This window comes from Comamonas odontotermitis (genome assembly GCF_014207855.1).
Lineage (GTDB): Bacteria > Pseudomonadota > Gammaproteobacteria > Burkholderiales > Burkholderiaceae_C > Comamonas > Comamonas odontotermitis_A.
The window spans coordinates 1-57,285 of record NZ_JACHKZ010000021.1 but is presented as its reverse complement, the minus strand read 5'-3'; the positions used below and the strand labels follow the sequence as shown (position 1 = coordinate 57,285).

The 57,285-nt window shown below is 57.6% G+C and carries 56 protein-coding genes, 3 tRNA genes and 2 pseudogenes (1 of these 61 only partly in view); 48 read left to right on the top strand and 13 right to left on the bottom strand.

What is annotated here, in order from left to right; all coding sequences use genetic code 11:
* Positions 1-283, top strand: the end of a protein-coding gene (locus HNP33_RS15245; protein ID WP_184709881.1) for a bifunctional DNA primase/polymerase. Its footprint begins 2,120 nt before the window's first position; 283 of the gene's 2,403 nt are visible here — the last part of the coding sequence; its start codon lies beyond the left edge, outside the window; the stop codon is at positions 281-283.
* 130 nt (positions 284-413) lie between these two features.
* On the opposite strand, the gene HNP33_RS15240 is transcribed toward HNP33_RS15245, so the two are convergent.
* The 11 genes from HNP33_RS15240 to HNP33_RS15190 form a co-directional block, all read right to left on the bottom strand.
* On the bottom strand, positions 414-602 hold the full coding sequence (locus tag HNP33_RS15240; protein ID WP_184709883.1) for a hypothetical protein: 189 nt from the start codon (positions 600-602) through the stop codon (positions 414-416).
* A complete protein-coding gene (locus HNP33_RS15235; protein WP_184709885.1) occupies positions 599-955 on the bottom strand; it encodes a hypothetical protein in 357 nt (118 codons plus the stop codon). The genes HNP33_RS15240 and HNP33_RS15235 overlap by 4 nt, the downstream gene beginning before the upstream one ends.
* Positions 956-1,371: 416 nt before the next feature.
* Positions 1,372-1,686 carry a hypothetical protein gene (locus HNP33_RS15230; RefSeq protein ID WP_184709887.1) on the bottom strand — a complete coding sequence of 105 codons (315 nt, stop codon included), beginning with the start codon at positions 1,684-1,686 and terminating at the stop codon, positions 1,372-1,374.
* A gap of 5 nt (positions 1,687-1,691) precedes the next feature.
* Positions 1,692-2,015, bottom strand: coding sequence for a DUF5406 family protein (locus tag HNP33_RS15225; protein WP_184709889.1), 324 nt, complete (start codon positions 2,013-2,015; stop codon positions 1,692-1,694).
* Positions 2,008-2,916: a hypothetical protein gene (locus tag HNP33_RS15220; protein WP_184709891.1), complete on the bottom strand. Its 909-nt coding sequence runs from the start codon at positions 2,914-2,916 to the stop codon at positions 2,008-2,010. The genes HNP33_RS15225 and HNP33_RS15220 overlap by 8 nt, the downstream gene beginning before the upstream one ends.
* 177 nt (positions 2,917-3,093) lie before the next feature.
* On the bottom strand, positions 3,094-3,453 hold the full coding sequence (locus HNP33_RS15215; protein WP_184709893.1) for a hypothetical protein: 360 nt from the start codon (positions 3,451-3,453) through the stop codon (positions 3,094-3,096).
* On the bottom strand, positions 3,450-4,037 hold the full coding sequence (locus HNP33_RS15210) for a prepilin-type N-terminal cleavage/methylation domain-containing protein (protein WP_184709896.1): 588 nt from the start codon (positions 4,035-4,037) through the stop codon (positions 3,450-3,452). Before HNP33_RS15210 ends, HNP33_RS15215 begins: the two co-directional genes overlap by 4 nt.
* Positions 4,034-4,786, bottom strand: coding sequence for a hypothetical protein (locus tag HNP33_RS15205; protein ID WP_184709898.1), 753 nt, complete (start codon positions 4,784-4,786; stop codon positions 4,034-4,036). The genes HNP33_RS15210 and HNP33_RS15205 overlap by 4 nt, the downstream gene beginning before the upstream one ends.
* Positions 4,779-5,009: a hypothetical protein gene (locus HNP33_RS15200; protein WP_184709900.1), complete on the bottom strand. Its 231-nt coding sequence runs from the start codon at positions 5,007-5,009 to the stop codon at positions 4,779-4,781. Before HNP33_RS15200 ends, HNP33_RS15205 begins: the two co-directional genes overlap by 8 nt.
* 58 nt (positions 5,010-5,067) lie before the next feature.
* Positions 5,068-5,454 carry a hypothetical protein gene (locus HNP33_RS15195; RefSeq protein WP_184709902.1) on the bottom strand — a complete coding sequence of 129 codons (387 nt, stop codon included), beginning with the start codon at positions 5,452-5,454 and terminating at the stop codon, positions 5,068-5,070.
* On the bottom strand, positions 5,451-6,494 hold the full coding sequence (locus tag HNP33_RS15190; RefSeq protein WP_184709904.1) for a hypothetical protein: 1,044 nt from the start codon (positions 6,492-6,494) through the stop codon (positions 5,451-5,453). The genes HNP33_RS15195 and HNP33_RS15190 overlap by 4 nt, the downstream gene beginning before the upstream one ends.
* Here HNP33_RS15190 and HNP33_RS15185 point away from each other — a divergent pair.
* A complete protein-coding gene (locus HNP33_RS15185) occupies positions 6,487-6,657 on the top strand; it encodes a hypothetical protein (RefSeq protein ID WP_184709906.1) in 171 nt (56 codons plus the stop codon). The two genes, HNP33_RS15190 and HNP33_RS15185, sit on opposite strands and share 8 nt — an antisense overlap.
* Positions 6,658-6,683: 26 nt before the next feature.
* Here HNP33_RS15185 and HNP33_RS15180 read toward each other — a convergent pair whose 3' ends face one another.
* On the bottom strand, positions 6,684-7,034 hold the full coding sequence (locus tag HNP33_RS15180; RefSeq protein ID WP_184709907.1) for a hypothetical protein: 351 nt from the start codon (positions 7,032-7,034) through the stop codon (positions 6,684-6,686).
* Between the two features lie 529 nt (positions 7,035-7,563).
* Here HNP33_RS15180 and HNP33_RS15175 point away from each other — a divergent pair.
* The 46 genes and pseudogenes from HNP33_RS15175 to HNP33_RS14955 all read left to right on the top strand — a co-directional run bounded on the left by HNP33_RS15175 (position 7,564) and on the right by HNP33_RS14955 (position 56,046).
* Positions 7,564-7,980: a VRR-NUC domain-containing protein gene (locus HNP33_RS15175; protein WP_184709910.1), complete on the top strand. Its 417-nt coding sequence runs from the start codon at positions 7,564-7,566 to the stop codon at positions 7,978-7,980.
* 138 nt (positions 7,981-8,118) lie between these two features.
* Positions 8,119-8,982, top strand: coding sequence for a hypothetical protein (locus tag HNP33_RS15170; RefSeq protein ID WP_184709912.1), 864 nt, complete (start codon positions 8,119-8,121; stop codon positions 8,980-8,982).
* Between the two features lie 206 nt (positions 8,983-9,188).
* On the top strand, positions 9,189-9,626 hold the full coding sequence (locus HNP33_RS15165) for a hypothetical protein (protein WP_184709914.1): 438 nt from the start codon (positions 9,189-9,191) through the stop codon (positions 9,624-9,626).
* Positions 9,623-10,219, top strand: coding sequence for a transglycosylase SLT domain-containing protein (locus tag HNP33_RS15160; protein WP_221452093.1), 597 nt, complete (start codon positions 9,623-9,625; stop codon positions 10,217-10,219). Before HNP33_RS15165 ends, HNP33_RS15160 begins: the two co-directional genes overlap by 4 nt.
* Positions 10,210-10,605, top strand: coding sequence for a hypothetical protein (locus tag HNP33_RS15155; RefSeq protein WP_184709916.1), 396 nt, complete (start codon positions 10,210-10,212; stop codon positions 10,603-10,605). The genes HNP33_RS15160 and HNP33_RS15155 overlap by 10 nt, the downstream gene beginning before the upstream one ends.
* On the top strand, positions 10,520-10,786 hold the full coding sequence (locus HNP33_RS21360; RefSeq protein ID WP_418903850.1) for a hypothetical protein: 267 nt from the start codon (positions 10,520-10,522) through the stop codon (positions 10,784-10,786). Before HNP33_RS15155 ends, HNP33_RS21360 begins: the two co-directional genes overlap by 86 nt.
* Positions 10,787-10,943: 157 nt before the next feature.
* Entirely contained in the window at positions 10,944-11,483 is a 540-nt protein-coding gene (locus HNP33_RS15150; protein WP_184709918.1) for a terminase small subunit, read from the top strand.
* Positions 11,461-12,978 (top strand): terminase large subunit domain-containing protein, encoded by a 1,518-nt coding sequence (locus HNP33_RS15145; protein ID WP_221452091.1) that lies wholly within the window; start codon positions 11,461-11,463, stop codon positions 12,976-12,978. The genes HNP33_RS15150 and HNP33_RS15145 overlap by 23 nt, the downstream gene beginning before the upstream one ends.
* Before the next feature lie 66 nt (positions 12,979-13,044).
* Positions 13,045-15,174, top strand: a complete 2,130-nt coding sequence (locus HNP33_RS15140; protein WP_184709922.1) for a hypothetical protein — start codon at positions 13,045-13,047, stop codon at positions 15,172-15,174.
* Positions 15,175-15,285: 111 nt separating this feature from the next.
* Positions 15,286-15,361: transfer RNA gene (locus HNP33_RS15135), tRNA-Met, on the top strand.
* 156 nt (positions 15,362-15,517) lie between these two features.
* A complete protein-coding gene (locus HNP33_RS15130) occupies positions 15,518-15,757 on the top strand; it encodes a hypothetical protein (protein WP_184709924.1) in 240 nt (79 codons plus the stop codon).
* Positions 15,758-16,126: 369 nt separating this feature from the next.
* Positions 16,127-16,217, top strand: a tRNA-Ser gene (locus HNP33_RS15125).
* 6 nt (positions 16,218-16,223) lie between these two features.
* Positions 16,224-16,298: transfer RNA gene (locus tag HNP33_RS15120), tRNA-Arg, on the top strand.
* A gap of 368 nt (positions 16,299-16,666) precedes the next feature.
* Entirely contained in the window at positions 16,667-17,686 is a 1,020-nt protein-coding gene (locus HNP33_RS15115) for a hypothetical protein (RefSeq protein ID WP_184709926.1), read from the top strand.
* Positions 17,687-17,702: 16 nt separating this feature from the next.
* Positions 17,703-18,974, top strand: a complete 1,272-nt coding sequence (locus HNP33_RS15110; RefSeq protein WP_184709928.1) for a N4-gp56 family major capsid protein — start codon at positions 17,703-17,705, stop codon at positions 18,972-18,974.
* A gap of 66 nt (positions 18,975-19,040) precedes the next feature.
* A complete protein-coding gene (locus HNP33_RS15105) occupies positions 19,041-19,448 on the top strand; it encodes a hypothetical protein (protein WP_184709930.1) in 408 nt (135 codons plus the stop codon).
* Positions 19,449-19,513: 65 nt separating this feature from the next.
* The gene (locus HNP33_RS15100) at positions 19,514-19,879 is read left to right on the top strand and encodes a hypothetical protein (protein ID WP_184709932.1); all 366 of its coding nucleotides are present in this window, start codon (positions 19,514-19,516) and stop codon (positions 19,877-19,879) included.
* Position 19,880: 1 nt separating this feature from the next.
* Positions 19,881-20,516, top strand: coding sequence for a hypothetical protein (locus HNP33_RS15095; RefSeq protein WP_184709934.1), 636 nt, complete (start codon positions 19,881-19,883; stop codon positions 20,514-20,516).
* 9 nt (positions 20,517-20,525) lie between these two features.
* Positions 20,526-21,149, top strand: a complete 624-nt coding sequence (locus HNP33_RS15090; RefSeq protein ID WP_184709936.1) for a DUF6682 family protein — start codon at positions 20,526-20,528, stop codon at positions 21,147-21,149.
* Positions 21,150-21,151: 2 nt separating this feature from the next.
* Complete coding sequence (locus HNP33_RS15085; protein ID WP_184709938.1) at positions 21,152-21,556, top strand: phage tail fiber protein; 405 nt, start codon at positions 21,152-21,154, stop codon at positions 21,554-21,556.
* A gap of 15 nt (positions 21,557-21,571) precedes the next feature.
* Positions 21,572-22,162, top strand: coding sequence for a hypothetical protein (locus tag HNP33_RS15080; protein ID WP_184709940.1), 591 nt, complete (start codon positions 21,572-21,574; stop codon positions 22,160-22,162).
* On the top strand, positions 22,162-22,464 hold the full coding sequence (locus HNP33_RS15075; RefSeq protein WP_184709941.1) for a hypothetical protein: 303 nt from the start codon (positions 22,162-22,164) through the stop codon (positions 22,462-22,464). Before HNP33_RS15080 ends, HNP33_RS15075 begins: the two co-directional genes overlap by 1 nt.
* Position 22,465: 1 nt before the next feature.
* Positions 22,466-23,806 (top strand): tail fiber domain-containing protein, encoded by a 1,341-nt coding sequence (locus HNP33_RS15070; protein ID WP_184709943.1) that lies wholly within the window; start codon positions 22,466-22,468, stop codon positions 23,804-23,806.
* Positions 23,803-24,150, top strand: coding sequence for a hypothetical protein (locus tag HNP33_RS15065; protein ID WP_184709945.1), 348 nt, complete (start codon positions 23,803-23,805; stop codon positions 24,148-24,150). The genes HNP33_RS15070 and HNP33_RS15065 overlap by 4 nt, the downstream gene beginning before the upstream one ends.
* A gap of 3 nt (positions 24,151-24,153) precedes the next feature.
* Positions 24,154-24,732, top strand: a complete 579-nt coding sequence (locus tag HNP33_RS15060; RefSeq protein WP_184709947.1) for a hypothetical protein — start codon at positions 24,154-24,156, stop codon at positions 24,730-24,732.
* 11 nt (positions 24,733-24,743) lie between these two features.
* The gene (locus tag HNP33_RS15055; protein ID WP_184709949.1) at positions 24,744-25,127 is read left to right on the top strand and encodes a hypothetical protein; all 384 of its coding nucleotides are present in this window, start codon (positions 24,744-24,746) and stop codon (positions 25,125-25,127) included.
* Positions 25,124-25,807, top strand: a complete 684-nt coding sequence (locus HNP33_RS15050; RefSeq protein ID WP_184709951.1) for a hypothetical protein — start codon at positions 25,124-25,126, stop codon at positions 25,805-25,807. The genes HNP33_RS15055 and HNP33_RS15050 overlap by 4 nt, the downstream gene beginning before the upstream one ends.
* 4 nt (positions 25,808-25,811) lie before the next feature.
* Positions 25,812-26,210 (top strand): hypothetical protein, encoded by a 399-nt coding sequence (locus HNP33_RS15045; RefSeq protein WP_184709953.1) that lies wholly within the window; start codon positions 25,812-25,814, stop codon positions 26,208-26,210.
* A 3-nt stretch (positions 26,211-26,213) separates the two neighbouring features.
* Positions 26,214-28,439 carry a hypothetical protein gene (locus HNP33_RS15040; RefSeq protein WP_184709955.1) on the top strand — a complete coding sequence of 742 codons (2,226 nt, stop codon included), beginning with the start codon at positions 26,214-26,216 and terminating at the stop codon, positions 28,437-28,439.
* Entirely contained in the window at positions 28,436-29,707 is a 1,272-nt protein-coding gene (locus tag HNP33_RS15035; RefSeq protein WP_184709957.1) for a phage tail tip fiber protein, read from the top strand. The genes HNP33_RS15040 and HNP33_RS15035 overlap by 4 nt, the downstream gene beginning before the upstream one ends.
* Positions 29,704-30,090, top strand: coding sequence for a phage tail assembly chaperone (locus HNP33_RS21355; protein ID WP_184709959.1), 387 nt, complete (start codon positions 29,704-29,706; stop codon positions 30,088-30,090). Before HNP33_RS15035 ends, HNP33_RS21355 begins: the two co-directional genes overlap by 4 nt.
* A 24-nt stretch (positions 30,091-30,114) precedes the next feature.
* Positions 30,115-30,582, top strand: coding sequence for a hypothetical protein (locus tag HNP33_RS15025; protein ID WP_184709961.1), 468 nt, complete (start codon positions 30,115-30,117; stop codon positions 30,580-30,582).
* On the top strand, positions 30,567-31,136 hold the full coding sequence (locus tag HNP33_RS15020; protein ID WP_184709963.1) for a hypothetical protein: 570 nt from the start codon (positions 30,567-30,569) through the stop codon (positions 31,134-31,136). The genes HNP33_RS15025 and HNP33_RS15020 overlap by 16 nt, the downstream gene beginning before the upstream one ends.
* Positions 31,137-31,149: 13 nt before the next feature.
* Positions 31,150-32,358 (top strand): hypothetical protein, encoded by a 1,209-nt coding sequence (locus tag HNP33_RS15015; protein WP_184709965.1) that lies wholly within the window; start codon positions 31,150-31,152, stop codon positions 32,356-32,358.
* Positions 32,359-32,366: 8 nt separating this feature from the next.
* Positions 32,367-43,556 carry a PLxRFG domain-containing protein gene (locus HNP33_RS15010; RefSeq protein WP_184709967.1) on the top strand — a complete coding sequence of 3,730 codons (11,190 nt, stop codon included), beginning with the start codon at positions 32,367-32,369 and terminating at the stop codon, positions 43,554-43,556.
* 484 nt (positions 43,557-44,040) lie between these two features.
* Complete coding sequence (locus HNP33_RS15005) at positions 44,041-44,340, top strand: hypothetical protein (RefSeq protein WP_184709969.1); 300 nt, start codon at positions 44,041-44,043, stop codon at positions 44,338-44,340.
* Between the two features lie 452 nt (positions 44,341-44,792).
* Positions 44,793-45,270 (top strand): annotated as a pseudogene (locus HNP33_RS15000) (tyrosine-type recombinase/integrase); the annotation flags it as partial.
* A pseudogene (locus HNP33_RS14995) lies at positions 45,267-45,696 on the top strand (TrbI/VirB10 family protein); the annotation flags it as partial. The pseudogenes HNP33_RS15000 and HNP33_RS14995, both read left to right, overlap by 4 nt.
* Entirely contained in the window at positions 45,693-45,914 is a 222-nt protein-coding gene (locus HNP33_RS14990) for a DUF2274 domain-containing protein (RefSeq protein ID WP_184709971.1), read from the top strand. The pseudogene HNP33_RS14995 and the gene HNP33_RS14990, both read left to right, overlap by 4 nt.
* A gap of 99 nt (positions 45,915-46,013) precedes the next feature.
* On the top strand, positions 46,014-46,337 hold the full coding sequence (locus HNP33_RS14985) for a helix-turn-helix domain-containing protein (RefSeq protein ID WP_184709973.1): 324 nt from the start codon (positions 46,014-46,016) through the stop codon (positions 46,335-46,337).
* A gap of 26 nt (positions 46,338-46,363) precedes the next feature.
* On the top strand, positions 46,364-47,356 hold the full coding sequence (locus HNP33_RS14980) for a restriction endonuclease (RefSeq protein ID WP_184709990.1): 993 nt from the start codon (positions 46,364-46,366) through the stop codon (positions 47,354-47,356).
* A gap of 26 nt (positions 47,357-47,382) precedes the next feature.
* Positions 47,383-49,635, top strand: coding sequence for a type I restriction-modification system subunit M (locus HNP33_RS21095; protein WP_184709975.1), 2,253 nt, complete (start codon positions 47,383-47,385; stop codon positions 49,633-49,635).
* 71 nt (positions 49,636-49,706) lie between these two features.
* Positions 49,707-50,966, top strand: a complete 1,260-nt coding sequence (locus HNP33_RS14970; RefSeq protein ID WP_221452090.1) for a restriction endonuclease subunit S — start codon at positions 49,707-49,709, stop codon at positions 50,964-50,966.
* 12 nt (positions 50,967-50,978) lie between these two features.
* Positions 50,979-52,355 (top strand): AAA family ATPase, encoded by a 1,377-nt coding sequence (locus HNP33_RS14965; protein ID WP_184709979.1) that lies wholly within the window; start codon positions 50,979-50,981, stop codon positions 52,353-52,355.
* Positions 52,352-53,026: a retron system putative HNH endonuclease gene (locus HNP33_RS14960; RefSeq protein WP_184709981.1), complete on the top strand. Its 675-nt coding sequence runs from the start codon at positions 52,352-52,354 to the stop codon at positions 53,024-53,026. The genes HNP33_RS14965 and HNP33_RS14960 overlap by 4 nt, the downstream gene beginning before the upstream one ends.
* Complete coding sequence (locus HNP33_RS14955; RefSeq protein ID WP_184709984.1) at positions 53,023-56,046, top strand: type I restriction endonuclease subunit R; 3,024 nt, start codon at positions 53,023-53,025, stop codon at positions 56,044-56,046. Before HNP33_RS14960 ends, HNP33_RS14955 begins: the two co-directional genes overlap by 4 nt.
* 692 nt (positions 56,047-56,738) lie before the next feature.
* Here HNP33_RS14955 and HNP33_RS14950 read toward each other — a convergent pair.
* Positions 56,739-57,191, bottom strand: a complete 453-nt coding sequence (locus HNP33_RS14950; protein ID WP_325064945.1) for a type IV pilin protein — start codon at positions 57,189-57,191, stop codon at positions 56,739-56,741.
* Positions 57,192-57,285: the final 94 nt, after the last annotated feature.

Here is a 57,285-nt window from a genome sequence, read left to right as displayed (position 1 = left end):
CACACGCCTCCTCGATGCGGTGACACATTCCAGGACCGTTAACGACTTCGATGAGCAGATGCAGCGCATGATTGGCTACATCAAGAGCGTGCGGAAGTTGACAGATAGCGAACCGGGGCGCGCGAGTCTCATGGCGCAGGGCTTCATGCCACGATCCAAGCTGCTCAAGCTGATGAAGTGCAAGGCAAAGGCGCTGACAGAGCTTGTGGATACTGCTATCGAATCCAAGCTTATTACAAAGACAATTGAAAATGGTCTTGTAGAATGCTACGTGGCAGCCTAGTGTTGCCTCTGTTGAATTGCAAACCCGCCTTCGAGGCGGGTCTTTTTTTTGCCTTGACCCCGGCAAAGGGGTGGGGTGTCTGCAGGGCTAGGGCGGCAGAAAACCCGAACGGTGCCGGGTTTTTGTGGCGCTAGCGGGGCTTGACCGTCTTCGGTCGCCCGCGCGGGCGGTAGGAAAAGTGGTATCCGGCCTCGATCAGCCAGCGACCGCCGACCATTTTTGCCGGAGCGATTGTCCCGCGTCGGCACATATGCAGCACAGCAAAGCGGTCCAGGCCTTCGCGGACGGCAACTTCAGTGGTGGTGAAATACTGGGTCATGAGGAGGGTTGCACCACATCAACAAGCTCACCCGATTGGGGGAGCTTTACCGCAGCTTGCCGCTCAGCCTGATACAACTCCTCGGCCATCTCCAGCAGGCGCACCGGGTCGGGCAGGCGGCCTGGTTTACCCTTGGGGCCAGCGATCTCCATGCAAAACTTCATCGCCAACTCCTCCTGGCCTGGAGTCATGGCAAGGAATTCCGGCTCCCACGCGGGCATGGCACGCAGCGCGAGCAGGTTTCGCGCAAACTGACGGTAGCCCCAGGACTTCAAGAACCCGGCGGGACCGTCAGGCATGGCGTTGAACACCTCATCAATTTGGGCGTCGGTGATGGGTTGTTGGTCAATCATTGGGGGCTCCTCCCGCCAACACCCAGCAAACGGGCTTTTGGTCATCCATTGGCTTGACCCTGCCCATGATCTGCAGCCGGAGCAAAACTTTGCGAATGAATGCCGAATGCTGGTTTCGGTTGTTGCCGCGCATGGGCTTGCACTGTCTGGCAATGTCGCCGGTGGTCCAACCACCTGGGCCATCCAGCACGGCGAGGATTTGGGATTCGTAGCTGGGTTTCAAGATTGGCCTCCAACAGGAAATGGGCTAAGGAACACCCGAAAGTCGAGCGTGTCCTCCGATTGGCTGGGAAGGCGATACCTGACCTTGACGGGTTCGCCCTCCCTTGCGGCGTCTGGCATACGAAAGCAGGAGTGGTCTTCGTCCCAGTAGCCTCCGAACATCGCCTGAATGGAGAGGGAGAGAACACGCTTCTTCATGTGCTTCCTTCTTTGGTATTCCGTTCCGTCTGGTATTCGTCAATCTGCTCAAGCAGCATGTCGATGTACTCTTGCGGGTTGCAATGTCTGCATCCATCACCAACCATCCGCTGACGAAATGTGCAAACGCACTTGTCAGCTCCCTGGTGGCCCCTGGCTGCTTGCCAAATTTCCCATTCTCGATCTGAAGAAAAACTACACAGGTCTTCGATTTCTTCATCATTCCAGTCTCGAATCTCTGGAATTCGGCGGCGCCGGTCTTCATTGCGCCACTTCTCAAACGCCTCACGGCTTGGGTCAGGGGTTGTCATTGGTGCTACCACTTTGCATCCTCCGCTTCGTGCTTAATCAACTCGACGCCGACAACCATTGCATACAGCCAATCTTCAATGTTCTCGCCATCTGGTTGGCAATGCAGCTTCTCTTCGCCAGTGGGATCAACCAGTGTCACGGTTGGGTTTTCTCCCCGGGCCTCATGCAGATCGTCGGCCAAAGACGAGACCGCAGCCTCTATCACCTTGAACCCGCGCATATTCCCGCCCATTTCGCAGTCAATCGCTCCGACATAGTTCCATTTCTGTAACGTCACGCGATAGGTGTGTCGGCCCCAGCGGATATTGGGATCGTAGTTTTCAATCATTGGTGGCTCCTATTCCGTGGGTTGCTTCTGCTTTTTTGATCAGTCGGATCACATCACTGCGCTTGAACCAGACTTGCTTAGGATGCTTTCCGCTCTCGTCTAGGTGCTGGCAAACAAGCATGGTTTCGTACCAGGCATTGCTCAGCGGCTCCCGCTCAGGTGGGGGAGGGGCGGCAAGATAGCAGTCATTCCAGCCGTCCCGATAGGATGGATCAACGTGCGAGGCGTCGGGGTGATACGGCAAATACTCGTTGCCGCACTTCCATTGACCGCCAGCAGGCGATTGGCATTGCGCAACCTGTTGATTGCATTGAGTTATGGGATTTCCCATATCAGCAAGCTGATTGCGCGCCTCAGTATTCAGTGCATTAGCTGTGTCCAGGCGCTGGGTGAGGGCGGTGACTTGCTGCTCGGCTGCTGCGGCGCGGTTGGTCTGGGTGGTGAGTTGGGCGCGAATCGCCGACGTGTATGGCAGCAGGCCGTCTGTATCGAACGGCTCACCATTGGCCGCGTCATTTAGCGCGTCAAGCCAAATCACGGGCAAATCACACTCACCGCCCAGGCCCGCGTAGCAGGTGGCGGCGAGAGTGCGCAGGCGCTCAATCTCCGCGAATTGCTCCTCGATACGTCGGTTGCTGGCAGTACGTTGAGCACGGGTGTCCGATAGCTCGGCTTCAAGCGCCGCGATGCGATTCGCCATAACGTCGGCGCGGTGCAGGCCGAGCTCGCTTGGTTTAGCTGTTCTCTGTACCCATTCGGTCTTCGCAAGCCACTCATCGAAGGTCGCTTCCACTACGCTCAGGCGGCGGAGCTCGGCTGCTGCTGCTTGTTCAACATGCGGCTCGTGGTAATTTATGTCCAGCAAATCCGCCAGCCGTAGTGCTTCTGTCTCATCAGTCATATAGTGCGTACCCCTAAAAATTGAACTTCTTGTACTTGCCACAGTGCTTACAGCGGACAACGTGATACGCGCCGGAGATGGTGCGGCCCGTCATTCCTGCATACGTTCCCGTAACAACTGGTTCACCCCATTGATGCAGGTGCCAATCCCCAGTAATGAGGAAGCGAATTAGGCGGATCATGGCGCCTCCTTGGCTAACTGGATTGCAGCAGCTGCATGGACGATGGCGCGGCGGGTGGCTTCCATCGGTGCGCCGGAATGCCAATACTCGCCTCGACCCCTGGAGTAGCCGGGAACCACGGCAAGGGCTTGGCCCAGATGGTGGTGGAAGCTGACTTCAATACCGTGCACAACGGCGAGATTCAAGGCCGCGTTGCCGTCCACCAGAGGGTTCCAGTAGTCGTCCAGCGCATCAGTGCAAATCCCCTCACTTAGCCCATAGCGGGCCTCACCCCATCCCCGCATATCCGCAAAGCTGAAATCCTTGAACCCCATGGACTTAGCAGCCAGCTCCAGCAATTCACGATCAGTTTTCATGGGGCGTCCTTCGGTTCGTTGGTCACGGTCGCGCTGTGGGGTGTGCATTCCGTGCGGGATGTCTTGCCAGAGGGGACAGTGCGGCATTCCTCCCAGGTGGTCTTGGTTTCGGTCTTGCTGCCACAGCGCGTGAAGTACTGCCAGCGCTGGCCGGGGTTGAACGCCCAGACCTCGCAGCCATCGGCCTCGCTGATTTTTCGCGGCTTGAGCTCGGCTTGGCGCCTGACCTCCACCGCCTTTTTCTCTGCGGCTTCCTCGGCGGCGCGTTGAGCCACACGCTCGGGGTCCATCACGCAGCTGCCGACCAGGATCGCGACAACGGTGAATGCGACCACCAGCAAGGTCTCAATAAGGGTGAGTCCTTTTTGTTTCGTCGCCTGGGCGCCGCTTGTGGCCCGCTGGGCGGCCCATTTCTCAGCCGTGACGATTGCTGTGGCTCGGTCGCTTGCGATCTCTGCGTGCCCGCACACATGACGAAAGCCATAGCCGTTGCTGGCTACTAGGTCGCCATCTGCGTCTTGGTAGACCCGCATTCCGCCCTTCCACTCGGTCCAGGCACGAGCCAAAATTTCAAGTAGCGTCATGCTGCACCGCCTTCCTGGGCTGCAGCCATGGCGGCGTCGATGGCCTCATCTAATCCGTCACCTACTTTGAAGCGGTAGTCGTAAGTCCAGCCTTCACGGAGATAGCGATACCGCTGTGCATCCAGCGCATCAGCGGGCTGGGCCTGGGGTGCTGTGGGTGCGGAGAGGGCGTCAACAATTCGGCGTGCGATGAACCCCTCCCAGTGCTCGCCATTTGGTGGAACCTCTCCGCTACAAAGGATGTTGTAGACGGCTTGAACGCGGGGATCATCGAAATGAGAAGTAGGCGCTGCCACGACTGCAGGTGCTGGCATGAATCCCCAGAGAATTGCCAAGCGTTTTTGCTCGGACTCACAGGTAATGGCTACTCGAGCTGCATTTGCAAGCGCGCGCTTCACTTCGGACTCGGTGTAGGCAAATTCGCTCGTGTATTTGCCCTCTGACTTTATAAACCCACTAAGAACGCTCTCCAGGAATTGCTTATCGGTGTGGCCGAAGTGAAAGCCTGGGCGCTCAGGGCGCCGCTCGGAATATACAAACAGGCCGACAGGTTTGAGTGAAGCGACATTGCCCGCTTCTTCCTGGGAGCCCTGCGAGTTTGCATTCAATAGCGCCTCCGCAAACTGCAACAGGCCTTGCTCGGTGAAGCCATACGATGGGTGGGCAGTATCCGAGCGATTGCGATAGCTGGATGCACCATGTTGCAGCGCGAGTTCGATGACGTTGGTGGTAGGGGTGGGCCTAGCCATGATTAATTTCCTTGTAGAGACGGGAGTTTTTGCGCGGCTTCTTGAGCAGCTTGGCTTTCAGCGCCTGGAATTGGAGGTCTTGCCGGGCGGTGACGGAGGGTGATTCCAGCTTGGCGGCGTCTATCTCATCGCGCAGCATGATTGCCAGCTTGGAAATGGACAGCTTGCGATCTGGCGGCACCTCATCACCCGCATCTAGCAGGTAGTTGTAGAGAATGCCCACTGTGATTCGCATGAGGTCGCAGACATGAACGCCTTTGGGTATCGATGTAGACATGGCGCTACCTCCCCAACTTGCTCACGGGCTTGAAGACTTCGCGGATCTCGCCAAAGACTTCAATGCGACTCATCATTTCGTCCGGCACAGGGGCCCAGCCCTCGGCCGCAACATCCTGGCCATGCAAGACAACGCCACCGGTGGTGAACCCGGGCATTCGCATGAAGCGCCGTGCGCAGCGCCAGCGCCAGCGGCTTCCATCCCTGCCGTGGATGACGATCAGATACAGGCCGTCGTGCCTGATGGTCTTGACGTCGAAATCGATGTGCAAGACATCGCCAGAGACAATTTCCGGGTAGCGTAGATCGCCGCCGGCCTGGACGAGGCGGGCGCCATGGGACTGGTGCTGGCGGGCGTTGACGGGCGCAGATTGAAGGGCGAGGGCATTCATTTGGCCTTCCTCCCCTTAGCTGGCTGTGATCGCTTGGCTTTTGCGGCAGCGCGCCCGAGGCGCATGCGCTCTACAAATTCAGCCTTCTTTGCCAGCCCCCTGGCGTGATGCGCGTTGGCTTTTGAGATTCTTCCCTTGAACCAATCAGGGTTGGTGAATTTGCTGCCTACAGCAATAAGCGTCTCAATACCTTCAAAAAAGCCGTCCACCACGTTTTCAACACAAGGTTTGTTGTAGCTCAGATGAGGGCTTTTCTTCTTGGCTTCGTACGCCTCTTCAAGAACGTAACGGAAGCAAGGAAAACCGCGCTTGTGGGCTTTGTGGAAGGCCATCAACTCTGCCGCCATCGCCAAGCCGGTTGCTCGTCCTTCGTGCACAAGCTGAGGGTCTGCATGGAAGTAGACAGTCCGAGCTACGTGACCATCGGAACCAATAACGTCATATAAAAATGTGAGCTCGCTGTAGATACGGACTTCGCCACATGGCATCACAACCTTGCGTGATGCGAGATCTTCGTCCATCTTTTTACGGATGCCTGCGTTTACTTGCTGACCCACTTCCTGCAATGCGTCTGAGTTCAACGGCTTCCCGGTTGAATCAAGAACAGTCGCATCCAGCGTGTCAGCCAGTTTTTGTATGCAATCAACTAGAGTCGTGCCGGCCGTGCGGTACTCCATCAAATGCTTTTCAGGCTCGATATGGATCTGCGCCGAAGACGGCGGGCCAAACATGCGATGACCCATGCTGTTGCTGATATAGGCCAGGGTCTTGTCTGTATCGTGGTTTTTAGCCCCCATGGCGAAGTGATCGTTGAGGGAGAAGAAGCCCGCCAGTTCGGCTGCCTCTTGAACCTGCATCGTGAAACGCTCACCACGGGCTTGCAAAGTAAGTGTGATGGCGGCGGCATCCGTGGGTGGGAAGAGCACCCCTCGGAAAGCCTCTTGCACTCCTTGCATCTGGTCCCGTTGCTCTGGAGTGAGTTTCTTGAGCTTTGGCTCTTCGGAAGTGGATGATGAAGACTGGAGTTCAACCGTGGACATTTTTGGGCTCCCAAGCGTAGACAGCGCCCGTACCGCAGGCGACAAAGAGGGTGGAGATCACGAGAGTGAGCGAGATAACCAGGAAGTCACTGGCGCCCGCATGGGCCATATGCATGACGCGCACGTAGGCAACGACACACAGCGCAGCGAGCGCCAGGCATGATGAGAATTGGAGGAGGGCGCGCAGCATTACTTGCCGCCTTTCTTTACTTCTTGCTGGATGACGTTCAACCATCCGGCAGCGCGGGCCATTTCAGCCAGTTGCGCAGCGCCCTCTGGCGTAGCCAAGGGCTTGGACTGCACCGGCTTCAAGGTCGCCACGCGCAGCCATTCGGATTGATTGAACGGCTTGCGGTCCCGCTCCGGGATGCGCTTCTGGTGGTCGGCGTGCTGCTGAATGGCCTCTTTCAGGCGGCCAGGAGCTACGCCCAGAACCTTCCAGCCCTTGTGAAAGCTTTTGGGCGCATCCGCCTTCGGCTTCCCGTATCCGACGGGCGAGGCCGTTGAAACCGGCTGCCCGTGAATGTTCACGTATTGCATGTGTTACCTCTGTTGGAGTTGATCGTTCATCAATGTGAGCGTTAATCAAGAATCAATGTTGTAGTTGATTCAGGCTCAATCATACAGAAATGTTCACCATCGTGTGATTAAAGATCAATTTTTGCATAGGGGTTTTCCCTTTGGTAAATGTTTGCGCGCGCTAACTTTTTTGACGCCGAAGTTCCACCAGTTCTACGGGCGCCGGGGAACTGCTGTGGAATCGCTATAGGATGTTAAGTAATTGAAATATATAAATAAATATATATATACATACCTAATTCCACGTTTTCTACGACATACACCCTTATTTCAATTTGCCTATTTTTTAGGCAAAAAAGATGATGGGAGAAAAAAAGAGCGTGGAATTCGTGGAATTGGGTAATCTGGCGAATTTATCTTTAAAAAACAATTGACTAAGCGATTTTTCGGCAAAAGAACCGCCGTAGAACTCGTGGAATCGGTCCGATGACTACTTGCAACACTTTGCTTCATGTGGTGAGTTTTGATCAAGTTGATCTAAAATCACGCCATGACCGCTACCCGTTCACGTTCGATCAATCGCAGCGAGGAGGCTGAGCAAGCCCGCCTCGTGAAGTGGTCGCATAAGCAGGCAGTCCGGCAATTGATGCCGGGGCTGCGATGGCTGCATCACTCGCCCAATGGAGGCAAGCGCGATGCTTTTACTGGGGCCCAAATGAAGGCCCTGGGTACAAAACCAGGTTTTCCGGATCTGCATCTATCAGTCCGAGTTGGTGCAGTTGCCGGACTTGTCATTGAGATGAAAACGGCCACGGGGCGCGAGTCACCCGAACAGGTTGAGTGGCGAGAGCATTTCATCGAGCAGGGCTGGGCGCACGCGCTGTGCCGATCTGCCGAGCAGGCGCGTGAAGTCCTCTGCGAATACTTTGGGCTCAATCCGTATGAGGCCCCGGGTTTAGATGAATGACAAACCAGGAGCGAATTCTCGAAGTGATTCGCGCAGGATCCGGCACGGCGGTGGTGGGCAAAGACATCGCCGCCGCGACGGGGTTAGGGCGCAAGCAGGTCGAGGACGCGCTTTATGTGCTTACCAAGAAGCGGCTCATTGTTCGAGCTGGGCGCAACAGACAAGCCGGGTGGTTCATCCGGCATTCAACAGCGCTTCCAGGCCATGAGCTGCAAAGGATGTTTTATGCAATGTGCAGAGGGTGACAAAGGGGATCCGGTTGCTGTGTTTATGCCGCACGGAATAGAAGCGCAGGTTTGCGCTGACATCTCCGCCAGGCAGGCGATGGGAATGAAGAAGTACGGCAAGTCGGTGGCCGACAACCCGCTAGACCTCAAGCAATGGCTGCAACACGCCTATGAGGAAACGCTTGACCAGGCGGTGTATCTCAAGCGGGCAATCAAAGAATTGGAGCAATCCGATGGACAAAGACAAACGGTGGATCGCAGCCGCGATCTTGGCAGCAAGCACGTTAACTCTGGTGGTATCGAAGATGCAGATCAAAGAGAAATTGAAGATGGCGCAATGGTTGTGCCTGGGTTTGGCCTTGTACACGTTGGCGTGGTTGGTGGGCAACGAGCTCCCGGCCGCCCAGACAGTCCTATACAAGGCGGGCCATGTAACGATGTTCGCCTGGGTGGGCTACTGGATTGCGACCAATGCCGTGGGACGGGACTCTCACGGGATGAAAGATTCTTCGGCCTTGCCAACCGCCGTTGTTATCGCTGCGGTGGTTCTGGGCGGCTGCCTCGGCCTCTAGCCATGCCCAACCTACTACCAGTTGGTTTTGTTCCCAACATCAAGGCGTGTCCCAACGGTAACGCCTGCTTCTGCACCGGCGCGTGCCGGGGTATCGAAGTCTCACATTCCTTTGCAAACCAATATTGGAATAAGGCCTCCAGATTCTGGAAGGAAGACGAAGAGCCCTTTGTCAAGTATTCAGTCTCACGAGAGCGGACGTAGCCGTGCGTTGAGCATCGATGTTTGTCCTACCAGACATCCATGCACCGCTCCTGACCCACGCGACAGGGTTCACACGGTAGTCGAGAACGGTGCCAGATAGTGATCTGTGCGCTCCAGCCAGGGAGCAACTCTTTCGTACCGAGCCAGCCGGTTGCTGGATGAATATTGAGGACTTCAACATGACAGCCGAACAACTCTACGCATCCATGAAGCAGGCCATGGAGCTCCTTGACAAGAATCTCTACAGCGAGGCCTACAACATCTTGTTTGATGCCTTCTGGTCTGAGACGCCACCCCCAGCCGCGGAGAGCGGCAAGCGCCGCGAAAATCCTGCCGAGCGCGATCTGTTTGCTGCACCTGGCTGTGTCAAGGATGAAATCGCGGTCTTCCATTCCATGAGCTTCATTGGCGCCAGCGCCAAGGCAATGCTCGAATTGAAAGATGGCTCGGTGCTCACTGGACGCAGTGATCCAATCGAGAACTTTGGGCAGGATGACCTCAGTTGGCCAGATGCAGAGCTGCGAAAGATCCACGCAGTTTCTGCCACCCAGGATGCTTTTCGGCGCCTGTATCAGCAACATGCTACTGCCGCCTTGAAGCAGCAGAAGAATGCTGAGGGGTCCAAGCAGGAGCTGGCTGAGTGAAGACCGCAACCAGGCTCGGCACGTTCGCACTAGCTCTGGCCTGTGCATCAGTCGGTGTGTGGGCTCAAGCAATCCCGGCTGCTGCGCACCAGTACCGCGCCCAGCTCACGCGGGAGGCCCAGTTTCGATTTGGCATCCCGGCCCCCGTGCCGGCCATCGCCGGCCAGATCCACCAGGAGAGTCTTTGGCGCCCGCAGGCCGTATCGCGGACCGGCGCCCTTGGGCTCATGCAATTCATGCCAGCAACGGCTAAGTGGGCCAATGAGGCGGCTGCTTGGGGTGCAGTTGAGCCTTTGAATCCCACATGGTCGATTCGCGCCGGTGTCTGGTATGACCGGTGGCTGTACGACCGGGTGAAGGGGCACACGGTATGTGACAGGTGGAATTTCGCCCTGGCCAGCTACAACGGCGGGCTGGGGTGGACGAATCGCCGCAAAGCGCGCTCCCCTGATCCTCTGTCATGGACGGCAACCGGGTTCATCAACCCGGGCATCCATCCATCCAATCAGCATGAAAACGAGACTTACTCGCCCAAGATCTTGCTGAAACACCAACTCATTTACCAATCCTGGGGGCAGATGGTATGTCACTGATCGAACGAATTGCCATTTTGGTGTTGTGGAGCGCCATGCTTCTTGTGACCGGACTGGGCTTTGGATACAAGTGGGCAGCTTCCGACCACAAAGAGGCCAAAGTCATCACCAAGACCGTGACGGAGACGGTCGAGAAGGTTGTCCCCGTCCTGGACAACGCGGCCTTGTCTCAGGCAAAAGCCGAGGCGTCAGCCGCCAAGGCAGAGGCGAGCGGCCTCAAGTCGATGCTATCTATGGAGAAAGCAAACCATGCAACAACGAAACTTCTTGCGTCAAGCCAAGCCAGCTTGGGCACCCCTGGTGTTCTTGCTTGTCCTGCTGATCCTGTTATCTCTGACGGGCTGCGGACAGCGATCAACGCTAGTCTCGGCGCCGCCAGTCGATGAGGCGCTGATGACCGATTGCCCTGCGCAATTGGCCAATCCCCTGACCACTGGCGATGTGTATGACGTAACGGACCGGCTGATTGAGGTAACGGAGAGCGCAAAAGCATGTGCAGGACAGAAGAGGGCGCTGGCCCAAGCGGTGCGAGCCAGGCAGAAACTGGTGTCCGGAAAGCGCGAGTAGCCTGGACAACAACACGGTTGCGCGAGCTGCACTTGGCATCGCGCACGCGTACGAGTGCCGAATTGGCGGCAGAGTACGGAATATCGGAGGCTTGGGCAAGGCAGCGGTTGATTGCCGCCCAGTGGCTTATTGAACGAGGAAAGTTGAGGGTGGATTGATGGCGTTGACGCCCAGGCAGCAGCGGTTTGTAGACGAGTACCTTGTGGACCTCAATGGAACGCAGGCTGCAACTCGCGCTGGCTACTCGCCCAGGACGGCGAACGAGCAGGCGGCCAGATTGTTAGCGAATGCTAGCGTAGCTGCTGCCGTGCAGGCAGCGAAGGAAAAGCGGGCGGAGCGGGTAGAGATCACCCAGGACATGGTGCTCAAGGAGCTGGCAAAGATCGGGTTCGCCAACATGCACGACTACATGCGCGTCGGTCCCGACGGCGACCCGGTGCTGGATTTCTCCGCCCTGACCCGTGACCAGGCGGCCGCGCTGTCTGAGGTGACGGTCGAGGACTATGTTGACGGCCGTGGCGAGGATGCGCGCGAGGTGAAGCGCGTCAAGTTCAAACTGGCGGACAAGCGCGCTTCCCTGGTGGACATCGGCAAGCACATTGGCATGTTCAAGGAGCGCATCGAGGTCAAGCATGTGACGGAGCTGGAAGATGATGAGCTCGACAGGCAAATCAATGGTTACACAGGCAAAGCCTAATCTGTCCAAGCTCACGCGCGAAGAAAAGGTCCAGCTCCTGGAGTTGTTGCAGGAGAAGGCCAGGCGCAAGGCCCGCCGAAAACTGTACGACTATGCCCCGTATCCCAGGCAGATCGACTTCCATAACGAGGGTGCGCACTATCGTGAGCGGTTGTTTCGTGCCGGAAACCAGTTGGGTAAGACCTGGAGCAGTGCCTATGAGATAGCCATGCACCTGACGGGCGATTACCCGGAATGGTGGGGAGGGCGCCGTTGGGATCGTGCGGTGGTTGGTTGGGCCTTGGGCGAATCCATGGAGTCCACCCGCGATACGCTGCAGCGCTTGGTGCTCGGGCGCCCCGGCGAGTGGGGCACTGGCACTATCCCTGGTGATCGAATCGTTGGCACGCCCAAGCGCGCCCAGGGCATTGCGGACGCAGTGGACAGTGTGGCGGTGCGTCACAAGTCTGGCGGGCTGTCGCGCCTGTACTTCAAAAGCTATGAAAAAGGGCGCTCCAAGCTGCAGGGCGAAACCCTGGACTTTGCGGCCTTGGATGAGGAGCCGCCGCTTGATATTTACACCGAGACGCTGACACGTACCAATGCCACCGGCGGGATTGTCTGGATCACGTTCACGCCCCTCAAGGGTATGTCGGAGGTGGTGCGCCTGTTCTTGCAGGCCCCGACGGCCGCGCGCAAGGACGTGAACATGACCATTGACGATGTGGGCCACTACACAGCAGAGAAGAAGGCCGAGATCATTGCCAGCTACCCCGAGCATGAGCGCGAGGCCCGCGCCAAGGGCATCCCAACGCTTGGCAGTGGGCGAATCTTCCCTGTTGCAGACTCACTCATATCGGTTGACCCATTCCCGTTGCCGGACCTGTGGCCGCGTATCGCTGGCATGGACTTTGGCTGGGATCACCCTAGCGCAGCCGCTTGGCTCGCCTGGGACCGAGACGAGAACACCATCTACGTGTACGACGCCATGCGGGTGCGTGAGTCCACTCCTGCAGAGCAGGCGCCCACCATCAAGAGCAAGGGCGATTGGATCCCGATGGCATGGCCACATGACGGCCTACAGCACGAGAAGGGTTCTGGCGAGCAGCTGGCCGAGCAATACCGCGCCCAGGGTGTCGCCATGTTGCACGAAAATGCAAAATTCCCCGAGGGGCATTCACCGGATGGACAAGGGCGCGTAAGCAGAACATCGGTCGAGGCCGGGTTGATCGCCATGCTGGATGGCTTCTATGCCAATGACCCAGCGCGCTACGAGCAGCAGCGAGTTAACACGGGCGAGGACAAGCCGCTACGGATCAAGGTGTTTAGCAATCTGACCGACTGGTTTGACGAGTTCCGTCTGTACCACCGCAAGGACGGGAAGGTGGTCAAGCTGCAAGATGACTTGATGGCGGCCACGCGCTACGCCTTCATGATGCTGCGCTACGCCGCCACCCCACCTAAGCCAAAGGCGGGCCAGCTAGTGCGCCGCCGCCGTGGTTCGAGCTGGGTGTGAGTGGTACGAGTTAGCCTGCATCCACAAAATCTGCGCAACTGCGACTATTTTGACCAGGCATCGCGCATGAATACTATTACCGCTGACTTCGGGACAACCCCGACCGACGACGCAACCGAAGTCGCGCCTGAGCTTGCAGACAAGCCGCTCGACAGAAAGATCATTGAAGGCTGGATGATGGAGCTGCCCCAGCAGCCCAGCGGATGGCGCACCGAGGCGAATATCTGCTGCGACTTCTACGACAACAACCAGCTATCCCAGGACGATAAGGAGACGCTTGAGGACCGAGGGCAGCCCGAGGTCATCACGAACCTGATCCAGCCCACGGTGGACACTGTGCTCGGCATGGAGGTGAAAAGCCGCTCCGACTTCCGCGTGCGCGCCGAGGACGACGATGTGTGCACCGACGATATGGCCGAGGGCCTGTCGCTGCTGGTCAAGCGGGATGAGACGGAATCCGGGCTAGATCGCGCCACCTCGGAGGCGTACGCCGCCCAGGTCAAGGCGGGGCTCGGCTGGGTGTACATCGGGCGCGAGCGCGACGGCCTGGCGCAGAACGCCTACACCGCCCGGTATGTGCACCGCAATGAGATCTACTGGGACTGGCGGAGCAAGGAGCCCGACCTATCTGACGCGCGCTACCTGATCCGCCGTCGCTGGCAGTTGCTGGATGACGCCATTGGCATGTTCCCCATGTTTGCCGAGCTGCTGCGCCAGTGCGGTACCAATTGGCAGGGGTACGACCCGATCCTTGACAATGGCAACACGGGCCTTATGCAGCATTTCGACATCAGCCGCGACAGCCGGTTGAGCGAGCACATGTATGTCAACCGGGTGGACAACAGCGTGCTCATCTCCGAGGTGTGGTACCGCAAGGCGGTGCAAGGCTACACACTAAGGCTGCCAACCGGCGCCGTGGTGGAGTGTGACTTTGACAACCCGGAGCACCAGCGCCTGATTGTTGAAGACGGCGCCCAGGTGAAGCCGGCCGTTTTCCAGAAGGTGCGGCTTGCCTGGTATGTCGGCCCTCACATGCTCTATGACGTGGAAAGCCCGTACCAGCACCGGCTCTTTCCCTATGTCCCGTTCTTTGGCAAGCGCGAGGACCTGACCGGCGCGCCGTACGGCATCATCCGCGTGATGCTTTCGCCGCAGCGCGAAGTCAATGCGCGCAAGAGCAAGATGCTGTGGGCCATGAACAGCAAGCGGGTGATTGCCGATGCTGACGCCGTGGTAGATCATGAGGCTGCCGCTGCTGAGGTATCTCGACAAGATGCCTATATCCTGCTGAATGAGAAGCGCGGCCCTAACTCTCGCTTTGAGGTGGACAGTGGGGCCGACATCTCTGCGCAGCAATTCCAGGCGCTGCAAGAGGCCAAGCAGAGCATCCCTGAGGCCTCGGGCGTGCACAAGGCGCTGATGGGCCAGAACTCCAGCGCAACCAGCGGCTTTGCGATCAACTCACTGGTGGAGCAGGGCGTTAATGGTTTGGCCGACCTGAATGACAACTACCGCATCGCGCGCCGCATCGCTGGCCAGATGCTTTTCGAGATGCGCCTGCAGGACATGCTCGGCAAGGAAACCCGTGTCAAGATCGGGCAGGGTGCCAAGGCCAGGGTCATTGTGTTCAACCGCCGCGTGACGGATCCAGCAACTGGGCAGACCACGGTAGAGAACGACACCACCCGCGTGCGACCAGTCCTGGTGCTGGACGATGTACCTGCAACACCAAGCTTCAAGATGCAGCAGATGCAGCAGATGACGGAGATGGTCAAGTCTCTGCCACCGCAGATGCAGGCCGCTGTGGCCGACATCGTGTTTGAGCAGACTGATAGCCCACGGAAATTCGAGATTGCCGACCGCATCCGGTCGGTGGCCGGAGTTAAGACGCCAGAACAGATGCAGGCGGAGCAGGAGGCCAACCAGCAGGCCCAGCAAGCGCAGATGGCGATCCAGCAGGAGGCGGCCGCGCTTGCCAACGCCAAGACCGCAGCAGAGATCAAGGCCAAGGATGCCGACGCTGAGAAGACGCTGATGGAAGCGCGTGGGTTGGCGGTGGAGCTAGCGGCCACACTACAGGCGCTCAAGACTGTCGCCTCTGGCTTTGGCGTCAACATTCCGCCTGTGCAATCCACGCCACAACCTGAAACAATTATCGCTCCGCGCGTATTGCAAAGTGATCCTAACTCAATTTAATATTGAGCCTTGCTTGATTGATGGTGTTGCGGGTGGGCGCCGCAACATGGAGCCCTCCTTGAGTTGTGGAAACACTGCCGTATGTGAGCCATTGGTTGAGCATCTTGATTCTGCAATGTGGAGCAGTTGGTAGCTCGGCGGGTTCATACCCCGAAGGTCGCTGGTTCAAGTCCAGCCATTGCAACCAGACACGCGGCGAGTGGGTAAGTTCGTCACCTGCAGTTAGCGTTAATGGTCGTGAGGCAAGCAGTGATGCTGCCAAGAGGTTGAAGTAGATGCGTGTTGGACGGCGGTTCGATTCCGCCCAGCTCCACCAAGCCATGCATTTGGAGGTTCTCGTTTCATGAAGACGCACTCGCAAGAGTGTCCTGAGAATGAGCAGATGCATGACTTGATGGGGCTGACCTGGTTTAGACAGCGCGAGGAAGCGGAGATTTACGACTCGGGCAAGCGGAGCCCGGCCGCAAGGCGAAACCAAGCAACCACAGTAAATGCAAACGCAATTACGACTGCCAAGAACGCAATCGCCAAGGCCATGGCTTCTTCCAAGAAGTCTGTCGCATTGGACGCTGCTTTCGCTTAATGGCATGGGCAACTGATAGCCTGGAAACAGAACAGTCCTTTATACGTCCCTTGGGTCATAGGGAATCAGACACGTAACTGGTCCGGCCAGCCTGGTTAGCTGGCACAAATTCTCAGCGATGGGTATCACGCATGCCAGTTGGCCAAAGAGGATCGCAGACCTCAGGGCTTCATCCAACTAGCTGGCAGCCGTGATGGGCATCTTCTAAGCGGCGGCGTGGAAGGACACGCACGGCAGATTGACGTAAAGAGCCCGGGCAACCGGGAAATTCATCCGATCCGTAAACGCGGAAGCAGGTATCAAGCCCTGCCCGCTTACAAGATGGTCAAGCAGCAATGTAGGGTCGGGAGTTCCTGGCCGCCATCTATTGGAAGCATGCCCCGAAGGTCGGGAAACGGTCTTGAAAACCGTCGCCATCCGTGAAGAGCGGGTGAGGGTTCGATTCCTTGTGCTTCCGCCAGATTCTGGGCCTGTCGTTCAATGGACAGGACTCCCGGCTACGAACCGGGGGATGAGGGTTCGATTCCTTCCGGGCCCACCAGCAACCAGCCTGCCGCCTATGTGGCGAACCGGCATCGAGGGCCATTCCCTGTAGTAGGGCGTGGCCCCTGTCAGACAGGCATCCAAGCACACGGGTTGTGTCGCCAGCCTTCCAAGCTGCGCAGAGCGGGATTCGACTTCCCCTGGATGCTCCAGATGAGTATCAATGTATTCATATTCTGAAATTAGCTACTCATGATGATCTTTTCGACCGGCCGAGCGCCGGTTTTGTTTTGCTCAATTTTCTCCGATACGAGTAAGAAATAATCAATAAATTTCGACTCACTGGCCCAGTTGATCCCCCGGACAGGGTTAAGTCCTCAATGCAGGCCTATTCGCACCAGTGCGTTAAACGGAGAACCGAAAGAAATGGCAAATCCAGAAGCAGACCAAATCCCTGAGAACCTGAGCCCTACGGAGGCGCTTGCCCTGTACGAAAAGCTGTCAGCCGGAGAACCGGACGACGCGGAGAAGGTTGAACCAGAGAACCAGCCTGCAGCGGATTCGACTGCAACCACCGAAAAGGTGAACGAACCTGAGAAGTCCCCAGGCGACGGCGAGGACGAACCGCAAACCGCTGATGGCATTCAGTCCAAAAACGGCAAGCACGTTCTTCCTTTTACTGTCCTGGCTGGTGAGCGAGAGCAACGTCAAGCGGCGCAACGCGAGCGCGATGAACTCAATGCCAAATACCAGCAAGCACAGACCGAGCTTGAGCAGTTGCGCGCGAAGCAAAACAGTAATACCGGTGATGCTGACACCGAGCGCGCAACCGAGCTGATGGACAAAGCGGGTGAACTGACCGACGCGGAGTTGCAGGAACTGAAGGAAGACTTCCCGACTGTCTACAAGGCAGTTGCCAAGCTGCAAGGCATTGGCAAGAACCTTGAAGACCAGATCACGGCCAAGGTGGACCCGATGCAGAAGGCGTACGAAAGTGCGCAAGAGCGTCAGGCCCACCAAGCGCGTGAAGCCGTGCAGGAGGCTATCGATGCTGTGCCCAAGCTGGTGCACATCCAGGCCAACGATCCTGCCATGTTTGCCGTGACTCAGCAGTTCGATGAGCTGCTGATGAAGCAACCAGCATGGGCCGACAAGCCAATGGCGGAGCGATTCGCCAAGGCGGTTGAGATGGCGGAGTCTTCAACGGGTAAGACCATTGAAATCGGGACTACCAAGGCAAGTGCGGCAGACCTCAAGGCGGCCGCTGTGGCTAAGGCAAAGGAGCAGCACTCCGAAATGCCTGTATCGCTGCAGCAGTTCCCGGCAGGCGCCGCGCCAAAAGAAACAGCAATCGACGAAATACAGAACCTGTCGGCTGCGCAGATCGCGCAAAAGCTGCAGAGCATGTCTCCTGCAGAACAGGCGGCGTATTTCGCCAAGCTATGAATTGAGGTAAATCACTATGGCAGCAAATTCCATTCCAATTGGCAGCCCACTGGCTGCGAAAGTCTTCTCTGCAGGCTTGTTCACCAAGGTGCAGCAGGCTCCTGGCTTCCTGAACATGCTCTCGGGCCCGATGCCCAAGAACGCAGAGTTCGGCAGCAAGTCCAAGGATCAGACCGCTCCAGGTTACCCCGTGGTCAAGGCTGGTGATCTGTCAAAGACTGCTGGCGACCGCGTGAGCATCGACCTGTTCAACCCTCTGCGCGGCAAGCCAGTGATGGGTGATACCCGCGTGCAGGGCAAGATGATGAAAACATCCAGCTCCAGCATGGACATCTGGATCAACCAGACCCGCGCCGGCGCTGACAACGGCGGCAAGATGTCGCAGAAGCGCACTGTGCACAACCTGCGCGATGTGGTGATGACGGGCCTTACCGATTACATGGGCCGCCTGGAAGACCAGCGCACTCTGGTTCAACTGGCTGGTGCGCGTGGTTCTCAGAATCACGCTGATTGGGTGGTTCCACAGTCTTCTGATGAGGACTTCAGCGGCATCATGGTCAATGATGTCCAGGCTCCGACCAAGAATCGGCAGTTCTACGCAGGTGATGCAACCAGCGTAGAAGAGCTGGCCACCACCGACGCAATGACCTTCAAGGACATCGAGCGCGTGGCCTCTCAGATCCGCGAATCGACAATCCCTCTGCAGGGTATCAAGTACGAGAACGACGACAAGTATTGGAACTCACCGCTGTACGTGTGGTTTGTCTCCGAGCGTCAGTTCCTGTACCTCAGGACGCGCGCCACCAACACCGAATGGACCAAGGCAGTTGCAGACGCTGTGGCCCGCAAGGTTCCTGGTGCAAAGCATCCGCTGTTCGACAACATGGAAACCATCATGTGGGGCGGCATGCTGATTGCCACCCTCAAGCGCTACGCCATCCGCTTTAATGCGGGCGACAAGGTGCAGGTTGACCAGGGCACGAATGACAAGTTCACGCCAGTGGAAAAAACTGCTGCAGTGCCCACTGACCGTTCGATCATTGTCGGCGCTCAGGCATTGGGCCGCGCGTATGGCCGAAGTGGTGGTGAGAGCGCGTACTTCTACGACTGGTATGAGGGGAAGGCTGACGCAGACAACGTGATCGAGATTGTTGCGGCCGACATGGGAGGCACCGCCAAGATCCGCTTCGAGATTGACGGCGTGATGACCGACCACGGCTGCGCGGTGTTCGACTCCTACGCACCTGCCATCGAATCCGCCGACGGCCGGGCTTTGCTCGCCTCGTAACGTGAGCCCGGCTCAATTCTTCAATCAATAACGGGAGGCATAGCCTCCCAGAATCGAGATTAGATCATGGCTACTATCAACGCCCCCTCTCTGGATACCGTGCAGTACGTAGGTGACCGCGGCCTAGCGGCCGAGCACGGCTTTGTGATCCTGAATGCCGCCCCTGTTGGCACGAAGGTTCGCCTGCTGGACTTCTCTGCCGGAACCAAGATTCACGACGCCAAGCTGGTGTTCGGCGCCCTGGGCGCGGGCAGCAAGGTATCTATCGGCATCGAGGCATATGACGGCACTTCATTTGCAGAAGACGCCGTAGCCCTGCTGCCCGCCACCGACACTGCTGCTGCCGGTGTGGCGCGAAGCGCAGCCGCACCGCTGCGCAAGAAGGTTCGCTACTTCGTGACGGCAACCATTACCGGCGCGGCCGCCACTGGCCGCCTGGACCTGACCGTTCTGCAAGCCCCTGAGGGCATCTAAGCCCAGCCCGTGAATGCCTGCACCGCCTCGCGTGGTGCGGGCTTTCTTCATAGGAACCCCAAAACATGCCAGTCATCGAATACATCGGCCGCAAGCCATTTGTCACGGATCGCGTGGCGCACAGCGGTAAGACATGGAAGGGCAAGGGTGCGGTTGCGGAAGTCACCGACGCCCAAGCGACCGTGCTGCTGAAACATCCCACGGAGTTCCGCCTGGCGAAGGGCAGCAAAGCGCCTGAAAAGGATGAGCTGCAAGCCACGGCTGAATCCAAGTCTCTGGACAAATTCACCGCCGGTGAGCTGCGCGACTACGCCAAGCGCAAGTTCGGCAAGGATCTCAAGGGCAAGGCCACGGCCGATCTGCTTGACCAGGTGCGCGAGCTCGAAGCCGAAGGCGCGGTGGTAGACCCATCCATCAACGCGGCAGACTGATATGGCCGCCTTCACGCTTGCCGATGCCGTGGACGATGTGCTGCCTCACCTGGCCGCCGATCCGTCCTCGCCAGTCACCGAACTAGCCATTCGCAACGCTGCCATCGAGTTCTGCGCCACTTCCGGAGTCTGGTTCTTCACCCAGTCAGACGCCAGCCTGACGGCCGGTGAGCGAGCCGTGGAGCTGGAGCCTGACATGGGCGCCGACGTGGCCCGCGTGGAGGCAGTGCGCTACCGCGGCAAGCGTGTGGATCCGGCCAACAAGGGCAAGTGGCTGGATGAGGCGGAGTATGGCGACTCATCCGGAGCGCCGCGCTTTTGGGCCCAGAACGACACCGAACAGATTCTGCTGCAGCCAGTGCCTCACACGAGTCAGGCTGGCGTGCTGGAGATCGATATGGTGCTGCAGCCTTCGCGGGCCGCCACCACTGTCCCCGGCTGGATCTGGACGCAATGGGGTGAGCACATTGTGGCTGGTGCCCTTGCGCGCTTGATGCTCATGCCCGGCAAGCCATGGACAGCGCCAGAGCTGGGCGCTATGCACCGAGTGAATTTTCACAACGCGATGCACAACGCCAAGGCCGGAGCAATCACCAACCGTGCCCGTGCGCCACTGCGCACGCGAAGCAGGCATTAAGGATCGGCAATGGGCAGCATCGTCGCACAGCGCCTCATCGACCAGGCCTCCATCATCTTGCAGGACGAGAAGAAAACTCGCTGGAAGCAAGACGAGCTGCTGGGTTGGCTCAACGAAGCGCAGGTTCAGATCGTCAACGCGGTACCACAGGCCTACACCAAGACCGAATCGAAGAAGCTGGTTGAGGGCGTTTTGCAGCGTGCGCCGGCTGGAGCGATCACGGTTCTTGATCTGGCCTACAACCTAGGTACCAACGGTGCGACACCAGGCAAACGCATCCGCGCTACTTCGCGTGACTACCTGGACCAGTCGCGCGCAAAGTGGCCGGCCGATAAGCCGCAACTCGATGTAGTGCACTTCATGCCTGACCCGCACATCAGGGAGCAGTTCTGGGTGTGGCCCGCCAACACGGGCACCGGCTTCGTGCTGATGACATACAGCGCAGTACCGCCGGACATCAACGCTGGCCAGCCTATTGCCATTCCAGACATCTACCGCGGCGCGATCCTCAATTGGGTTTGCTTCCGCGCGCACAGCAAAGACACCGAAGCCGCTACGGACTCGAAGGCGGCAAGTTTCTACCAAGCATTTGTGGCCGATGTCGGCCTGCAGCAAGCTAAACCGGAGGCATAACCATGTCTGGATTTTCTACCTACGCCGCCAACGCAACCGCCAACTTCTGGCTCAAGGGCATCGCCATGCCCGGTGTACCTGGCCGATTCCTAGCCCTGTTCACCGCTGACCCGACGGATTCATTCACCGCAGGCACTGAGGTGGCTGCCCCTTGGTATGCCCGCATCCAGGCGCCTACGTTCGCTGCTCCAAACAACGGTAGCACCTTCAACACCGAGCGCGCAGAGTTTGCGCCTGTGACCGGTTCGCCGGTGACTATCACCCACATTGGCATTGTCGATTCACCAACGGGTGGGAATCTAATTATCAGCGAGGCCCTGCCAGCGCCAAAGCTGCTCAACATCAATGACGTGTACTTCATTGATTCCACCACGCTGACCGGCGACCTGATCGTCAACTTTCTGTAACGCGACTCCGCGGCGATGAACACCGAGAGCATCAACGCGGCGCTGATAAACGAGCTTATCGAGGACTCGATTCAGCGTGTCAGCACCACATTCAACGTGGCCGCAGTGCTGCGCCCAGGGGGGCGAGTCCGGGCACGCGCGCCGTTGGGGGTAGTCGCTCGGGCTGAGCTGTCATCGCTGTGGAAGACGCTTGTTCGCAGTGGCCGGACCGTGTTTGCGCCGGCGGCGCAGATCAAAGTCCTTGGACTGAACCGTTCGCGCACAAAGCTGACCTTTGCGCAGTCGGTGCTACTGGTTCCCCATGTGACGGTCTATCCAAGGCGGAACATCAGCCAAGGGAAGGTGAACAGTGCGCCGCGCGCCGACTTGGCCGCCAGGTTCAAAACTCTTCGGCCTAGCGGATCACTGCCTCTCATTGCCAGTGCAGTGCTTCGCCCAGCGCCTGCGCGCAGCTATGAGCGGTTCCGGGTTCAGGTGCCATTCACGATGCAGGTACGAGTAACGGTGTCTGGCGACACTGTGAAGCAGATCCCGTATGACGAGGACGCGCCGGACATCCGCGTGATGTACGTGCCGTTCCAGAACAGAGAAATGAAGGTGGGCTAATGGCAATCGTTGGCAAGTTCGTCCAGCAGCCGTCGGAGACGCTTGACTATGACATGGACTTCTCGGAGTTCCTGCCGATTGACGACACGATCACCTCGGCAACCGTCAAGGTGCAGAGCATCACCAGTGGCGCAGATGTCCCGTATTCGGTCTTTGGCCGCTCATTCGCGGTGCAGCACCAGCGGGTGAAGGTGTGGTGCATCAAGCCAGCGGCAGGGCGCTACAAGATCACCGTTCTTGCCGTCACAAACGATGGCCGCGAGAAGGAAAACGAATTCACGATGACCGTGAAGGATGACTGAAATGGCGAAGCAGCGATTTATCAATAACTTCTATTCGCAGTTCGCCGCGCCGGTGAAGGCCGCTCCCACGACCAGCGACCCAGATAACGAACTCGACTATGGAATTCTCCGCATAAGTTCCGGTGCAGCGGTGTTCCTGTCCCAACTGACCGACGGCGATTGGTACATGATGACCGGATACAAGAAGTCCGGATCTGTCGAAAGCAACATTGAGATATTGAAGGTGTTGGCCGTTGACACCTCAGTAGTTAATGAATTGCGCCTCTATGTAAAGCGAGCACAAGAGGGAACGCAGCCACAGAACTACGTGCCGGGGGATTACATCGGCATGCGAATCACGGCGGGTGGCCTTGCCAATCTGGCGCAGCAGGCGCAAGTTACTGACGGGCTGGCGGGCAAAGTGGATAAGGTGGCTGGCAAGGGCCTGTCCACGGAAGACTACACCACCGCCGACAAGAGCAAACTCGCCGGGGTGGCTGACCAAGCTACGAAGAACGCGACCGATGCACAGTTGCGTGATCGGACAACGCACACCGGCGCGCAGCCGATCTCCAGCGTGACGGGGCTGCAGACTGCGCTGGATTCCAAGGTGGACAAGGTAGCAGGCAAAGCCTTGTCCACCGAGGACTACACCACGGCCGAGAAGAACAAGCTCGCGGCCGTGGCAGCCGGAGCGACTGCCAACGCTACCGATGCCCAGCTCCGCGACCGTGCAACCCATACCGGCACACAGCCGATCTCGTCTGTTGCCAACCTGCAGGCATCGCTGGATGCGAGATTGCAACTGGCTGGTGGGCAGTTGACGGGACTTGTTAGCACGGCACCGAACACAGGGGCATTGACTGCGGTGAACGGTAGTACGTTCCAAGTGATCGGCAGCCCTACAGATGCTGCGTTCATGTCCTTCCATCGTGCAGGTTCATATGCCATCAACTTCGGAATTGACACAGACAACGTGCTGCGTTGTGGTGGCTGGTCTGCTGGTTCAGGCCAAGTTCGCTTCTCAATAGACACAGTTGGGAATTACACATCGGCAGGCAACGTCACCGCGTATTCCGATGAGCGCCTCAAGAAGGACTGGGCGCCGCTATCCAGCGACTTTCTTGAGCAACTGGCTAGCTTGTTGCATGGGACTTTTACCCGTATCGACAGCGGCGAGCGACAAGCCGGTATATCGGCTCAGGGCATGCGCAATCTTCTGCCCGAGGTTGTCATGAATAACAAGGAAGGCGTTTTGTCAGTGGCTTATGGCAATGCTGCAATGGTTTCCTGTGTGCAACTTGCAATCCGTCTTCTAAAGGCGGAAGAGCGTATTCAACAACTGGAGTCAACGCAATCATGAACTACCTGCCAATTACCGAACCAGGAACCGTACGCAAGCGTGCTAACCGTGTTGAAATGAATAATCAATATGGTGGCTCCCCAAGCATCGTGTGGATTGAAGAAGATCAGATATTGCTCGCAGATGGAACCTATAAATATGCCAACGCAGGCATGCTACTGAATGTGATTGATGAAGAAGCATTGTCTGAAACATTTCCAATGATAGATCCAGATACTGGGCAAGAAATTAGGATGATGACTGGACAAGAACTAATGCTTGCAGTACAGAGTTATTACGTATTTCGTGCACGCAAGCGAGATGCGGAAAACGCAAGCGTTGCAATGCCAACAGGGCAAGGATAAGCAATGGTGATGCCATCTTCGGGACCCATTTCAATGGCGCAGGCGCATGCGGAATTCGGGCGTGGGTATAGCCTATCTGCATATTACGGTTGTGCGCCTGGGGTGCCTACATCAGGAATAATTTCGCTCAGTGACTTATATGGGAAGAGTAATATTCCATCGTTCCAATTCTGGAAAATCTATAACATAGTCACCTCTGGAAATTACAACACACCAACCATTAATGAAGTGGAATTTAGGACTGTAGCGGGAGGCGCTGATTACACTGACACATGTGTTGATTGCTCACCTATTAATAGTAGCTCCGGAAATGTAGGGCGTACAACTATCACTGACAATCAATTGGTAACTGGTTTGTCATTTTCTGGGGCGTCTGCATTTTTTATTATTCGCCTCACCTCGGCTGCTCCGATTCGGCAAATTGCACTTTGTGGTCTTGGAGTTGGGGGGCAAACAACCTCCTTCAAGGTTGGTGCAGCAAATACACAAGCCGAACTCACTGGTGCAAATAATGGCACTTTAATGGGTTCTTTTTCTGGTGTGCCTTGGACAAGTAATTCTTTTACCACTGTTAATCTGTGAAGGAATATGAAATGACAAGTGAAGAACTAAAACCATACATGCCTGCCGTTTCCCCTGGTGAAAGTCGTATTCGGGTTGCGCGGGCTAGTCTGGAAAATCCGTTTGGCAGAGAGCCATCGATCGTTTGGTATCGGGAAGAGCAGATTCTTGGCGCAGACGGAAACTATCGCTATGTGCCGATCCCACCTCTTTACACATCTGTCAATGCAGAACTACTGGCCTCGGACATTGAGCTGATTGACCCAGACACTGGCACTTCGCTTGGTCAGTTAATGAAGGGCGTGGCCATTGTTGCGGCGCTCACTTCTCTTTTCATCAAGGAAGACATTCGGCAGGCGCAGCAAGTTATTGCTACCGCGGCCATGTTGCCACCTACTGCCACGGGGGCGTCATGAACATCGCCAAGCTGATCGCCAAAACCAACATGCCCGCGGAACTGCAGCCGCTGGCAATCGCAGCATTCAAGGAAGCCGACAAGCGCTCAGACGGCCTCATGTGGGGCAAGTGGAAGGTGCGGCTTTTCAAGGCCGGCAAGATCGCCAAGATGCTGGATTGGGGCGATGAGCGGCTGATTGCCGTGAAGCCGGACATGCTGGACAGTGACATATGCCCAATGGGGAACATCACCGCCCACGGCGACAACGTGCCGTGGAACCCGGCCACGCACCGCCCAGAGCCTGGCCAGTGGCTCAACAGTGACCCGGCCTCGGACGAGTACAAGGCGGCCGTCGAGGCCTGCTACTGGTGCGAAGGCAGCCACCCCCGCAGCCAGAAGGCCCGCAAGGCTTGGTATCGCCGCAATGCTGGGGAGGGCTTGGCTTACCGCTTGGGGCTGCCTGTCAGCGCTGACACACCGGTGCAGGAGTACACCGGCGGCGGCGTAACCGTCCTCCGCTGCGGAGATGCTTGGCAGCTCACGGCATTCAAGCGCATCGTGGGGCGCTTCGGGCTGCATGTACGAGTTGGCTACGAAATAGACAATGTGTTTCGGGATGGTGTGCAGCAGTGGTATCCGATTCCAGGCTTTGACTTGCGCGCGCCTTTAACTTATTCCGTGCTGCCTGGGAGAGGGTAGAAAAATGTCATTCAAATCCCTTCTCGATGAGAGCCGCGCTTTTGTAATCGGCCGTATTTCTGCTGGAGCTAACTATGCCATCGGTGGGTTCACCTTCACCGGCGGCATAGCCAAAGCTGCAACGGATGCCGGGGTCGCGCCGACCTGGCTTTCGAGTTTTTCGGTGGACACCATGGGCATCATCATTGGCGCTTTGTTTACGATTCTCACCGGTGTTGTATCCGTGTGGGCCAAAAGAAAAGATGTCGGTTTCAAGGAGCGGGAGGAAAAGCGCCGTCATGCCGCCTGGGTGATGGAGCAATTGCGCGAGAACGGTGAAGAGGCCATGACAAAGGAATGGGGCGCTAACTGGCGCCGTGCCGCGTGGAAGGCATCCACTACGGACATGGCGCCTTTGGAGTAACCAATGGCCGGGTTCATCCTGAACAAGTTCACTGGTATCTTTCCGAGGGTGCAAGAGTCTTTGTTGCCGGAGGCAGCGGCCACCCTTGCGGAGCATTGCGATTTCGCCTACGGCGAGCTGCGCAACATGAAGGCCGGTTTCTACATCAACTCGATGAGCAATCAGCCATCGAGCATATGGACCGAGGACGGGCTGACGTTCTACTCATGGCCCGGTGATGTGGATGCGGTTCGTTCACCCATTGCAAACGACCTGCATCGACGCCTGTACTACACGGGATCGGACGGGTTCAGGGTGACAGATCGTATGGGCACCAGGCCTACCGGTGGAGTTCCGGGAACCTCCTACAAGGTGGGCGTGCCACGCCCAACCACTCCGCCAACCATCCCGGCCGGCGGAGGCCTGCTGCTCAAGCGCATCAACAAAGACAAGCACAACATTGAATATCGCTTCCATTACGAGAGCGGTAACGTCAAGCACCAAGAGGGCGCTATTGCGGTTACGCCCACTTTCGACGCGAGCGGCAATTTGACCAACGCCCGGTTCACAGCGCCAAAGAAGAAGGTGACTTCTGCCACGACGAACCGGCCAACGAATATTGCAGGCAATCCCGTCACCTATGCTGCCAACGGCTGGCCAATATTCGAGTACCTGGACAACCACGGCTTGCCCGAGCCTGACCGAGCATTTCTCAATGCGTACTACCACTTGTCGCCCTCTGACACTTGGTTCACCTACACAGGCAGCTACTTTGCGCCTTGCGCAAAACCGGAGCTGGAGAACTCGACCAACAACGAATCTCAGGTTCCCGCTGACCAGGCCACGCCGGACGGGGCATTTGAAGTGCTGCGCATCATCGCCAAGGACAAGGTGACGGGCGAAACATACCTGGACATCTACACCAGCAACTCAAGCTTCTATGCTGCCGTGCAGTTTGTTGAGCTCAATCTGGTCAAGGTGGAGAACCAGAACAATATGTTTGACGCCCAGATGACGGCGGGCGCCGAGGAAAAGGATATTGAATCCCGCGCATACGTTTACACCTACGTCAACCAGTACAACGAAGAGGGCCCACCCTCAGATCCTCTGACGCTGGACGCCACGCCGACGGGCATAGTTGATATTGCCGCAACGCTGGACGCGGTAGATGGGTATGTACCGATTTCGGAGATTCGCTTTTATCGGACTGGCAGCGGCACATCCATTGCCAGCTACTACTACACCGACAGCATTTTCCTTTCGGGGCAGACTGGGCCTAAGGTACTCAGCTTCCGCGACACAAAAAACGGCGCAGAGCTCAATGAGGAATTGAATGCGCTGTACAACTATCCGCCCGCGCAAGACCTGCGCAACCTGACGCTTTTGCCCAACGGCATTTTGATGGCGATGCGTGAAAACGAGGTGCACTTCTCGGAAGCCTACCGCCCTTGGGCCTGGAGTCCGGCGAATGTGAAACCGCTCAAGAGTCAGGTTGTGGGTGCGTGTGCTATTGGCACCGGGGCGATCATTACCACTCGCACCCAGCCCTACCTGGTGGAGGGCATATCGCCTGATGCCATGACGGTCAGCCAACTCAACATTGAGCAGGCCGGGGTGAACAAGTGGAGCATCATCAACGTGGCCGGGCGCGTTATCTACGCCAGCCCCGACGGATTGGTGACGATCATTGGCGTGCAGGCCGGTCTCGGAGATTCTCAGGTGTTCTTTACCCGGGAGGTATGGCGCGCTCGGTTCACCAATGGCGACCTCAAGAATCTGCGCTTTGGGATGAACGATGGCCGCCTGCTGGCCTACACCCACGACAACACCACCACGCCTTTTGTCATCCGCCTGGATGAGGCGGGCGGCACGATGACAGAATTGCCGGGGTTCCTGGCCCAATGCACGTTTACCGGGCTGATGGCCGACCAGCTTTATTACGTGGTCGGATCCAAAATATATGCCTTCCACGCTGGTGAAGATCAACAGTGCAGGTGGAAATCGCGCGAGATGGTGTTGACCAGGCCATTGAATTTTGCCTTTGCGCAGGCAGTGGCCAGCGGAAACTGGAACATCAAGTTCTATGCCGACGATGTGCTCACGCACACAGAAACCATCACGCAGAAAGTTACCGACTTCCGCCTCCCCGCGGGGTTCATGTCTGACCGCTGGAAGATCGAGGTTTCTGGGCAGGGCCGCTTCCGTGAGCTGAGAGTGGCCGAGAAGGCAAAGGAGCTAGCAGGCCTATGACCGCGCCCAACTCTCGTCACCAAGGCGTACCAGCAATCAGCCAGACGGCTCTGAATGCGGTTGCCGATCCGAATGTGCGCAAGGTGCTGCAGGACATGGCAACCGGGATGAACGTGCGCAACGGCACGGCCGGAGATGGCAATCAGCAGTTCATCACCCGGGCAGAACTCAAGATCGCAGGAATCGATATTGCTTCTGCGACCGAGACTCTAAAAAAGGGCGGCGGTTCGACTGCGCCACAGGTGCTCAAGCCTGGGGATGTACCCGGCCTGCTCAACAAGATCCAGGACGATATTCGCAACTCTCTGCTATGGAAGGAGCTCGGGGAGCGGATCGAACTCATCAAGATCGACGTCAGCAAGAACGGCGTCAACTTCTTCCAGGAGCGGCAAGAGCGGGTCAGTGCAGACGCCGCGATCATCATTCGTACCGACCAGCAGTACGCCGTCCTGAATGGGAACTATGCACTCTTGCAGCAGAAGTACACCACCATGGCGACAGACATCTCTGCCTACGCACAGTTGCTGACGGATCTGCAAGTCAAGGTGGGCCAGAATACCGCGCTCATTCAGCAAGAGACTTCCGCGCGCGCTACCGCCGACGGCCAGATGATGGCGAAGTACACAATCAAGGTGGATCTGAACGGGCATGTATCTGGCTTTGGCCTGATGAGCGAGGCGAACAACGGCGCCACGGTTTCTACCTTCATTGTCCGCGCCGACCGTTTTGCTATTGGCTCTCCGAATAATGGAACAGCGGTTCCGTTTGTGGTCTACACCACGCCAAGAAACCTGAACGGGCAGATCGTCCAGCCTGGCGTGTACATCGAGTCGGCGGTTATAGCGGACGGAACCATCACCACTGCCAAGATTGGCCTGGCCCAGGTTGATACCCTGCTGATTGCTGGCAATGCTGTGACAGTTCCAGTATTCAACTCAAGCCCGTCGGGTGTGGCCGGTGTTGGCTTTGGAACGTGGATCAATGTGGTGAGCTTGAATGTCACCATGAACTACGCCGGGTGGGTGTATGTGCACGCCACGGGCATCATTACTTACGGCTCCGGCTTCCGAAAGACTGGGACCAGGCTGCTTGTCAACGGTGGGTCAGTTGCTGGCTATGAGGTGGACACTGGCTACATCACGGTATCGCATGCCTATGCTTTTTACGCCGGTGCTGGCACCACCACCACGGTAACGCTGCAGTTTGAGGGCGATTCACCCAGCGCTATTGGCAACGCAATGCTGTACGCAATAGGTGCAAAACGATGACACAGGCCGTTCACTACGCCCACGACGGCACCTACTTGATTGGCTTTGGAACAGTCGGCGGCGCCGTGTTCCCCGACGGGGCTTTGATCGAGTTGGGTTACCCCCCTGGCTGGCCGCTAACTTCTTGCCCATCACCTCGGCATCGCTGGAACATCAAGACCTGTACTTGGGACGAGGAACCCATTTCAACAGAAGAGGCTTGGGCACAGGTTCGTTACAAACGCGACCAACTGATTGCCGCGACAGACTGGCGAATATTTGCGGCCGCAGAGGCGGGCGCTCCGCTGGCTAAGGAGTGGCAAGCATACAGGCAGGCTCTGCGCGACGTTACAACCCAAAAAGATCCGGCGGCCGTGGTCTGGCCAGTGGCGCCACACGAGTAGCGCCTGATGGCTAGGATTCACTTCATGACTTCCAGTATTGCCACCAGAAAGCCGGATCTTGCAATGCGCACCAAGCTGATGCGCCTGCAGGAGGCCATGCTGGCGGACTCAACCACCCAGGTTGAAACACCGGTCACTCATCACTTTGCCCACGGCACCTATGCCCGGGAGATGTTTATCCCGGCCGGCGTCACTGTGGTGGGGAAGATTCACAAGCACCATTCCCTGAATGTGCTTCTGAGTGGTGATGTTTCGGTTTTGACAGAGAGCGGAATTAGGCGTGTGGCGCCTGGTGAAGTGGTTGAATCCTTCCCCGGAATAAAGCGTGCCGCATACGCGCACGTTGACAGCCGATGGCTGACGATTCACGGCACACACGACACGGATCTGGAGCGGATCGAAAACGAGTTTATTGCGCAGAGCTACGAGGAGTACGACAGCTTTGCCAAGCAGCAATTGGCGCAGGAGGTACAGCCATGTCTTGGGGAATAGTAGCTAGTGCAGGCGCATCTATCGTCGGTGGGATGCTTGCAGACGACGGAAGTTCGGGCAGGGCGAATGCGGCTTCTGAGCGACTGAATAAGTTCGGCTCCGGCCTTGCCGATCTGTACGACACCACGTATGTGCCGTTGCACCAGGCGGTGGCGGCCGATGCCATGAACTATGACAGCGCGGAAAATTACGCCCGCGCGGCCGGTGATGCTGCGGCAACCAACGCCAGCGAGTTTGCCAAGGCGCAATCAAGGTTGACCCGCACCCCCGGCATGGATCCAAGCAGCGGTGCATATCAGGCTGGTATGGTGGGCTTGAACTTGGCCCAAGCGGCGAACGGGGCAGTTACGCAGAACGCAGCCCGCAAAGGCGTGCAAGACACCGCCTGGACGCGCAAGACTCAGGCGCTTGGACTAGGCAACAACCTGGCTGGAGTCGCAAGCAGCTCTCTCGGCAGCGGTTACAACTCAGCTGCCAACCAGGCGCAGGCGAACCAGAAAGAAGGCTCGGCAATGGGCGGAATGCTGGGGAACATCGTGGGCGCATTCTTCTAAGCGAGGTTGACACATGGCTTTCAATGCAATCGCTGGCCTTGCTGCGATCCAAGGATTTCGTGACGCCCAGCAGTACCAATCAGATATTGCCGCCCGCAAGGCGCGGAATCAATACGTCGTGGATACAACCCCAGGACTGGCGATGCTTTCCAACGCTCGCACTGATTCCGAGTTGGGTGATCTCGGTGACAAGGAAGAGCTGCGCCCCTTGAGGCAGGAAAACAACCGCATCTCTGCTGAATTAGATGGCGAAAAGGGCCGTCTTGGCCTTTCACAGGTGCGTGCCGCAGTGTCCCGCAATCCAGTTGTGGAGCAAACCAACGATGTAAACGCCGGGCTCACACTGGCTCAGGCGCAATCCAATGCGGCAAACCGGCCAATCCAAGACCAGATTGACGCATCAAAAGCCCGCGCAGGACTGACAGTGCAACAAGGCCTGGAGCAAGTTGCACCGCTCAACAATACCGCGAACCTTGGCAAGGCTGCGGCAGGCGCGTCCGCTGGCGGTATCCAAGCGCTCCAAAGCGTGGTGCAAGCCCTCAACACTGGCGACTCAACATTGCTTGGCCGGTCGGTTGCAGATGCGCACTCCGCACTCACCGGGAAGCCGTTGCATGAAGATGTCGCAGGCGCAAGGATGATCGATGTGAACGGACAGAAGGCGCTTGCTGTGGTGGACTCATCCGGGCAGATCATTGCCGACATCCCGCCCATGCCAGCCAGCACATTGACACAGTTGCAGCAGCAAATAAATCTGGGTAAAAAATCTGATTTGAAGTCGGTTGCTCCTGGCGCCACCCTCGTGCGCACCGGTCCGGATGGCGTGCCGCGCCCAGTCTTCACGGCGCCAGAGTCGCCACGTAGCATGCGCTCCACCACAGGCCCGTTGCAACGCGATGCGGAGTATCTTGCTCAGACTCTTGGCATTCCACTGCCAAAGGCCATTGAGCAGATCCAGCAGGGGAAGGTGCTTAGCCGCACCGACTTTATTCAGAGAAACCTAGCCGACCGCGCCAAGGCCGATCTGACTGGGAGGTTCAAACCTACAGAGGCCGATGTGGCTGCTGCCAGCGCCTTGTACGATCAGATCCAATCCGCCGGTGGCGGACGTGCGCAACAGGCGGCGCAACCCGCTGCTACGAGTGGTACGAGTAACACCTCCCAACCTACCATGGCCCCGACAAATGCCGATCTCCGGCGATTGATGGGACTCCCTCAGTAGGTTGATACATGCAGCAAAACGGCCAGAATTCTGAACTCAACATCAACAATCTGGCCGCAAGCCTCAGCGATGCCAAAGCGCTCGCTGACTTTTCCAATGAGGTGCAGCAAGCGGCCGCACCCACTATTCCTGAGTACACCTCTCCCGTAGGGCTTTCGAGCGCAAGCGTGAAACCGTCCAAGAGCGTGGACGATTTTGTTGGTCAAGTACTGCCAATGGCTCAGCGCGTTTCTGAGAAAACCGGCGCACCTGTGGATGCGATCATTGGGCAGTGGGGTCTTGAGACTGGCTGGGGAAAGTCCGTTATTCCAGGAACCAACAACCTGGGAAATATCAAGGACTTCTCCGGGCGTGGTGTGTCTGCCAAAGACAACATGACGGGAAGCGTGGACAAGTACCGCGCTTACGAGAATGGCGACGCTTTTGCAGATGACTTTGCCGGATTGCTTGGCAAAGGCCGTTACCGCAATGTCATCGGCTCAAAGGACGCTGGGAGTTACTTCACTGCGCTCAAGCAGGGCGGCTACGCCGAGGATCCCGACTACATCCGTAAAGGGGTGGCCGCCGCGGGGATGGCTTCTGCTTCGCTTGCCAAGCTCAAGCCAGCCCCCACCGCTGCGCAAGAGGTGCCCGCATGGGCAGAGCTTGCCTCGAAACCAGAGTTTGCAGAGATGTCCGCCGAGCAGCAGCGCAGCGCGAAAGAGGCGTACTTCGACACATTCATTAAGCCCCGCGCCGGTGGCGATGCTGACACACTTCGGGCTGAATTCCTTGGAGGGGCGCCAGCGGCCGCCGGCGCATCGCGCGCAACGGATACCCCGGCCACAGATCCTCAAGCTGGGCAAGCCGCCTTTGGCGTCAATCTCCGAGCTGGCCGTGGGCGCAACAAGATTGACCGCATGGGCGAGTTCAACAACGACCAGGCAGGGCAGGCTGGTTCAGTTCTCACCCGCGAGAACATAAAGGCAAATGCTCCGGTCTTGAAGAATGACGCCTCTGGCATCCCGTTGCGCCCAGAGATGCGCCAGGCTGTGCAGGGCGCCTGGGATGCAGCAACTCCCGAGCAGCGCAAAGCTTTGGAGGCACAAGACACTTGGCAAGGCCAGGTTGCACGCCAGCGCGCGGAGCAAATGGGGGCAGCCGATTCCGCCCGGGGCATGGATACATTGGCGCCCGCGCCTTTGGATACGCGCGCGGAGGCCCGTCGCCAGCGACTGATGCTGGCCGGGGAGCAGGCGGCGTTTGCCGAAACTATGGGCAAGGACGCGGCGCGCAAAAGCTTGCCAGCAGGCAAGGAACTGATGGCCAACCCTACAGTGGGCAACAGTGATTTTGACTTTGAAACTGCCAAGCTGTTCAACCCCAACCAATCAGGCAACGGTGTAAACAACGCCGTAGCGCGCGGCGTGGCAAAAGCCGCTCTCGGCATTGGGCAGACTGCCCTGGGCCTGTCGCAGTTTGCTGCAGAGGTGGGTGGTGCGGATGAGCTGGCCAAAGATTTTGCCAGTGCCAATAACAAGCTGATTGGGCAGAAAACTGCTGCCATCGGTGAGCGGGGCGACATGATGACGCGCAACCTTGAGGGCGCCATCAATTCCATTGGACAGCAGTTGCCCCTGCTGATGGGGGGCGCGGCGCTCAAGGGCGGCCAGGCGCTGGTGCTCGGCGGCATTGCAGCCCAAAGCTTTGGACAGGAATATGCAGAAGGGCGCGAAAAGAGCCTGAGCGTGGCGGACGCAACAAAGCGCGCTGCGCTGTTTGCGGCATTTGAAGTCATTGGCGAGCGCTTTGGATTGGGCCATCAGTTGGATGCGCTGCGCGGCGCTGCCAAGGGCATGCCGTCTGACCAGATCGCAGGCCTTCTGTTTCACGCATTGTCCAAGGAAGTCCCCGGCGAGGTGCTGACTACCACCGGACAATTCGCTACGGACAAGTTCACGCAGATGGGCCTGAACAAGGGCGCAACCTTCAATGACTACCTGGGCCAGGTGGCCGATACCATTGTCCAGACGCTCATGCAGGGCGGCATTATGGCCGGTGGCACCAGTGGCGTAGGCAAGGTGGCCTCGTTCCTGAATGAAAAGGGACCTTCTGAGCGAATCATGGAGGCGGAAGCCCTGGTTGCCAAGGACCGGGCGATGAATGCTTGGGCAAAAGTCGGTAAGCCTGAGCGCGAGCAGGCCGAAAACACTGCACCGGTGGAGGCAACCCCCACCGGTGATGGACGTATTGAGCCAGTATTGGAGGCAACAGCGGCCGGGGGCGTGGCGGCAGAAGAGCTCTTGACGCCTGCCGCACCGGTTGAGCAATCTGTGCCCGAAGCCGCGCAAACCGGCGCACAAGCCGCTGACGAAGTGCTTGGCCTAGCGGCAGCGCGCTACCAGACTTTGCGCTCCAAGCGCGACGGCGAGGTGGTACAAGACTCCGACGGCAACTATGTTGAGGATGGCGCGCAACAATTGACCGCTGCAGAGCAGGCAGAGTTGCGCGCGCTGGAGCAGTATCGAGGTGATGCAGACCGCTTGGCGGCATTCTATGGACTGAATCAACAGGCGGCGCCGGTGGATGCGGCCGTTCAAGATGCTCCGGCTGAGGTAGCAGAGCAGGCAGCTCCGGAAGCCGCTTACAACGCCAGTGAGGCCGAAGACCGCGCGGCCTACGACTGGGCAACTCGGCAGGAACAAGAAGCGCCTGCAGCTACAGACGCAAACGCCGAATTGGACATTCCCGATCCGCTATCTGGCAAAAGCAATGTGAGCCAGGCCGATGCGATGCGCTCCCTTGGATTCTCCGAAGAGGAGATCAATGGCACGGCTGCCGGTGAGCCAGCGCAGCCTGTGAGCCCTGCCACTGTGCCAGAACAGAAAGTGACGCGACCTAATTCTGTCGAAATCGACGGAGATAAAGCCACCCCTCGGGCGCGCTGGGATGCCATGGATCAAGATGCGCGCGCATCCATCCTCATGCAATCTGGATCTGGAATCACGCAGGCAGAAGCGGAAAAGGTTGCGGCCACACCCGGCAAGAAGCTGACGCAGCGCCGCCTTGACCTGGTGAAGGATGCTTTGCAGACGGCGGATCGCACCGAGGCGGAAGTGGCCAGTACCGCGAAGATTCAAGAGGGGATGAAGGCATTCCCTGCAGAAACTGGCACCATGGGCGTGCCACGCGCTGAAATGCCGCAAGTCCCAGCGCAATCACACGGCGCCTTGGTCAAGCACCTTAACGCCAAGGGCATCGAGCACGAAACTCAAATGGTGAACGCAGGTGCACTCAAACCCACTCAGGCCGAGTATTCGACAGAGAAGGTGGAGAAGGCTAAAACCGCGAAGGGTGACCGGGCAGTGATTGTGTCCAGCGATGGACACATTATTGACGGTCATCATCAAGCCGTGGCTGCGGCGGAGGAGGGCAAGCCGGTCAAGGCTATTGTTCTCGACGCGCCGGTGGAGCAGGCGCTACAGGCCGTGAAGGATTCACCGAGCGCCAATGGCGGCAAAGCGGCAGCCGCGCCGGAATCCGAAAAAACCTACGGCGCCGCAAACAAGCTGGTGACGGCCGACCGCGCGGCAGAACTGCGCGAGCGCCTGAAAAAGAAGCTTGGTCAATTGAATTCCGGAATCGACCCGGAGATGCTGGCTATCGGCACGGAGCTGGCCGTGTTTCACATCGAGGCCGGCGCACGTAAGTTCGCGGACTTTGCTGAGGCTATTGCGCGCGATCTGGAAACCCCTATCAGCAAGATTCGCCCGTACCTGCGAAGCTGGTACAACGGCGCCCGCGACATGATGGAAGATAGTAACTTGCCAGTGGACGGCATGGATTCTTCTGAGACAGTACGCGGGGAATTGGCTAAACTTCAAGATACACCTACAGAGGCACACGACAATGCAGCAAGTCCCCGCACCGATCTGGAATCAGATAGCACGAAGCCAGCCGCTGGATCCGTTCTGGCGGGAGGTGATGAGCGCCGAGCCGGACGAGATGGACAAGTTGATCGAGGCGAAGGTGGACGGGTTCGCGGAGAAGCACAGCCAGGACAACAAGGTGATTCTGGCATTCCGGCTGACCGCGCCACTGCTGATGGAGAACGAGGCGATCAGCGCGTTCATACAGGAGACGGGGTATCTGAACTTGCGGGCATCGCTACCGGAAGTGACTTCCGTGAACGAGGCGGTGATGTTGGCGTCGGACGAGTACCGCCTGAGTCCATCCCAACAACGACAGTTAGAGCAACTGCTACTGCAGGCCTTGAAGCAGCTAAGGCCCGCGCAGGCCAGCGCGATTCACTAAAGACTCCGATTGCGCGCGGCATTGAGAATGTCCGCGCAACACTGCCGTCTTTGCTACCCGGGCAACAGGAGGATGTTGTCAAGGCTGAAACTCGCTTTGACAATCCCGATGGCTACGGGATGCTTTTCACCAATGGCACGGGTACTGGCAAGACGTTTACCGGCCTGGGCGTAATCGCTCGCAAGGCGCGTCAGGGTAAGAACAATATCCTGGTGGTTGTTCCTGACGACAAGGTGCTGAGCGATTGGATCGACTCTGGTAAGAAGCTGGATCTCAGTATCACTGCGCTGGCTGACACAAAGGACGCAGGGCACGGGGTGGTAGTAACCACCTATGCAAACGTGGGCCAGAACAATCAGTTGGCAAGACGTTCGTGGGATCTGATTGTTGCTGACGAGGCTCATAAGCTGATGCAGTCCGAAGACGCCAAGGAGACGGACGCGCTCAAGATGGTGCGGGCCCTGACGCTGCACCCCGACGGCGTTTGGACCCGCCACTACGCAAAGAATGCAGACAAGCTGGAAGAGGTGCGCCGCCTGAGTGATGAGCGCAAGGCGGCCGAAGAAGCTGGCGACAAGCCTGCAACTGTCACCAGGTTGCAGGAAAAGATCGATGACCTGAACAAAGAGCTGCGCGCGCTCTATGAGCGGGAAAAGGAATTCGTCCTTGGCAACCAGGGCGAAAAGCGTCCGCGTGCGCTATTCCTGTCTGCTACTCCATTTGCCTACGAAAAGACCGTAGATTGGGCTAACGGCTACTTGTTTGAGTATCCGCAGGCGGAGGGCGGTGCCTATAACTCTGGCGATGGCCGCCAACAGTTCATGATGCAGCACTTCGGCTATCGCATGCGCTACAACAAGCTGACGGCGCCGGAGGCGGGTGTAGATAGCGGCCTCATGCAGCGCAATTTCAATAGCTGGCTCAAGCGCGAGGGCGTACTGTCTTCGCGTGTTCTGGATGTTGATGCGGACTACGACCGCCGCTTTGTGCTCATTGATTCCGACCTGGGCAATCGCATCGATGCTGTTTTCCAGTGGATCGATGAGCAAAGCAGGGCGGAGGGCAAGGACCAGAAGGCATATCACGCCCTCGAAAAGCTCATTCGCGGATCATTCGACTACCTCTCACGTCGGTACTTGCTGGAAGCTATCAAGTCTGAGCACTCAATTCCATACGTGAAAAAGCAATTGGAGTTGGGCCGGAAGGTGGTGGTGTTCCATGATTACAAGAAGGGCGGCGGCTTCAACCCCTTCAACGTGACCGCAAACGAGCATAGCGACTATGAAGGCATGACCGCAGACCAGCGCGCGGCCCTGGCCGGCGCGGTCTCGGAATTCCGTGGCGAGTTCAAGGATCTGCTGAGCTCCGGCCTGGAAAACATGCTTTCGCCCATTGAGGCCTACAAAAAGGCGTTTGGTGACCAAGTGATGGCTATCAATGGTGATGAAAAAGCCAAGGCCATGCTGGAGCGCTACAAGAAGTTCAACAACGATGCGGAGCTGCCAGCGGTGCTCCTGGTCCAGTCTGCGAAGAACGCCGGCTGGAGTGGGCACGACACCACTGGTAAGTATCAGCGCGCTCTGGTGAATCTGGGCCAGCCGTCGGCCCCCACCATGGCTATCCAGCAGGAAGGCCGGATCTATCGCACTGGGCAGAAATCGGACGCGATCATTCGGTACTTCAACACCGGCACGAGCTGGGAGAAGCACACGTTTGCAGGCACTATCGCTGGCCGCGCCAGTGCTGCAGAAAACTTGAGTCTGGGGGAGGAGGCGCGTGCACTCAAGGACGCGTTCATTCAGGCATTCGAGGAAAGCGACTACTACGAGCCAGGGCACGAAGGCGAGGGCAAGGGCGGCAAGGTCCGCGACCGGCAGATCAATAGCGCGCTGACGGAATGGGATCGCGCCAAGGCTTACTACTTTGGTACGCAGAAGAAGACTGCCAAGACCAAAGCTCAAGAGGGGAAAGACTATTTCGCTACCCCTGAGCCGCTGGGGTTGAAGATGGTCCAGTGGGCGGATATGCGCCCTGGCGAAGACGCCATAGAGCCAAGTGCAGGCCACGGTGCTATCGCGCGTTGGTTCCCTGATGCAGTCAAGCGCACGGTGGTGGAACCGTCGAGCACGCTACGCGCACGACTGGCATTGAACATCAACCCAGCCGAAGACCGCGTTGTAGATGGCACGTTTGAAGATCTGGCCAAGTCCAACAAGTACGACGCCATTGTGATGAACCCGCCTTTCGGTGTTGGCGGCAAGACGGCCATGGATCATGTTGATAAGGCATGGGGGCACCTACGGGATGGTGGTCGCTTGGTTGCTTTGATCCCCACCGGCCCGGCGGCCGATAAGCGCTTGGACGCTTGGCTGTATGGCGTCAATGAAAAAGGGCAGAGCAACAATCCCGACGCCATGCTGATGGCCGATGTAACTTTGCCTCAAGTGGCGTTCGAGCGCGCCGGTACTTCGGTAGCGACCCGCGTACTGGTCCTGGAAAAGCAATCCGACGCCGACAAGCGCGCCGGATACGGTGCCGCACTTCGGATCGACCTGTCAGGCACCGAGAACATTAGTGACTTCTTCGACCGCTTGGAAGACATTGGTTTGCCAACTCGGGCAAAAGAAGTGGCACCTATTGCTCAGCAGGCAAAGGCGCTGGCTGAGACAAAGAAGGGAACGGCTGCGGCGGTTGCAAAGACCTGGCGCGGAGCTGAGCCCATCGAGGCCTATGTCACCAAGCGAGGCAAGACGCTGTACGGGGTGTGGCGGTCAGGCTTGACTAAAGAGCAAGCTCAAGAGGCCGATCCATATACATGGAACAAGGGCGGCAAATGGTTTATCCGCCAAGAGCACCTATCCGACGAAGTGCCTGCGCCCAAGCTAAACCGCAAAGACCAGGAAGCCGCAGATGCGCTTGGCAAGCAATTGGGCCTGAATGTACAGGCCACCGAGCAAGACGATGCTGACCTGGCGGCGATTGCTGGTGCGCTTGGTTCAAAGCTCGTGCGCGTGGATGTACCGGACGCTGACTTCAACGGCGCCTACTACAAGGGCACTACCTTCATCACGCGCAACACCGACCGGCCGGCGCTGGCGGTGCTGGGCCACGAGTTTGCCCACGAATTGCGGGATAAAGCTCCAGGCCTGTACAAGAAGCTGGTGGACGCTATTAGCCCGTACATCGAGGAGAAAGCCTACAAAGAGGAATTCGTGGGCAGCAAGGTTGCGCCTGATGAAATGAGCAAAGACGCAACCAAGGAAGAGTTCATTGGAGAAGTGTTCTCCGATGGCTTCATGAATAAAGACTTCTGGCGCGCAGTTGGCAAGTCCAATAAGCAGCTCCTGGTGCAGGTTCAGAATGCCCTCGCCCGCCTGGTGCGCCGGGTTCTTGTGGCCGTGGGGTACACCCCACGCACCGAGAAGTACCTGAGCGACTTCAAGAAGGTGATGCAGATCGCCGGGGAGGTGATGGCCGAGTACAACCTGAGCCAGGTTCGGCTGCAAAAGCATGCAGGTATCGAGCTGGATTTTGATACGCGCCGCGTCAAGGCGCGCGAATTCCTTGATGGTCCGGCAGTCGCCACCTTGAGTGGCAACGAATTTGCCCGCGATGGCGTACCACTTACCGACAAGGTGCCGCAGTGGTATGCCGCAACTGGCAACGCCCTGGTGCACAACCCGGCAATCGGCCAGATCTCGCTGGACAAGCAGGCGGTGAGTACGACTATCGCCCACGGCATCGGTCGCAACAAGTCAATTGCGTTCGCTTCGGTTCCGGATGTGCTGCGCCACGGCATGGTCATTCATGCTGAGGCAATGCGCGGGGCGCACGACGACGCCATGGTGTACCACGTTGCGGCACCGGTGAAGCTTGGAGATGCAGATATGGTGCAAACCGTGATGGTCCGCAAGGATGAGAACGGTGCACGCCTGTACACCCATGAAATTGTTCCCAAAAAGGAAATCCCCCGCGCTGGCTTCAAGACCGGGGCGCTAAAGTCCAATGAGGACACACCGACCGGACCAGGCGGGGGAATTATGGGTAGTGTACTCCGGAATGTTTTTGCTGACAACGGGGTGAAGTTTGCGGGGGAAGGCGAGGCGAAATTAAACCGTCAAGACCAACCCGCAAAGGATGCTGCAGAGTCCGCTGCCGACAAGGCCATAGAGGCAATTGCCCAGCCAACACGTTTCAAAACCTTTAATTGGTACGACAAAACGCTGTCCACCCAGTACGCCAAGGCCTTGAAGGATAAACACTTTGGCAAGGTGTTCGGTCTATTGAATGCCCAGCAGTCGGCAGTCTCCATGGCCGCTATTCGTCCGTCGGAGTTGGCCCCAATGGTGTTGCCAAAGGTGGACGGTGTTGTGCACGCATTCAAGCAGCTGGTTGTGGGGCAGGGAGATCTGTCACCCCTTGGCAGGGCATCCAAGGCCCTGTTCGCTGGAACGCTGGCCGGAGAGCATGTGCTTGATGGCAAGGTTTTCTCGGAACAGGAATTGCGCGAGAAATTCGGCGCGGATGATGCGGCCGTGGCCGCGTATCAGCAAGCGCGCGCAGCAATCGACGCAAGCTTGATGGAAGTGGCTTCCGCAGAGGTCTACGCCTTGGCGGCAACTTATCTGCCGGCAGATGCCCGCCGCGAGATCATGAACAACCCAATGGGCGCACAGTCCTATGTGCTGGGGGAATTCGACAAGCAGATTGCGACCACTACCAAAGCGATGGAAGCGGTAGCGCAGCGCGATCCTGATATAGCGGCCAGCATCGGAGCCCAGCTCACTCGTATGCAAGAGTCGCGCACCAAGGCCGCGCAGATATTCAGCCACGCGCAGAACTTGGCAAACGCCGGGTATGTTCCGCTGATGCGTTTTGGCGACTACACGGTGACAGTCACTGCCCTGGATGACGATGGATCGGTTTTGTATGACGAAAACGGAGATCGTCAGACGGTACTTTTCCAGAAGTTTGAAACGCAGGCCGAGGCAAATGCAGCATTGCGCGCGGCGCGCAACAAATACAAGAACGGCTACCTGGTTGAGCACGGCCATGATTCCAAGAAGTCACACGAGCTGCTGCGCGGTGTAACTCCTGAAACGATAGCGCTTTTTGCCGATGTGGTTGGCTTCGATACCGTGACGCAAAAATACTATGAGGCCGCCTTGTCCGAGCGCAGCGCATTGAAGCGCCGCCTTGAGCGCAAGGGAACACCAGGGTTCTCTACCGATCTGCCGCGCATGCTGTCGAGCTTTATCACGAGTAACGCCCGCCTGGCGAGCCAGCGTTACTACAACCGCGACATTAACAATGCCATCCGCTACATCCCACAGGCAAAGGGTGATGTCAAGGACGAGGCAGTAGCGCTGCGCCAGTTCATGGGTGAGAACAAAGACGGCGGAGCCATGGCCAGCAGCTTGGCTTTCGCCTGGTTCCTGGGTGGGAATGTGGCCTCGGCCCTGGTGAATATGACCCAGCCGGTGATGATGACCGCGCCATATTTGACCCAGTTCGGCAACCCGCTGCCCCACTTGGCAAAGGCTTTGCCCTATGCACTGGGCAAGAAGCAAATGGCTGATGAGGGCTTGAAGGCTGCGCTCAAGCGGGCAGGCCAAGAGGGGATTGTCGATGCGCAAGAGATTTTCCACCTCTACAGCGCAGGCACGCGCGGCCTGTCTGCCAAGCTGGTGAGCGCAGCAGCAAAGGTGCCGGGCCTGGCCGACAAGGTGCAAAGCAGCGGGGAGGGTGCACGCGCCCGTGCGCAAGCATTCTTTACCCTGTGGGGCTCGATGTTCGCGGCGGCCGAGGGATTCAACCGTCGCCTGTCGTTTATCGCTGCCTGGAACATGGCTGTAGAGCAGGGTCAGAAAGACCCATATGCCTTTGCCGTGCGTGCGGTCAACCAGACCCAAGGCATTTACAACAAGGTCAGCCGCCCCAATTGGGCACGATCCACTACCGGCCGCCTGCTGTTTACATTCAAGCAGTACAGCCTGACCTACATCGAGTTGCTGAATCGCATGTTTCACGCTGGCCCGGCGGGGAAACGCGCTGCGCTGACCATGCTGGCGGTTCTGGTGCTGGCCTCGGGGGAGGAGGGGCTTCCGTTCGCTCATGATCTGGATGACTTGATTGATACTGTCGGGCAGATGTTCGGGTTGAACACCAACATGAAGCGCGCCAAGCGTGATTGGGCATATGCAACGCTGGGCAAAACCTTTGGTGACCTGGCGCTGTACGGTGTATCCGCTCACTTGCCGCTTGACTTCTCCGGTCGGCTGGGACTGGGCAATCTCATTCCTGGCACCGGTGTGCTCAAGCCGTCCAATGAAACCATCAAGAGCCGCGAAGCAACTGAGGTGCTTGGGCCGATCTTCTCGCTGGTGACACAGGCGGCCGATGCCGTGGGGGCGCTCGATGAGGGCAATGTCGGCAAGGCTGCGGCCAACCTGGCGCCGACTGCCGTGCGCAACGCAATTGCCGGGGCGGAGATCATGCGCAAGGGCTACAACACTGACGCGCGCGGGCGCAAGGTGATGGACTTGCCTGCCTCCGCTGGTGCCATCAAGGCGCTCGGCTTCAACCCAACCGCCAACGCTGAGAAAACCCGGTCAACGATGCCGCTCATGCAGGACGCCGCGCTGCTGCGCAAGCGTCAGAACCAGATCACTGGAAGCATGACCCAGGCAATCATTGACCAGGATGACAAGGCACTGGCCGCGGCAGTGGCCCAGCGTGACGCCTGGAACGACCGCTATCCAGATACGCCAATCGTCATCAAGCCGACCACGATCCGCAGCCGGATCAAGAATGCCACGCTGGATAAGGATATGCGGGTGCTCAAGTCGGTGCCCAAGACGATGCGGGCTCAGGCCGTCAACTCGATGGCAGGGGCGGAGGAGTAGGGTCAACCGCCAGTAGAGAAGCTCCAGCCCCGTGCACGCAGGCATGCGTCACGGGACGCAAAGGCGGCTGTGTTCTGTGCTCCGCTGTCGTACTTACTCACGGATGGCGCGGAACCATTGCTTTGTGGCGTCACAGTCACGGAGGAGTATCCGCCGCCCATATCTTGACTGTGAACGCTGTACATGGTGGGACGGGTACTTTCTTGCGCCTGCTGGTTGTTCTTTGTTCCAGCCCGTGCACTTTGCTGACATTCATGCTTGTCCCGCTCGAATTGAGCGCGGCCAGCCTCGCCCGTGTACTGGGGGTGTTTCCACGAGCCGCAGGCGGTCAAGGTCACTGCAGAGGCCAAAATCAAGAATGCTGCTTTCATCCCGCTATTGTTAATTGAAGTTACAGAATTGTCTATGGCGCGAAGTGCACAAGACACTGTACATGCATACAGTGTTTCGCTACACTGCGAACTCCATCAACCAAGGAGTCACTATGTCAAACGTCACTGTCATGCTTCGGGATGCGCCTGCCAAGATGACCGACCAGGCCAAGCAGGAGATCGAGCAGAAGTTTTTCAAAGTCTTGCAAGGCGAGTTCCGCACACCGGAGGCGATGAGTCTGAGCTACAAGGCCTACATGACGGCCATGGGTGACGACGGGATTGTTCTGTCGAAGGACATGCAGAGCAAGGCTGAGTCGTTCCACAAGGCGTACATCAAGGCAACCCAGTTGGCCCTAGGTGCGCGGAAGATGAACGAAGAGACTCGCTTCGATATACGGATCGCGGCTTAACCATCATGCAGCCACGACATAAATAGCAAAGTAGAGCAAGTTACAGCACTATTCTCTGATGGTTAGTGTGATGGCTATTGATTATTTGTTGATGTGAAAATCATTATTAATCAATGGCTTAAATACTCTGTATATATTGGAGTGGGAGTGACTTTAGGTCCTTCAAGGACTATCGCCAGCTATCGATAGAATTGCAGTAACATGTTGATTTATAAGGAAATTTGTCTCGGTATCTATCGGTGGCTATCGCCGGCCAGCAAAAACGGTTGACGGTAGCGCTGACGGTAAGAATTGATGCGGAATTAAGACACTCTCGTTCACTATTGAGACTTTTACCGTCTTTGACGGTAAAAGCCTTCTCGGGAAAGCTTGTTTCATGCGGCTTTCCGGGCATCAGCGGGTCTCCTGGTCCCTGACGGTAAAAGCCGTCAAAAAAACAGGAGAAAACCACGATGCTGACCGACACAGCGCTGCGCAATCTGAAGCCTAAGTCATTGACTTATAAGGTTTCTGACCGGGATGGGATGTGCGTGACGGTATCGCCCGCAAATACCGTCACCTTCCGCTACGACTACCGCCTCAACGGACGCCGCGAGACCTTGACCATCGGCCGCTACGGGGCCAGGTGGTATTTCGCTGGCAATGGCGCGCGAACTGCTCCTGGAGGCGCGCAAAGCCGTTCTCCAGGGCATCTCGCCCGCGCTGGAAAAACAACGCGACAAGCTCCGGGTTCGCGCCATCAAAACCTTCGGCGCGGCGATGGAGACGTATCTCGCCCATACGAGGTGGGCCGACAGCACCCGCGCCGCGCGCATGCACATCATCGACCGGGACATCCTGCCGGTCTTCCAGAATCGCCTGCTGACCGAAATTCAGGCCGAAGACCTTCGGATCTTGTGCAACAAGGTCAAGGAGCGCGGGGCGCCAGCCAGGTGAGCTTCGGGCAGAGCCGGGTGCAGATGGTGTGGAACCGCATCATCCTGCCGGATACGTCTTCGCTGACGCTGGACAACCTAGTGGGCACTGACCCGGCGGGCTATGCCGGGCTGGAGGATGGGGTGGATCGGCATTGGGGCCGCATCCTGGCCGTCGCGGCCCTGACCACCTTGTTTTGGGGTCGGCGCGGAACTGGCAGCGCCAGAGAATCGACAGGATGGCAATCGCATCGTGATCGCTGGACGCGACGGTGCGCAGGACAGCATCAATCAGGTCGGGCAGGAGATGACCCGGCGCAACATGAACGTGCAGCCGACGCTTACGGCGCGGCAGGGCTTGCCGGTCCGGGTGATCGTGAACCGCGATTTACAGCTTCGTCCTTACCAGCCAATGTTCTTCAACCGAGGGGCCATGCGATGAACACAGCGAAAAAGCTGCGGCTTGGGCCGCTCCCCAAACTCGAATCCACGGAACTAACCTTCGCGTGCCCGGTCAGCCTGAAAGCCGACCTCGACCGCTACGCCACGTTACACGCGCAGGCGTATGGCGAAGCGGTCGATGCCACGACACTGATTCCTTACATGCTGGATGCGGTCATGGCGGGTGATCGAGGATTCAGAAGACTGCCGAGCAAGTGAAGCCTGGCTAGGGCAGGGTAGGGGGACTTGAAGTCGACGATGATTATCACACACTGATACAATGGCTTGGAAGCATATCTCGGGACTCTGGGGCTCATCATGAAACGGTGCATCGTCGGCATTCAACGACCAGATGGCGCGCATCCTCAGCGACCAAGGGCCGAAACGCCGCAGATTTGGTTCAATTCGTTGGCGTCGCTTGCTGCCGTGCTCTCAGATGACAACCGGCGCTTGCTGCGCCTAATCCACGAGAAGCAGCCGAAGTCACTAACAGAATTGGCGGAGCTCAGTGGTCGAAAGGTCCCGAATTTGTCCCGTACCTTGCGTCTGATGGCGGATTACGGTCTGGTTTCGTTGCAGCGCAATGTCCGGGATGTCCAACCGACTGCACTGGCGACTGAGTTCATGGTCGTGTTGGATTGATGGGTATAAACATGAGAGGGAACACGATGGCCAGAATGTGGATGGTGCGCGGCGAAGGCGGCAGCCTGTACGACGCTTTTCGGGAACGCAGCGTGGCTGCCGTGGGCTGGAACCAGTTGGCAGCCCATGCCAAGCCCGGTGTTGGGCGCAAGCAGTTGATTGCCCTGTACCAGTCCGCCGAGCCCCTTGCAAAACAAGGCACGGTGGTTTCGGGGGCATCCCAAGTCTGGCGCTTCGTCAACGACATTCAGGAGGGCGATTGGGTCATCACCTATTCACCCGCCAATCGCCTGTACTCAATCGGCAATGTCACTGGATCAGCCGAGCACCACCCCGAGTGGGCCGAGCAAGGCATGCCCCTGGCGCGCAAGGTGCAGTGGCAAGCGCAGGAACTGCTACGCGACAACTTGGGCGCGAGCAGCAAGAACAGTCTGGGTTCGACCCTGACCCTCTTCGAGGTACCGTCCAGCGCGGCAGCCGAAGTGCTGGCCGCACTGAAGGGCAAACCCGCGCCGGCAGTGGAAGAGGAAGCCGAGGAGGTCATCGCCGATCCACTGGCCGACATTGAGTCTCAGGCGCTGGAACGCATCAAGGATCGGGTCAACGAACTGGAGTGGGATGACATGCAGCAGTTAGTCGCCGGCATCCTGCGCGCCATGGGCTACAAGACCCAGGTCTCTCCGCCCGGCTCCGACCGCGGAAAGGACATCGTGGCCTCGCCAGACGGCTTCGGCTTCGAACATCCGCGCATCGTCGTAGAGGTCAAGCATCGCAAGGGGCAGATGGGTAGTCAGGAAATCCGCAGCTTCCTCGGCGGCCGCCACAAGGATGACCGCGGGCTGTATGTCAGCACGGGCGGTTTCAGCAAGGACGCCCTGTACGAAGCTGACCGCGCCTCCATTCCGTTGGCGATGTGGACGCTGGACCACGTAGTGCGGGCTCTGATTGAGCACTACGACGGGACCGATGCTGAAACCAAACGGATCGTGCCGTTGAAGCGGCTGTACTGGCCGGCCTAACCAAAAAAGAAGATGGTTCAATAACAATGAGCGTTAACTTTCAGCAACTCGCCAATTTCATCTGGTCGGTAGCCGACCTGCTGCGTGGCCCCTATCGTCCGCCGCAGTACGAGCGCGTCATGCTGCCGCTCACGGTGCTGCGTCGCTTCGATGCCGTGCTGGCGCCGAGTAAGGAGGCCGTGCTCAAGCGCTACGAGCCGCTCAGGGCGAAGAACATCCCGAACATCGACGCCATCCTCAACAACCTGGCCAAGGATGAGGAAGGAACCCCGCTGGGTTTTCACAACCACAGCCCGCTTGACTTTCAAAAGCTCAAGGGCGACCCCGATAACATCGGCCGTCACTTGTCTGACTACATCGACGGTTTCTCAGAGAACGTCCGCAAGATCTTCGAGCGCTTCGAGTTCGACAAGGAGATCGAGAAGCTCGAAGAGTCCAACCGTCTTTACCAGGTGGTGTCCCAATTCGCCGAGATCGACCTGCACCCCAAGCGGGTGGACAACATCACCATGGGACTGGTGTTCGAAGACCTGATCCGGCGCTTCAACGAGGCCGCAAATGAAACTGCTGGTGACCACTTCACCCCACGTGAAGTCATCCAGCTCATGGTCAACCTGCTGCTGGAGCCCGACACCAGCGTGCTCACTCAGTCCGGTGTCATCGTTACCATCTGCGACCCCGCATGCGGTACCGGCGGCATGCTGGCCGAAGCGCAGAACTGGATTCGCGCCCATAACGATCAGGCCACAGTCAAGGTGTACGGACAGGACTACAACCCGCGCTCCTATGCTGTTGCCGCATCCGACCTGCTCATCAAGGGCCAGAAGGATAGTCGCGTCGAGCTAGGCAATACCCTGATCGATGACCGCTTTGAGGACATGCACTGGTTCGACTACCTGCTTGCTAACCCGCCTTTTGGCGTGGACTGGAAGGCGGAGAAGAAGGTCATCGACCGCTGGCCCAGTTTCCGTGGCCAAGGGCCGAACGGGAAGATATACCGAGGCAAACTCCCCCGGATCAACGATGGTGCGCTGCTCTTCCTGCTGCACATGATCAGCAAGTTTGCCGACTACCAACCGGGTAACAAGGATTTGCCGGGCTCGCGGGCCGCCATCGTCTTTAACGGCTCCCCCTTGTTCACCGGGGGCGCCGGCAGCGGCGAAAGCGAGATCCGCCGCTGGATCATCGAACACGACATGCTCGAAGCCATCGTCGCCCTGCCCGAGCAGATGTTCTACAACACCGGCATCGGCACCTTCATTTGGGTGGTCACCAACCGCAAGGCTGCGCACCGCAAGGGCAAGATCCAGCTCATTGACGCCCGCGAACGTTACACGCCGATGAAGCGCAGTCTGGGTGACAAGCGCCGCTACCTGGACCAAGCCGCGCTCGACGCCGTTACCTGCGAACACGGTAAGTGTTCGGACATTACTAGCTGGGTCCGGTTGGACAAGGACGAGAAGCCGCAGGAATGGTCATCGAATAGACCAAAGGATGAGGCGCTAGAGGGTCAGAAGTGGATTGAGCGAACCACCAGCCGCGTGTTCAATGACACCGACTTCGGTTACCGCCGCATCACCGTGCTGCGTCCGCTGCGCCTGCGCTTCCAGATCACCGAGGAGGCCCGCGAACGTTTCCTCAATACCTGCCCCGAGCTGTTCGACGCCCTGCAAGCGGTGCAGGACGAACTTGGCACCGAACCGTTGTTGGACTGGAACCAGGCCTGGGCCACTGTGCACCAAGTGTTCAAAATCCTGCCCGACGACGTCGAAGGCTGGGCCAAGGGCGCCAAGGGCACTGCGCAGAAAAAAATCTTCCGCGACTGCTTTGCCACCGTGGACCCTGATGCCACGCCGGTGATCGCTAAGCATCACAAGGCAGACCCTTTGGAGGATGCCCGTTACTTTCCGGGCCAAACCCTGCCCACCGACCTCACCACGCAGGGCCTATATGTCCTGCTCGGCCTGCATCGCGATGGCAAGAAAGGCTTCGTTGAGTACGAGCCCGACCCGGCGCTGAAAGACGCCGAGAACATCCCGCTGAAAGAAGACATCGTCAGCTACTTCCTGCGTGAAGTGCGACCCTACGTGGCCGATGCCTGGATCGACCGCGAAACGCTGGACGAGCAGGATGGCGGCATCGGCAAGGTGGGCTACGAAATCAACTTCAATCGCGTATTTTTCCAATACCAGCCACCGCGCCCGCTGCATGAGATTGATGCGGAGCTGGCTGGCGTGGAGCAGCGGATTCTGGAGTTGTTGCGGGAGGTGACGGAGTGACTGCCTGCCCGTTGTTTCAGCCTGAAAATGCGAGTCAGCGTTGGCGAGCAACACCGCCACCGCATTGGCCCTTGAAGCGCCTGAAGTGGTCAATATCCGGAATACATAACGGTATCTGGGGCGATGAACCCGATGGCGAGAACGACATCATCTGTATTCGAGTCGCAGATTTTGATCGCATACGCCGGTCAGTTGCCAACGAGCCAACCACTATTCGTTCGGTTGCAATGAGCTCTCGTGAACAACGAGTTTTACAGGAAGGCGATTTGCTTATCGAAAAATCCGGTGGTGGCGACAATCAGTTGGTTGGGTGCGTAGTTCACTTTGGTCATGCCTTCGAGGCAGTTTGCTCAAATTTCGTTGCTCGCATCCGACTTCAAGATGGAATGCTGCCGCAGTATTGGAGCTATGTTCATTCATCGCTTTACTCCGCGCGGTTAAACTTTCCGGCGATCAAACAAACCACTGGAATCCAGAATCTCGATGCTGAAGCTTACTTCAACATCAAAGTTGCCTTTCCACCCATACAAGAGCAAAGGACAATTGCCAACTATCTCGACCGCGAAACCGCCCGCGTCGACGGGTTGATTGCCGAGAAGGAACGCATGCTGGCGCTGCTTGAAGAAAAGCGCACCGCCCTCATTAGTCGCATCGTCACTCGCGGTCTCGACTCCAATGTCCCACTCAAACCCTCCGGCCAAGAATGGCTGGGCGAAATTCCGGTGCATTGGGGGCTGCAGCGTCTAAAGCAGCTTGCTGATGTGCGAGGTGGTTTGACGCTGGGCAAGCAGTATTCTGGGGAATTACTGGAGTACCCGTATCTACGCGTCGCAAACGTCCAGGATGGATACCTCAAGCTAGACGACGTGTCGACGGTTGAGGTACCCGTATCAGAGGCCGCGTCAAACCTTCTGGCATATGGCGATGTGCTGATGAACGAGGGAGGTGACATCGACAAGCTTGGCAGAGGTTGCGTTTGGCGAGACGAAATAGCACCTTGCCTCCATCAGAACCACGTTTTTTCTGTGCGGCCTCATTCAGTTGATTCCGATTGGCTGGCGCTTTGGACATCGACACTCCAGGCAAAGCGCTACTTTGAAAGCCGCGCCAAGCGTTCGACCAATCTGGCATCCATTTCTGGGTCAAACATCAAGGAGGTTCCGGTTCCATTGCCGCCGATCAACGAGCAACTCGCGATACAAAAATTTCTGGCAGATAGGCACTCGCGGCTTGAGATAGTCCGGGGTGAACTGCGGGACTCCTTGCGCCTTCTTTCAGAACGTCGCGCCGCGCTGATCACCGCCGCTGTTACGGGTCAGATCCCATTGTGAGGAAATGAGCGGATGAGACTGAAGAAAATCACACTCGCTAACTTTCGGGGTTTCGATCAACTCGACCTCAACTTTGCCGATGACGTGACGGTAATTGCCGGCGTGAATGGAGTCGGCAAGTCGGGCGTGTTGAAGGCTCTGACAAGTGCGCTGTCGCTGGGGCTGCCCAAGTTCACTGTTTCCAGAGAATCTGCGCTAGGCTTGAGCGATACAGACGTCCAATCGGGCAAACCTGGTCTATCCATGTCAGTCACGCTTGACCTAGATATGGCGAAAATCACTACCGACTTGACCCACGCGGCACCTCTGGCTGCTGACAAAGTAGAGACTCTGACAAAGCGTCGAGACGAGTTGCGCTTTGCCACACGCGAGACAAAGAAGGGCTCGAAAGAAGAGCAGGAAATCAACGATGAAGTCAGGCTGATTGAAATTCAGCTTGATCAAGCCTCGGACATCTCTGCTGTCCGCATTTTGCCCGACGATGCAGCAACTGATGTAGATGAACTGATTGCCTTCCTTAAGGAACGTCGTCAACAGCCACTTGCGGTGTTCTATACAACGTCACGTTTCCTGTCCCGACTGCCACCCGCGCTGCCCAAGCCAAAAAAACTTGATGCAGCGACTGCATATGACAAAGCGCTCAATCAACTGGAAGTATCGCTCAACGATTTTGCCAACTGGTACCGGGTTGTTGCTTCCGACTTTGCGTCCACCACGAAAGAGCGGTTATTCCAGCAGCTCGAACAGGCAATCAAGACTTTCCTTCCAGAGGTGCGCGACCTCGCGCTTCACGATGTACGACCCCCACGATTCAGCGTGGCAAAGAGTGGCCAGCCGTTGTTTCTTGAGCAACTCTCGGACGGTGAGCGCGGCCTGTTGGCGCTGGTTTTTGACCTCACCCGGCGGTTGGCCATCGCCAACCCGGATAGTAATAACCCTATCGCCGAAGGTGAGGCGCTGGTTCTGATAGATGAGATCGAGCTGCACCTGCATCCGAGCTGGCAACGTCGAGTACTAAGGTTGCTTCAGAGCACTTTCACTCGATGTCAGTTCGTTGTCTCCACCCATTCGCCACAAGTCATTGGTCAGGTTAAGCCTGAGAAGCTGCGGCTATTGCACCACGATGAGTCAGGAAAAGTCGTCGTGGCCAATGCATCTCAGTCCTTCGGCATGGATAGCAGTTGGATATTGCAGAACATCATGGGCGTTCCTGCTCGTGATTACGAGACAGAGCAGCGCATTTCTGCAGTTTATCAAGCCATTGATGAAGACAGGTTGGGCGAGGCGCGAAACCTTGCGGAGAAACTTCGCGCCGATATAGGTGATTTTCCTGATTTGCAGGAAGCCCTCGCACTGTTAGACCGATTCGTGCTGCTGAGGTCTGAATGAGAAGGATTGCAAAGACACACCCACCCCAGGAACTCACAGAGTGGCGCGACGAAAATCGTGAAGTCAATCACGCGTATCGGGACCTACTGGGAACAAAGGCGTATCACGACCTCAAGTCCAAATTGCTCCAAGAGCAAGGCTGGCTATGTGCTTATACGGGGCGGTCTATTGACAGTGGCTCATCCCATGTCGAGCATATTAAACCGCAGTGTGAATGCACTGAATGGGAAGACGTTGAATATCGGAACGTTGTTGCCTGTTTTCCCACAGATGGCGGTGACAAATCTCACGGATACGGTGCGCCGGTCAAGGCTAGTTGGTGGGATGAACAGCGGTTTGTTTCGCCACTTTCTGATGATTGCGAACGGCGTTTTCACTTCGTTTGGAGCGGACATGTACACCCCAGCCCTGACGGTCATGAAGGCGCGACAGAAACAATCAAGGTGCTCGGACTGGATGAAGAGTCCCTGCGCCAGTTGAGGAAAGCAAGAATCGATGGTTTCTTCGGTTTCGGATCAAGGACTCGGACTCGACCGTTGTCGATCAAAGAGGCAAGAGCTGTATTGGCTAACATTGAATGTCGTGACAACAACGAGCGGCTACAAGAGTTCTGCTTTGTACTCAAGCAGTTGCTTCCAAAGTACATCGCGCAGAAAGAGGGAGGAGCATGAAACGCACCAGCGAAACCGCATTCGAAACCGCCATCGAAGCCGTCTTGCTGGGCGACGGATACACACGGATCAATCCCAAAAGCTTCGACCGCGAACGCGCAATCTTCCCTGATGAGGCGCTGGCCTTCATCCGTGCCACCCAAGACAAGGTGTGGGACAAGCTGGAAGCGCTGCACGGCGAGCAGACCGGCGCGCGGGTGCTGGAATCACTGTGCAAATGGCTGGACACACACGGTGTATTGGCCACGCTGCGGCACGGCTTCAAGTGCTTCGGCAAGACTTTGCGCATTGCGTTCTTCCGCCCGGCCCACGGCTTGAACCCAGAGCTGGAAGCGCGCTACAAGGCCAATCGGCTGGGACTGACCCGCCAACTGCATTTCAGCCCCAAGTCGGAAAAGTCGCTGGATGTGGTGCTGTCGGTCAATGGCATCCCGGTGGTCACACTGGAACTCAAGAACCCCTTGAGCGGCCAGACGGCAGCCAATGCTATTCACCAGTACCGCCACGACCGCGACCCGCGTGAACCCATCTTCGTGTTCACCAAACGCACGCTGGTGCATTTTGCAGTGGATACAGAAGAAGTGCACATGGCCACGCGCTTGGCCGGTTCTGCCACCTACTTTCTGCCCTTTAACCTGGGTATGGATGGCGGTGCCGGCAACCCGCCCGACCATGACGGCCGCAATTACAAAACGGCCTACCTGTGGGAAGAAGTGCTACAGCGCGACAGCTTGCTCGACCTACTTGCCCGCTTTTTGCACCTGAATATAGAAGAGAAGACGACGGACGACGGTAAAAAAGTGCGCAAGGAAAGTCTGATCTTTCCGCGCTACCACCAGTTGCAGGCGGTACGCCAGATGGTGGCGGCTGCAGCAAGCGAAGGTGCGGGACACAACTATCTGATAGAGCATTCAGCCGGTAGTGGCAAGAGCAACACCATTGCGTGGTTGGCACACCGCCTGTCCAGCCTGCATAATGAAGACGACGAACGGCTGTTTGACAGCGTGGTGGTCATCACCGACCGCGTGGTATTGGACCGCCAGTTGCAAAACACGATTTACCAATTCGATCACCGCCAGGGTGTGGTGCAGAAGATCGACGAGAACTCGCGTCAGCTTGCAGAAGCACTCGAAGCCGGCGTACCCATCATCATCAGCACGCTACAGAAATTCCCGTTCGTAGCAGGGCAACTGGCCAAGCTCAACGAGGAGCGCGGGGAAGGCGGCAAAAGCCATCTGCCCACGCGCAAGTATGCAGTGATTATCGACGAGGCGCACAGCTCGCAATCGGGCGAAACGGCAACCGAGCTCAAGGGCGTGTTGGGTGGTGCCGAACTGCGCCGTAAGGCCCAGGAAATGGCCGAGGAAGAAGGCGAAGTCGAACTCGGGCGACTGTTCCGCTCTATGGCCAAGCGTGGCCACCAGCCGAACATGAGCTTCTTCGCCTTCACAGCTACGCCCAAACACAAGACGCTGGCGATCTTTGGCCGCAACGGCGAGCCCTGCCACCGCTACACCATGCGCCAGGCGATTGAGGAGGGTTTCATCGAGGACGTGCTGAAGAGCTACGTCACCTACAAGACCTATTACAAGCTGATTAAGAAGGCCGAAGACGACCCCAACGTCGAGCGCAAGAAGGCGGCCAAGGCGCTGGCCCGCTTCATGCGCCTGCACCCGCACAACATCGGCCAGAAGATCGAGGTAATGGTCGAGCATTTCCAGCAGTTCACCCGGCACAAGATTGGCGGGCATGCCAAGGCGATGGTGGTGACCGGCTCGCGTTTGGAGGCAGTGCGCTACAAGCTGGAGTTCGATCGCTACATCCAGGAAAAGGGATATCCGATAAAGAGCCTTGTGGCGTTTTCCGGCACAGTGGAAGACAATAAGGTTCCGGAGAGGTCGTACACAGAGGTGGAGATGAATGGCGGCCTGAAGGAAAAGGAGTTGCCTGACACCTTCGCCAAACCGGATTTCCGCGTGCTGCTGGTGGCCGAGAAATACCAGACCGGCTTCGACCAGCCGTTGTTGCACACCATGTACGTGGATAAGCGGCTGGCGGGCATTCAAGCCGTGCAGACCTTGTCGCGCTTGAACCGAACCCACCCACTCAAGGACGATACCTTCGTGCTTGATTTCGTCAACGAGCCAGACGAGATCCAGGAGGCCTTCCGTCAGTACTACGACGGCTCGGTAATGGGCGAGCAGGTCGATCCGGACAAGCTCTACGAGGTAAAGGCCGAGCTGGATGCCTCGGGCATTTACCTGCAAACCGAGATTGCCGAGTTTGCGCATGTGTTCTTTGCGCCTAAGCGCCGCCAGAGCCCCGGTGATCACAGGCTGATGAATGTGATTCTTGATCAAGCGGTCGCGCGCTTTGTGCAGTTGCAGAACAGCGAAGAGGATGAAGCGGAGTTGTGGCGCGGCAAGCTGCAGGCCTTTCGTAATCTGTACGGTTTCTTGAGCCAGGTGATTCCCTATCAGGACAGTGATTTGGAAAAACTCTTCACCTATCTGCGTCATCTCGCGCTGAAGCTGCCCAAGCGCAAGAGCGGACCGGACTATCGGTTCGACGAGGAAGTTGAACTCGATTACTACCGTTTGCAGAAAATCAGCGAAGGCTCGATCAGCCTCAATGAGGGCTATGCCAAACCGCTTGACGGCCCACGAGAGGTGGGCTCAGGCATGGTGCGTGAGGAACCCGTTACGCTGTCACGCCTGATCGACATCATCAATCAGCGCTTCGGCGGCGAATTGAATGATGCAGATCAATTGTTCTTCGATCAGATCACTGAAGCCGCAAGCCAGAACGAGTCCCTGCAGAAGGCAGCAGAGGTCAACTCCCTAGACAAGTTCCAGCTCGTATTTCGGCAGGTCCTTGAGTCACTATTTGTTGAGCGCATGGAGCTGAATGAAGAACTGTTCACTGATTACATGGGCAAGCCAGAGATGCGGGAGCTGGTGTCCAAGTGGTTGGGTAGCCAAGTTTACGCTCGTCTTTCGGATAGGGCACCGCAGAGCTAGATGTGCCGTTGAGCGAGCATGTGCTTGGTGGACCCGGTTCCTAAGTTAGGATAGGAGGTGATTGACAATAGAATCGAAAGTGTCGACGCCCCTCAAATCGTTCCATAACCCGCGCCAGCAAAAGGTGCGTGTTTTTGACGGTAAAAGGCGACGGTAAAGGTTCAGTCGATCATCAAAAATCCCTTTAATCACGCGGGCTTACGAGTCCCGTTGATGATGGAGTGGGAGTGATTAAGGTGGTTCCACGTTGTCTCAAATGGTGCCAATCCGGTACATAATTTTGTTGCTGGACATGGACTTGCGCGATCAAGTTGCCTCAACGTTGATCCGCAAGAAGCATGTAATCCCGGTGAAAATTACGTGCGGATTACGGCACAGAAATTGAGGCTTCCCGAAAGCAGATGTGGCACCGCAAGCTAGGCTTGCGGTACCCAAAATGCAGATATCGTGGAGCCTCAAATTGCTTGTGTGCAGTGAACTCGCTGGCCTTGCGCCGCGTGAATGGCTTCAAAAGGCGGGGTGAGAAGGGGATGGCCAAGGACATTCGAGCGGTAGGTGACCGCGCTCAATATCTGTGCCCGCACCCTCTATCGATTCACAGAACTGGGAATACCCCAGACGGTAGCCTTGGCATGGCTGCGTCTGGGGTTGGGGGATAGATCAATCTCAAATCGAGGGATGCAACCAAGCCTCTATTTACCCCAGCAGCTGGCAGCATCGCTGCTGGCGCCAGTAACATCGCGCACACCCGTATTGGTCAGCGTATAAGTGCCACACTTGTCGCCTGCCTGGGGGCCAGGGCTTTTGGGGATAGCCCGTAATGTGAAGGCACTCGCAGTATTACCCGATGCCAACTCAATGTTGTAACGTTTCTGAGGATCCGAAGTGTCATCAGCAAGCTTCCATTGCAAGGATTTTGGCAGCTGGGTCGGATAATTGCCCCCTGCTGTTGCGGCTCGCTCCATCCATTGCGCTGCTTGTAGCAAGCCCGCCCGCGCATCAGCCCGATGGCCTCGGCGAATGTATTCCTGGTAACTTGGTAGAGCGATCGCAGACAGGATTGCAACCACGGCCACCACAATCATCACCTCTATCAGCGTAAAACCGCGTTGCCAAGAAAGCGTATATTTTTTATGCATTTTCATGGCTTTGTTGCATAAATCGGTTTGAGACTGAGTCTCCCCAAACCCCAGACGTAGTTATGCCACGGCCACCGTTTGGGGCGTGCCCAGCTCGGTG

Excerpts from the sequence above, each read along its gene's own strand:
- HNP33_RS15180 (WP_184709907.1), bottom strand. The coding sequence starts at position 7,034 with ATGCAATACGTGAACATTCACGGGCAGCCGGTTTCAACGGCCTCGCCC.
- HNP33_RS15065 (WP_184709945.1), top strand. The coding sequence starts at position 23,803 with ATGAACTACCTGCCAATTACCGAACCAGGAACCGTACGCAAGCGTGCT.
- HNP33_RS15115 (WP_184709926.1), top strand. The coding sequence starts at position 16,667 with ATGGCAAATCCAGAAGCAGACCAAATCCCTGAGAACCTGAGCCCTACG.
- HNP33_RS15130 (WP_184709924.1), top strand. The coding sequence starts at position 15,518 with ATGAAGACGCACTCGCAAGAGTGTCCTGAGAATGAGCAGATGCATGAC.
- HNP33_RS15060 (WP_184709947.1), top strand. The coding sequence starts at position 24,154 with ATGGTGATGCCATCTTCGGGACCCATTTCAATGGCGCAGGCGCATGCG.
- HNP33_RS15010 (WP_184709967.1), top strand. The coding sequence starts at position 32,367 with ATGCAGCAAAACGGCCAGAATTCTGAACTCAACATCAACAATCTGGCC.
- HNP33_RS15220 (WP_184709891.1), bottom strand. The coding sequence starts at position 2,916 with ATGACTGATGAGACAGAAGCACTACGGCTGGCGGATTTGCTGGACATA.
- HNP33_RS15025 (WP_184709961.1), top strand. The coding sequence starts at position 30,115 with ATGACTTCCAGTATTGCCACCAGAAAGCCGGATCTTGCAATGCGCACC.
- HNP33_RS14980 (WP_184709990.1), top strand. The coding sequence starts at position 46,364 with ATGGCCAGAATGTGGATGGTGCGCGGCGAAGGCGGCAGCCTGTACGAC.
- HNP33_RS15070 (WP_184709943.1), top strand. The coding sequence starts at position 22,466 with ATGGCGAAGCAGCGATTTATCAATAACTTCTATTCGCAGTTCGCCGCG.
- HNP33_RS15140 (WP_184709922.1), top strand. The coding sequence starts at position 13,045 with ATGAATACTATTACCGCTGACTTCGGGACAACCCCGACCGACGACGCA.
- HNP33_RS14990 (WP_184709971.1), top strand. The coding sequence starts at position 45,693 with ATGAACACAGCGAAAAAGCTGCGGCTTGGGCCGCTCCCCAAACTCGAA.
- HNP33_RS15100 (WP_184709932.1), top strand. The coding sequence starts at position 19,514 with ATGCCAGTCATCGAATACATCGGCCGCAAGCCATTTGTCACGGATCGC.
- HNP33_RS15145 (WP_221452091.1), top strand. The coding sequence starts at position 11,461 with ATGGTTACACAGGCAAAGCCTAATCTGTCCAAGCTCACGCGCGAAGAA.
- HNP33_RS15110 (WP_184709928.1), top strand. The coding sequence starts at position 17,703 with ATGGCAGCAAATTCCATTCCAATTGGCAGCCCACTGGCTGCGAAAGTC.
- HNP33_RS15150 (WP_184709918.1), top strand. The coding sequence starts at position 10,944 with ATGGCGTTGACGCCCAGGCAGCAGCGGTTTGTAGACGAGTACCTTGTG.
- HNP33_RS15020 (WP_184709963.1), top strand. The coding sequence starts at position 30,567 with ATGTCTTGGGGAATAGTAGCTAGTGCAGGCGCATCTATCGTCGGTGGG.
- HNP33_RS15015 (WP_184709965.1), top strand. The coding sequence starts at position 31,150 with ATGGCTTTCAATGCAATCGCTGGCCTTGCTGCGATCCAAGGATTTCGT.
- HNP33_RS15215 (WP_184709893.1), bottom strand. The coding sequence starts at position 3,453 with ATGAAAACTGATCGTGAATTGCTGGAGCTGGCTGCTAAGTCCATGGGG.
- HNP33_RS21095 (WP_184709975.1), top strand. The coding sequence starts at position 47,383 with ATGAGCGTTAACTTTCAGCAACTCGCCAATTTCATCTGGTCGGTAGCC.
- HNP33_RS15005 (WP_184709969.1), top strand. The coding sequence starts at position 44,041 with ATGTCAAACGTCACTGTCATGCTTCGGGATGCGCCTGCCAAGATGACC.
- HNP33_RS15105 (WP_184709930.1), top strand. The coding sequence starts at position 19,041 with ATGGCTACTATCAACGCCCCCTCTCTGGATACCGTGCAGTACGTAGGT.
- HNP33_RS15055 (WP_184709949.1), top strand. The coding sequence starts at position 24,744 with ATGACAAGTGAAGAACTAAAACCATACATGCCTGCCGTTTCCCCTGGT.
- HNP33_RS15205 (WP_184709898.1), bottom strand. The coding sequence starts at position 4,786 with ATGGCTAGGCCCACCCCTACCACCAACGTCATCGAACTCGCGCTGCAA.
- HNP33_RS15080 (WP_184709940.1), top strand. The coding sequence starts at position 21,572 with ATGAACACCGAGAGCATCAACGCGGCGCTGATAAACGAGCTTATCGAG.
- HNP33_RS14965 (WP_184709979.1), top strand. The coding sequence starts at position 50,979 with ATGAGACTGAAGAAAATCACACTCGCTAACTTTCGGGGTTTCGATCAA.
- HNP33_RS15195 (WP_184709902.1), bottom strand. The coding sequence starts at position 5,454 with ATGAATGCCCTCGCCCTTCAATCTGCGCCCGTCAACGCCCGCCAGCAC.
- HNP33_RS14955 (WP_184709984.1), top strand. The coding sequence starts at position 53,023 with ATGAAACGCACCAGCGAAACCGCATTCGAAACCGCCATCGAAGCCGTC.
- HNP33_RS15235 (WP_184709885.1), bottom strand. The coding sequence starts at position 955 with ATGATTGACCAACAACCCATCACCGACGCCCAAATTGATGAGGTGTTC.
- HNP33_RS15230 (WP_184709887.1), bottom strand. The coding sequence starts at position 1,686 with ATGACAACCCCTGACCCAAGCCGTGAGGCGTTTGAGAAGTGGCGCAAT.
- HNP33_RS14960 (WP_184709981.1), top strand. The coding sequence starts at position 52,352 with ATGAGAAGGATTGCAAAGACACACCCACCCCAGGAACTCACAGAGTGG.
- HNP33_RS14985 (WP_184709973.1), top strand. The coding sequence starts at position 46,014 with ATGAAACGGTGCATCGTCGGCATTCAACGACCAGATGGCGCGCATCCT.
- HNP33_RS15095 (WP_184709934.1), top strand. The coding sequence starts at position 19,881 with ATGGCCGCCTTCACGCTTGCCGATGCCGTGGACGATGTGCTGCCTCAC.
- HNP33_RS15085 (WP_184709938.1), top strand. The coding sequence starts at position 21,152 with ATGTCTGGATTTTCTACCTACGCCGCCAACGCAACCGCCAACTTCTGG.
- HNP33_RS15035 (WP_184709957.1), top strand. The coding sequence starts at position 28,436 with ATGACCGCGCCCAACTCTCGTCACCAAGGCGTACCAGCAATCAGCCAG.
- HNP33_RS15225 (WP_184709889.1), bottom strand. The coding sequence starts at position 2,015 with ATGATTGAAAACTACGATCCCAATATCCGCTGGGGCCGACACACCTAT.
- HNP33_RS15040 (WP_184709955.1), top strand. The coding sequence starts at position 26,214 with ATGGCCGGGTTCATCCTGAACAAGTTCACTGGTATCTTTCCGAGGGTG.
- HNP33_RS15175 (WP_184709910.1), top strand. The coding sequence starts at position 7,564 with ATGACCGCTACCCGTTCACGTTCGATCAATCGCAGCGAGGAGGCTGAG.
- HNP33_RS15050 (WP_184709951.1), top strand. The coding sequence starts at position 25,124 with ATGAACATCGCCAAGCTGATCGCCAAAACCAACATGCCCGCGGAACTG.
- HNP33_RS15045 (WP_184709953.1), top strand. The coding sequence starts at position 25,812 with ATGTCATTCAAATCCCTTCTCGATGAGAGCCGCGCTTTTGTAATCGGC.
- HNP33_RS15075 (WP_184709941.1), top strand. The coding sequence starts at position 22,162 with ATGGCAATCGTTGGCAAGTTCGTCCAGCAGCCGTCGGAGACGCTTGAC.
- HNP33_RS15210 (WP_184709896.1), bottom strand. The coding sequence starts at position 4,037 with ATGACGCTACTTGAAATTTTGGCTCGTGCCTGGACCGAGTGGAAGGGC.
- HNP33_RS15090 (WP_184709936.1), top strand. The coding sequence starts at position 20,526 with ATGGGCAGCATCGTCGCACAGCGCCTCATCGACCAGGCCTCCATCATC.
- HNP33_RS14950 (WP_325064945.1), bottom strand. The coding sequence starts at position 57,191 with ATGAAAATGCATAAAAAATATACGCTTTCTTGGCAACGCGGTTTTACG.
- HNP33_RS15240 (WP_184709883.1), bottom strand. The coding sequence starts at position 602 with ATGACCCAGTATTTCACCACCACTGAAGTTGCCGTCCGCGAAGGCCTG.
- HNP33_RS15190 (WP_184709904.1), bottom strand. The coding sequence starts at position 6,494 with ATGTCCACGGTTGAACTCCAGTCTTCATCATCCACTTCCGAAGAGCCA.
- HNP33_RS15155 (WP_184709916.1), top strand. The coding sequence starts at position 10,210 with ATGTCACTGATCGAACGAATTGCCATTTTGGTGTTGTGGAGCGCCATG.
- HNP33_RS21355 (WP_184709959.1), top strand. The coding sequence starts at position 29,704 with ATGACACAGGCCGTTCACTACGCCCACGACGGCACCTACTTGATTGGC.
- HNP33_RS15165 (WP_184709914.1), top strand. The coding sequence starts at position 9,189 with ATGAAGCAGGCCATGGAGCTCCTTGACAAGAATCTCTACAGCGAGGCC.